Below are 57,671 nucleotides of genomic sequence, written 5' to 3'. Positions count from 1 at the left end.
GCGACCCGCGGCTGCCGCCGACGGGCCCGGACCCGCCGGCGGCGCCGCCACACCCCTGCGTGCGTCCGCCGCAGTGCCCGACAGGGAGGAGAGCGTCGCCATGCATGACCGCGCCCCGCAACCGGTGGACCGTCAACTGCCCACGGACGAAGCCCGGGACCTGTTCTCGCTCGTACGTGATCTCGTCCAGCGCGAGATCGCCCCGAAGGCGGCAGAGGAGGAGGAAGCCGGGCGCTTCCCGCGTGACGTCTTCACCCTGCTGTCCGAATCCGGACTGCTCGGACTGCCCTACGACTCCGAGTACGGCGGCGGCGACCAGCCGTACGAGGTGTATCTCCAGGTACTCGAGGAGCTCGCCGCCGCGCGCCTGACCGTCGGCCTCGGCGTCAGCGTCCACTCCCTGTCCTGCCATGCGCTCGCCGGCTACGGCTCCAAGCAACAGCAGGCCGAGCACCTGCCCGCCATGCTCGGCGGTGGACTGCTCGGCGCGTACTGCCTGTCCGAGCCCGCCTCCGGTTCCGATGCCGCGTCCCTGCGTACGAAGGCCGTGCGGGACGGTGAGGACTGGGTGCTCACCGGTACGAAGGCCTGGATCACCCATGGGGGTGTCGCCGACTTCTACACGGTGTTCGCCCGCAGCGGTGGCGAGGGCAGGCACGGCATCACGGCGTTCCTGGTGCCCGGGGACGCCGAGGGCCTCAGCGCCGCGGCGCCCGAGAAGAAGATGGGCATGAAGGGCTCGCCGACCGCTCAGCTCCACTTCGACGGCGTACGGGTGCCGGACAGCCGCCGCATCGGAGAGGAGGGCCAGGGCTTCGCGATCGCCCTGTCCGCCCTCGACTCCGGGCGGCTCGGGATCGCGGCCTGCGCGATCGGCCTGGCCCAGGCGGCACTGGACGCGGCCCTGGCCTACGCGACCGAGCGTCGGCAGTTCGGCCGCCGGATCGCCGACTTCCAGGGGCTGCGGTTCATGCTGGCCGACATGGCCACGCAGATCGAGGCCAGCCGGGCCCTCTATCTCGCGGCCGCCCGCCTGCGCGATACGGGCAAGCCCTTCTCCAAGCAGGCCGCCATGGCGAAGCTGCTGTGCACCGACACCGCGATGAAGGTCACCACGGACGCCGTCCAGGTGCTCGGCGGCTACGGCTACACGGCTGACTTCCCCGTCGAGCGCTACATGCGCGAGGCCAAGATGCTGCAGATCGTCGAGGGCACCAACCAGATTCAGCGGATGGTCATCGCCCGTCACCTCGCGGGACCCGAGTCCCGCTGAACTGCCCTGCACTGACCAGGGGTGCCGCGAGCCGTACCCACTCCGGGTCGTGGCGCCCCGGCAGCGTCTTGCCGCGGTTGGCCCAGGAGGTCAGCAGGTCGCGGTAGATGGGCGGGTCCGGCGGCTGGGGCGGCCGGGGAACCGATTCTGCGGAAGCGGGGACCAGAAGGCGGCGACGGCGGCCTGTCGCGTGGGTAGGGGTCATGCCTGGTGCAACGTCCGGGCGGCAGACAGGTCACCGGTGTGAGGAATCGACTCTGCGTTCAGTTCCTGACCGCGCCGGGCTTCTCGGTCCGGGCCTCCCGGTCCGGCTGGTGGGCTCACGCGTGCGCCCGGCCCCAGGACGCACTGATCCTGCACCACGGCACGTCTCTCTGCGATGGTGCAGGACAGCTACGGGGACTGATCGGCTACGGGACTGATCGGCTACGCGGCCGGGCGGCGGATCGCCGAGATCCGGATGGGGCGCGAGCCTGGGCCGCCGACGTGCGAGAACGGCTGCATCCGCCAGTCGAGTCCCTGAGGGAGCGTCAGGAGCAGCCCCGCATCCTGCTCCTGGGCCTCCAGTGACTCGTCCGCGGGGCGTGCGTCGGACGCCCAGCGGCCTGTGCCGGCGCAGACCGTGAGCCCGAACGGGTTCCACGGCGACGCGCACAGTGCATGCTCGGGCAGGACGTCCTCGTCCGCCAGAAGGGCGATCGGCTGGGCGCAGTCCGGGCAGATCACCCGGTACATCTCCAGAGTGTCGTAGGTGTCGAGGTCGTCCTCGACCGGTTCGACACCCTCCGGCGCGGGCTCGATGACCGGCTGCTGCCTGGTGCGGGCAGGGCGGCCGGGACGCTTAAGACTCTGCATGAACTCCCCCTCGGGTGGGCCGACAAGGCGCTGCGGCCTGGACCACAGCAAGCACTTCCCGCCTGGTCGTACGGGTAATCGCGCCCAACCCCCGGACACGGTCACAAATCTGTGGCCTTCGTCACATGCCGGTTGCAGATGCCGAAACCTCGAACGTCGGCAGGGTCATCGGTGGGCGGGCGACCGGAAACCGGAGGAAAACGGGCGATGGTCGGTGCGTGGACCATCTCCGCACAGCCGCGCATGTACCCCGGAGGATCATGTGCACTGTAGCTTTTGCGACATGGAGGAGCTGGACCGTCAGATTGTGCAGCTGCTCGTCAAGGACGGGCGGATGAGCTACACCGACCTGGGCAAGGCCACGGGCCTTTCCACGTCGGCCGTGCACCAGCGGGTGCGCCGGCTGGAGCAGCGCGGCGTCATCCGCGGCTATGCCGCGGTCGTCGACCCCGAGGCCGTCGGGCTGCCGCTCACGGCCTTCATCTCGGTGAAGCCGTTCGACCCCAGTGCGCCGGACGACATCGCAGACCGGCTCGCCGGCGTCTCGGAGATCGAGGCCTGCCACAGCGTCGCCGGCGACGAGAACTACATCCTCAAGGTGCGCGTAGAGACCCCCCTCGAACTGGAGAACCTCCTCACCCGCATCCGCTCCCTGGCAGGCGTCTCAACCCGCACGACGGTGGTCCTCTCCACCCCGTACGAGGCAAGACCCCCAAAGGTCTGAGTCACGCGTTGTGGGCAATCGTTCCGCAGGGCTGGGGGCACCTCCCAGCGGTAGCTGGGGGAGGGTGGGCACAACTCACGTCTTACGGCGCCCCGACGTACAACCCGGATAAGGCGGCAGGGGCTCATGGGGAGAGACTGTCCCCATGAGCAAGAGCCCCACCAGTCGCAGAGACCATCGCACCGTGCTGCTGCGCCGCGGCGACATCCACACCCCCGCCGACCCCTTCGCCACCGCGATGGTCGTGGAGCGCGGACATGTCGCCTGGGTCGGCTCCGAGGGGGCCGCCGACGCCTTCGCGGACGGCGTCGACGAGGTGATCGACCTCGACGGTGCCCTGGTCACCCCGGCGTTCACCGACGCGCACGTCCACACGACGGCGACCGGGCTCAGCCTCACCGGCCTCGACCTCACGGGTGCCCGCACGCTCGACGAGGCCCTCGCACTCGTACGCGAGCACGCCTCCGCACGTCCGCACGACCGGGTCCTGCTCGGCCACGGCTGGGACGCCGCGCGCTGGCCCGGTGGCCGCCCGCCGTCCCGCGCCGAGCTCGACGAGGCGACCGGTGGCCGCCCGCTCTACCTCTCCCGTATCGACGTGCATTCCGCGGTCGTCAGCACGGCGCTGCTCGACCTCGTACCGGACATCTCCGAGCGCGCCGGATACCAGCCGGACGGGCCGCTGACCCGCGACGCCCACCACGCGGTGCGCGCCGCGGCCCAGACCGCGGTCACCCCCGAGCAGCGCACGGAGGCCCAGCGCGCCGCCCTGCGGCACGCCGCGTCCCTCGGCATCGGCTCCGTACACGAATGCGCCGGCCCCGACATCTCCAGTGAGGACGACTTCACCGGGCTGCTGCGGCTGGCCGCCGAGGAACCCCGGCCGCGCGTGGTGGGGTACTGGGGCGAGCGGATCGAGGACGCCCGGGGCGCGGAGAGGATCAGGGATCTGGGCGCGGTGGGCGCCGGGGGCGACCTGTTCGTCGACGGTGCCCTGGGCTCGCACACCGCGTGCCTGCACGAGCCGTACGCCGACGCCGCGCACACCGGCGCCGCGTACCTGGACGCCGCGGCCGTCGCCGACCACGTCACCGCCTGTACCGAGGCCGGACTGCAGGCGGGCTTCCACGCCATCGGCGACGCCGCCGTCACCGCCGTCGTCGAGGGCGTGCGTGCCGCCGCCGAGAAGGTCGGCCTGGCCCGCATCCGCGCCGCCCGGCACCGCGTGGAGCACGCCGAGATGCTGACCCCGGAGACCATCGCGGCCTTCGCCGAACTCGGCCTCACCGCCTCCGTCCAGCCCGCTTTCGACGCGTTGTGGGGCGGCGAGGTCGGGATGTACGCCCAGCGTCTGGGTGCCGCACGCGCGCGTACCCTCAATCCGTTCGCGGCCCTGCTGCGCGCCGGGGTCCCGCTCGCCTTCGGGTCCGACAGCCCCGTGACGCCGCTCGACCCGTGGGGCACTATCCGCGCCGCCGCCTTCCATCGCACGCCCGAGCACCGCGTCTCGGTACGGGCCGCGTTCACCGCCCATACGCGCGGCGGCTGGCGGGCCATCGGCCGCGATGACGCGGGGACCCTGGTGCCCGGGGCCCCCGCGGACTACGCCGTATGGCGCACCGGCGACCTGGTCGTACAGGCACCCGACGACCGTGTCGCGCGCTGGTCCACCGATCCCCGTTCCGGTACCCCTGGCCTGCCGGATCTCTCTCCGGGCACCGAACTGCCCGTCTGCCTGCGCACGGTGGTGTCCGGGCAGACCGTCTACGTACGGCCGGAGGAGTGATGTACCGGGGAGGCACGCAGTCGATCTTGGCGCGCCTCCCCGTCCTGCGACCTGCGTATCCTCGGCACTGACCTGCTATTTCAGGTAATCACGGCAGCTCAAACGGCTGTTGACAGAGAGCTGCGGTCGGCCGGTAGGTTCGGCCGGGTCCACCACTGGACGTCCGACGGGGAACCTCCACGCAGTCGTCGAACGCGGCTGGGTCATGGGGTGGTGTGCCGCACCGGCGCACCACCACTGGGAGCCAGTCCCAGCGCCCGCGCCTCGGGGGCGAGGGAACGTTCCTGCCGGATGGGGGTCCCTCCCTGCTCCCCAAGAGTATGGGGGCGGTGCGACCCGGGTGGGGCCCGGATGCTCAGTAGACAACGGCTTTCGGTAGATCCGCAGCCAGCGGGTCCCAGGTCGGCCCGAAGGGCGCCGGGCCCCGATCCGCAGGTTCTCAGGGGTTGTGTTGCGCCCTCGGCGCCTTGCTGTTCTCTTGCCTGATTCTTGTCGTATCGACACCCCCACAAGAGCCTGCTGACCAGGACTATGCAGGCAGCGGCCACTATGGTGGGTGGCCTGCGTACGGACGTGAAGGGGCAGCAGTGAACGACGGCGATGAGAGCGCGCGGGCGGCCGCCGGGAGGCGGCAGTTCGGTCCCCTCGGCACGGCCTTGGTGATCATCCCGACGTACAACGAGGCGGAGAACATCAAGTCGATCGTCGACCGGGTGCGGGCCGCCGTGCCTGAGGCGCACGTCCTCGTCGCCGACGACAACAGCCCCGACGGAACCGGCGAACTCGCCGACGAGATCGCAGCCGGCGACGACCACGTCCATGTGTTGCATCGCAAGGGCAAGGAAGGTCTCGGCGCGGCCTACCTCGCGGGCTTCCGCTGGGGCATCGAGCGCGGATACGGCGTACTGATCGAGATGGACGCCGACGGTTCGCACCAGCCCGAGGAGCTACCCCGGCTGCTCACCGCGCTCAAGGGCGCGGACCTGGTGCTCGGTTCCCGCTGGGTGCCCGGCGGCCGCGTCGTGAACTGGCCCCGCTCCCGCGAGTTCCTCTCCCGCGGCGGCAGCACGTACTCGCGGATGCTGCTCGGCGTCCCGATCCGGGACGTCACCGGCGGCTACCGCGCCTTCCGCCGCGAGACCCTCGAGGGCCTCGGCCTGCGCGAGGTCGCCTCACAGGGGTACTGCTTCCAGGTCGACCTGGCACGCCGTGCGGTCAAAGCCGGTTACCACGTCGTCGAGGTGCCCATCACCTTCGTCGAGCGCGAGCACGGGGACTCGAAGATGAGCCGGGACATCGTCGTCGAGGCGCTGTGGCGGGTCACGGCGTGGGGCGTGGAGGAGCGGGTGGGCCGCCTGCTGGGCCGCAAGCGCGCCTGAGTCCTCTTGTGCCGGGGCCGCCGTTCCCGTGGGGGCCGGCCGCTTACGCGGGCCTGAGCCCGGCACCGGCACACTGGGACCATGATGACTGGCGCGACGCCCTCCACGAACCCCGCCCGGCCCCGGCGCTCCCGACCGCGCTCCTTTCTGCCGCTCGGCATCGCCGCGTGGCTGGTACTGGAGATCTGGCTGCTGACCGTCGTGGCGGACACGGCAGGCGGGTTCACCGTCTTTCTGCTGCTGATCGGCGGGATCGTGCTGGGATCCGTGCTCATCAAGCGCGCCGGGCGCCGGGCCTTCCGGCGTCTGAGTGAGGCGCTGCAGCAACAGCAGACGGCCGCGGTCCCGGCGGCGGACCGGCGCGGCAGCGGCAACGCGCTGACGATGCTCGGCGGGCTGCTGCTGATCATGCCCGGCCTGATCTCCGACGTCGTGGGCCTGCTCTGCCTGGTGCCGCCGGTCCAGAAGGTGCTGAGCCGGTACGCGGAGCGGACGTTCGAGCGGCGGCTGGGGGCCGCCGCACCCGGCAGTTTCGGAGACGCCTTCCAGCAGGCCCGGATACGCCGACCCGACGGCAAGGTCGTCCAGGGCGAGGTCATCCGCGACGACACCCCGCCCGCCTCCCGCCCGGACGCCGACCCGCGCCCGCCCTTGACGCCCTGAACCGGCCCGGCCCGCCGGGCAACCACGGCCAGGCAGCCGAGGCCGGAAGCAGCCCAGCCGACCCGCCGCAGAGGCGCGAGGCAGCCGACTGGACCCATTCCACGAGGCGGCCGGGAGATCGGAGCCCGCGAGGCGGGCGGATGGGCCGGAGCACGCGAGACGGCCGGGAGATCGGAGCCGCCGGGTGTGCCGGTGCCGGGGCCCGTGAGGCCGTCGGGTGTCCCCCGGGCCCGTGAGGCCGACCGAGCCCTGAGGCCGCCGGGTGTGCCGGCGCCCCTGAGCGCGCCGGGGTGCCGGGGCCCGTGAGGCCGCCGGGTGGCGGAGCCCGTGAGGCGGTCGGGCGGGACTGGAGACCGCCAGGTCGCCGGGGGACCGGGCACCGCGAGGCGGCCGGGGAGACCCGGCGCACAAAGCAGCCGCGGTTGCCACACCGAGGTGTGGCAACCGCGGCTGTGTGCCTTCGGTGGCCGCCTGGCCGTCAGGCGGACTTGCGGCTGTCCCGCGGGTGCACGGCGATGTTCATGGCGCCGGAGCGGAGAACGGCGAGCCGTTCCTCGAGAACCTCTTCCAACTCTTCGCGAGTGCGCCGCTCCATCAGCATGTCCCAGTGCGTACGCGCGGGCTTCGCCTTCTTCTCCTCAGGGCCGTCGCCATCCACGAGGAGTGCCGTCGTCCCGCAGACCTTGCACTCCCACTCCGGCGGGATCTCCGCCTCGACCGAGAAGGGCATCTCGAAGCGGTGCCCCTTCTCGCATGCGTACTCCACGGCCTGGCGCGGGGCCAGGTCGATGCCGCGGTCCGTCTCGTAGCTGGTCACCACGAGGCGCGTGCCGCGAAGAGCTCGCTCACTCATGAATCGTGCCTCCCGGGCTTGTCGCCCACAGGACAGGTGTCGCTGTCGTCGTCATCCGGTCAACGTCCGGTCGGCGGTAAAGATTCCCGATCTGGGTCATGCGTCGCCGTCGTAGCCGCCCCTTTTTGTACCCACCGACGCCCGGTTTGTCACATCTGGCAGCAGATGTCACCCAGCGCTCATACAGCTTTGGCGCGCAGTAACGGTCCGCCTGGCAGGCCAAAGGGTTACACTAGCGCCCTTTGGTGCCCGGTGTTAAATCCGCTCGGGAACGGGATTGCCGGCCTCCATGACCGCACGGCGCACGGGAACCCGGGCCAGGAGTACGAAACCGAGCACGAAGAAGAGCACCAGCGAGATGATCGCGTCCCGATAACTGCCGGTCAGCTGGTACGTGAGCCCGAACAGCAGAGGGCCGAGCCAGGACATCCCGCGGTCGCTCATCTCGTACGCAGAGAAGTACTCGGCTTCCTTACCGCTCGGTACGAGATGTGAGAAAAGCGACCGTGACAGCGCCTGGCTGCCGCCGAGCACCAGTCCGATGCCCGCGGCGAGCACGAAGAACCAGGCCGGTGTGCGTGCGGGCAGGAAGTATCCGGCCCCGATGGTGAGGGTCCAGGCGATCAGCGAGCCGAGAATGGTCCGCTTGGCTCCGTACCGCTGGGCCAGCCGGCCCATGCCGAGCGCGCCCGCCACGGCCAGCACCTGCACCAGCAGCACCGCGGTGATCAGTGTCGACTGACCGAGCTGGAGCTCCTGGGAGCCGTAGACCGACGCTTGCGAGATCACGGTCTGGATGCCGTCGTTGTAGACGAGATACGCCAGAAGGAAGGCGAGCGTGCGGGGATGGCGGCGCATGTGGCGTACGGTCGCGGCCAGCTGCCGCCAGCCGTGGGAGGACGCCGCTGCGCCCGGCGTCCGGCGGTCGCGCAGCCGCCGCAGCGGGACCAGTGTGAAGGCGCCCCACCACACGCCCGCCGAGGCCAGACAGATCCGTACCGCCGTTCCCTCGGACACCCCGAAGCTGTCATGGGCCGTGAACAGCACCAGATTGGCGATCAGGACGAGCGCGCCGGAGGCGTAACCGAAGGCCCAGCCGCGTGAGGACACCGCGTCGCGCTCCTCGGGAGTGGCGATCTGCGGCAGATACGAGTTGTAGAGCACCATCGACACCGCCAGCGAGGCGTTGGCGACGATCAGCAGCACTCCGCCGAGCAGATAGCGGTCGCCGGACAGGAAGAACATGCCCGCCGTCGCCGCCGCGCCCACATAGGCGGCGGCCGCGAGCAGCGGCTTCTTGCGGCCCGTACGGTCGGCCGCCGCACCCGCCAGCGGCATCAGGAGGATCGACAGGATCACGGACGCGGACACGGAGTACGCGAAGAAGGAGCCGGCGCGGACCGGGATGCCGAGCGGATGCACGAAGCCGTCCGCGTCCGCGGCGGACTTGGCGACCTCGGTGAGATAGGGGCCGAGGAACACCGTCAGCACGCTCGTCGAGTAGACCGAGCACGCCCAGTCGTAGACGTACCAGCCGCGCTGCTCGCGCCGCCGGGCGGCCTTCTCGTCGTCGCCGCCGGCTGCCGTCGGCATGGCGTCGGTTCCCGGTCCTGTCCCCACCCGTGGCCTCGCTTCGCCCTCGGTCTCCCCCTACGCGGACGCCGCGCGGCGCGCGGGGAGTGGTCAGACCCAGCTCGTCAGACCCAGATCCCGCGGTCCTTCATCACGTCGCGCAGCGTCTCGATGTGATCGGTCATGATGCCATCCACGCCGAGGTCGAGGAGCCGGTGCATCCGTTCGGCCTCGTTGACGGTCCAGACGTGGACCTGCAGCCCGCGCGCGTGGGCCTCGCGTACGAAGCGGTGGTCGACGACGCGGATACCGGACTGGGTCTCGGGCACCTGGGCGCACACCGCGGAGCGGCGTACCGCTGCCGGGACACCGATCGACCGGAGGCGCAGGCCCAGCACACCCCGTGTGCCGTACGAGGTCGCGAGGCGCGGGCCCCCGAGGCGCTGCGCCCGTGCCACCCTCGCCTCGGAGAAGGAGCCGACGCAGATGCGGTCCCACGCGCGCGTGCGCTCGATCAGGTCCATCAGCGGGAGCAGCGCGGGCTCGGCCTTGACGTCGACGTTCCAACGCACCTCGGGGAAGGTCTCGAGGAGCTCCTCGAAGAGGGGGACCGGTTCGGTGCCCGCCACGCGCGCGTGCCGCACCTCGCTCCACGGAAGATCCGCGATACGGCCGCCCGCATCCGTCACCCGGTCCAGCGTCGCGTCATGGAAGGCCACGAGCCTGCCGTCGGAGGTGGCGTGCACATCGGTCTCGATGTAGCGGTAGCCGAGCTCGACCGCGTGCCGGAAGGCGGCCACGGTGTTCTCCAGGCCGTCGGCCGCTCCGCCGCGGTGGGCGAAGGGGATGGGCCCCGGATGGTCGAGATACGGGTGGCGTATGGCTGTGGTCACGGTCGGAGTATCGCTCGGTTCGGTGGCGAACCGGCAACGACCGTGCTGCCTGCGGATGCCGTGGGGACGGCGAAGACACGCAGGAAGACCTGGGCGAGGGGGCCGATCGCCAGCGCGTACAGCACCGTTCCGGCGCCGACCGTGCCGCCGAGGACGAAGCCGGTCACCACGACCGCCACCTCGATGGCCGTGCGGACCAGGCGGATCGACCGGCCGGTGCGCCGGTGCAGGCCCGTCATCAGGCCGTCCCGCGGGCCCGGTCCGAACCTCGCCGCGATGTACAGGCCGGTCGCGGCTCCGTTGAGCACGATCCCGGCCACGAGCAGCGGGATCCGCACCGTCAGGGTGTGCGTCTCGGGGACCAGGGCGAGGGTGCCGTCCATCGCGATGCCGATCACGAACACGTTCGACACGGTGCCGAGTCCCGGGCGCTGCCGCAGCGGAATCCAGAGCAGCAGCACGGCGGCGCCCACGATGATCGACACGACCCCGATCGTCAGCCCCGTCAGCTCGGCGAGGCCCTGGTGCAGCACGCCCCACGGCTCCAGTCCCAGACCTGACTCCACGAGGAGCGCCGAACTCACGCCGTACAGCGCGAGACCGACGTAGAGCTGGAGCAGCCGTCGTACGAGATGCCTCTTCACAGAGCTCTCTTTCACAGAGCTCTCTGCGCTCTCTGAGCTCGCGCGTATGGACGGCGTGGACAAGAGATGCCCCCCTGGTGGTAGTAGTGGACTGGTCCGTGACACTCTGTGGCTTGGTGGCGGAGGCCATCCATGGCCAATTCGGGGAAGGTGGACTGGAAAGCATGGCGCACTGGACTTCGGCGGTGGGCTCGGTGCAGCTCGCCCGGCTGATCACCTCCCAGCAGGCCCGTCCCGCGGGCCCCGGCACCCGCAGGCCGCCCGCCTACCGTGCGCTCGCCGACGGCATCCGGGTGCTCGTCCTCGAAGGGCGCGTTCCGGTCGCCGCGCGCCTGCCGGCGGAGCGCGAGCTGGCCCTGGCGCTGTCCGTCAGCCGCACCACGGTGGCCGCGGCCTACGAGGAGCTGCGCAACGAAGGGTTCCTCGAGTCCCGCAGGGGAGCGGGCAGCTGGACCGCCGTACCCGCCGGAAACCCGCTGCCGGCGCGCGGGCTCGAGCCCCTGCCCCCGGAGGCGCTCGGCTCCATGATCGACCTCGGCTGCGCCGCGCTGCCCGCACCCGAGCCCTGGCTCACCCGCGCCGTCCACGGCGCGTTGGAGGAGCTGCCGCCGTACGCGCACACGCACGGCGACTACCCTGCGGGCCTGCCCGCCCTGCGCCAGATGCTCGCCGAGCGGTACACCGCACGCGGCATCCCGACCATGCCCGAACAGATCATGGTCACCACCGGCGCGATGGGCGCCATGGACGCGATCTGCCATCTCTTCGCGGGCCGCGGCGAGCGCATCGCCGTGGAGTCGCCCAGCTACGCCAACATCCTCCAGCTGATGCGGGAGGCCGGCGCCCGGCTCGTCCCCGTCGCCATGGCCGAAGGGCTCGCCGGCTGGGACATGGACCGCTGGCGCCAGGTGCTGCGCGATGCCGCGCCGCGGCTCGCCTACGTCGTGGCCGACTTCCACAATCCGACGGGCGCCCTGGCCGACGAGGACCAGCGCCGCCGGCTCGTCGACGCCGCGCGTGCGGCGGGCACCGTGCTCGTCGCCGACGAGACCATGAGCGAACTCCACCTCGACCCCGGTCTGGAGATGCCGCGCCCCGTCTGCGCCTTCGACCCGGCGGGCTCGACGGTGATCACGGTCGGCTCGGCCAGCAAGGCGTTCTGGGCCGGCATGCGCATCGGCTGGGTGCGGGCCGCGCCCGATGTGATCCGCAGCCTGGTGTCCGCCCGCGCCTACGCGGACCTGGGCACCCCCGTACTGGAACAGCTGGCCGTCAACTGGCTGCTGAGCTCCGGCGGCTGGCAGGAGGCCGTCGACCTCCGCCGCGGCCAGGCCCGGGACAACCGCGACGCCCTGGTCGCCGCCCTGCGGCGCGAACTGCCCGGCTGGGAGTTCGCGGTGCCCTCCGGCGGTCTGACGCTGTGGGTGCGGGCAGGCGGTCTGTCCGGGTCGCGCCTCGCCGAAGTCGGTGAGCGGGTGGGGGTACGCGTCCCCTCCGGTCCCCGCTTCGGGGTCGACGGTGCCTTCGAGGGGTACGTACGGCTGCCGTTCACCGTCGGCGGAGCCGTGGCCGACGAGGCCGCCACGCGACTCGCCGCCGCGGCGCGCCTGGTCGAGAGCGGCGCGACGACGGGGACGGAGGCGCCGCGGACGTTCGTGGCCTGAGCGTGAGGGCTGGGGTCCTCAGCGCTCGGCGGCCGCCGCCTCTGCGACGTGTGCCGCGGCGACCGCCGAATCGGCGACCGTGGAGTCGGCGACCACCGGTTCGGCGACCGCGGACTCGCCGGCGGGTTCGGGGGATGCCCGGTGAGAGACCTGGGATCCGGACACGGGCCGGCCTGTCACCGGTGCTCCCGTCGATGACCCGGCCACCGCCGAACCGCTTGCGCCGGAATGCCCCGTATCCCGGGCGACCAGTGCCCGGTGCGCACCCGGATTCCCGGTGGCCGTTTCTCCGGCGCCGCCCTGTGCGGCTGCCGTCGCCACGGGCACGGCTTCCTCGGCCGCCCTCCCTGCGGCGTCGGTTCCGGTTGCCGCGGCGGCCGCGGCAACCGCGCCGACCTCGACAGGCGCCTCGACCCTCGCCTCGCGCACCTGCGTGGCGGTGGCCGAGGCCCCGACCGGCACGGCGTCGCCCGTACGCTCTCCGGCTGCCGTCTCCACGAGGGGGAGGGCCTCCGTCACGACGGCCCGCGCTCCGACCGGCTCCGGCTCGCCGACAGCCGTGCCGGGGACGGCCGCGCCGGTCCGGTCGCCGGCCGCTCCCATCCGCTCCGGCAGCAGCTGCATCACCGCCTTGCGGTGGGACTCGCTGGTGGCGTCGTCGTACGGGTCCGGTGTGGCCGGGACCTGGAGGCGGTGTACCGGGCCTGCGCCCAGGCGGGCGTAGCCCCGGCCGGGGGCCATGTCCGTCGTCGGGGTGGTGTGCGGAGGGACTCCCAGCACGCTCTCGATCTGCTCCGGTGTGGCGGGGCCGAGGACGACCCGCGCGCGCGTGTGCTGGCGCACCGCGTCGCTCAGTGCGTCGAGACTGTCGAACTGGTCCGCGACGACCACCGTCACGTTGGCGGCACGCCCGTGCCGCAGGGGCACCTGGAGCAGGCTCTGCGGATCCCTGTGGCCGTCAGCGGCCGCAAGGTGGCCGAGGATGCTCGGCCGGTCGAGGAGGACCCACAGCGGGCGCTTCGTGTCGGCCGGTGCGGGCTGACCCGCCTGGCGCGCTCGATTCGCGGCGATCAGGCGCCGCTCCGTCTCGTGTGCCGCCCATTCCAGGCTCGCCGACGCTCCGGCGAGCCCGCACTCGACGGCCAGGACGCCGCGCCGTCCCGTCAGACAGGCGTACTCGCCCGTGCCGCTGCCCTCCACGATCAGCACGTCGCCGTGTTGCAGTGCCTGCAATGCGATGGAGCGCAGCAGGGTCGTCGTACCGCTGCCGGGCTGGCCGACGGCCAGCAGATGCGGCTCTGTGGAGCGGATGCCGGTGCGCCAGACGACCGGCGGCACGTCCCGCTGTCCGCCGCCGTCCGCCACGGGAAGCGTCCGCGGCACCCCCGTCGGGTCGGTGAAGCCGAGAACCGTCTCACCCGGCGTCGTCACGAAGCGCTGAGCCGCGATGTGGGTGGGCAGCGGGGGCAGCACCGACACGGTCAGCTGGTTGCCCTCCTCGTCCCAGTCGAAGCGGTACTCGCGGCCGCGGCCCGACTTGGCGTGCACCAGGTGCTCGATTCGCGCGCGGGACGCGGCCTCGCCGTCCGTGAAGTACGCGGGGTAGCGGATCTCGAGGCGCGAGATGCGGCCCGCCTCGTCGAACTCGTAGGAACCGAAGGCCTTGTTCCACTCGCCGCCGTGCGCGTACAGCGGGCTCGGGTCCTCGGGGACCGAGAAGTACGGGACGAGCGCTTCGTAGAGCGAGGTGAGCCGCTTGAGCTGCGGTGCGCCCGGGGCGTTCGCGGCCGACCGGGTCGCGCGGTCCCGGCCCGTCCAGGCGGCGGCAGCCAGCAGGACGACGCCCGTCAGCAGCGGACCGTAGGGGATCAGTGCGACGACGAGGAGGAGAGAGCTCACCAGGAACAGGAGCGGCCCGCGCCGGTCCTTCGGCGTCGCGGCCCACTTGCGCCGCCCGGCGGCAGCCAGCCGGCGCAGCCCGTGGGTGATCACGAGCAGCGGGTGGAGGACGTCGCCGGCCGCATGGGCCGCCGACCGCGCCAGTTCCCGGCCTCGGGCGAACTGTGCGCTGCCGTTGCTCAGCATGCGGGGGAGTGCGCGCCGGGACACGTCAGTCTCCTGAGGGTGTGTTCGAGAGGGTGCGTACCGGGCGGGAGCGTCAGAACTTGATCCCGCCCAGCAGGCTCGCCAGGCTCGCACCACCGGCCTTGATGCTGGGGGCGATGGCCGTGCTGGCGAGGTAGAAGCCGAAGAGCCCGCAGACGACCGCGTGCGTGCCCTTGAGCCCGTCCTTGCGGCAGAAGAGGACGACGATGATGCCGAGCAGCACGACACCCGAGATGGAGAGAATCATGAGAGGTCTCCTGGTCAGTGGGGACAGTCAGGACAGTCACCATGAGTACTTCCAGGCTCACAGCATGTATCCATACGATAAAAGGTGCAACTGGGTGAAATCTGGCTGATTTCCATCGACTGGCAGGGTCCGGCTCGGCCACCCGGGCGGGCTTCGGGATGCGGGTGGCCTCGCGATGATCTTCGCCTCGACGGGGGCCGGTCATGTGGCCGCACGGGCAGTACGCTGGCGATTCATCCGTACGGGTGCCCGGCCTACATCCCTGTGCACGCTGACAGCCGTACATCCCTGTGCATGCCGACAACGCACACGCAGTCGAAAGGTGGTCCGAGCCGATGACCGAAGCCCCCGACCCGGAGGTCGTGGAGCTGGCGACCAGGATCTTCGATCTGGCGCGCCAGGGCCGGACCGAGGCGCTCGCGGCATACGTCGACGCGGGCGTCCCGGCCAACCTCACCAACGACAAGGGCGACTCGCTCGTCATGCTCGCCGCCTACCACGGCCACGCGGACGCGGTCCGCGCCCTGCTCGAGCGCGGCGCCGAGCCGGACCGGGCCAACGACCGCGGGCAGACACCGCTCGCGGGTGCCGTCTTCAAGGGCGAGGAGGCGGTGATCCGGGCACTGCTCGACGCCGGTGCCGACCCTGCCGCGGGCACGCCGTCGGCGGTCGACACGGCCCGTATGTTCGGCAAGACCGACCTGCTCGAACTGTTCGGGGCGCACTGACCTCGGACTGTCCGGGGCGCACTGAGCGCGTGGCCGGAGCGTTCGCGGCGCACTGAGCGGTCGGAAATCTGGTCGCGACGGAGAGAACCGCTGGGTCATCATGGCGTCGTGGTTCACGGACGCGACGACTGGGCAGGTGTTGCCGCACCGCGCGGACCGTGAGCGGTCCGCTCCCGGCGGGCCACCGACGAAAGGCAGAGGAACATGGTCTACAGCAGGCAAGAGACGGCGGGCGCCCCGACGTGTTGTCGCGCAGCCAGGTAGTGCGGTATCCCCGGTTGCGTCGACGCTTGATGTGAGGCTGTTTCCATGTTCGATCCGGTCATAGCGCCCAGCGGTACGCTGCTCGGCCTGCTCCAGCGGGGCCGCGGCGACGGCACACTGCACGCGCTCACCGCACCGCGCGCCGAGGCGCTCGCGGCGCTGAACCACTGCGTGCTCCACGACCCCCGCCACGACTGGCAGGTGGAGAACCGCTCCCTGTACTACGCCCGCCTGTTCCTCGACCTCCGCGGCGAGCTCGACGAGATCGAACGACACCTCTTCGCCCCGGACGACATCCTCGAGACGGACGAGTCACGCACCGGGCTCGCCCTGGCGGTGCTCGGTCACCTCGCCTCGTACGGCAGGCGCGACGCGCTCGCACTGCTGCGGCGGTACGCGGCCTACGGCACCAACTGGGCCTGGGCGCTGGACGAGCTCGCGCTGCGCGACGACGACGCCGGGCTGCGCGCACTGGCCGTACCCGTCCTCGCCCGCTTCCCGTCCACCCCCGAAGGCGATGCCGAACTGGCCGCCGCGGTCCGGGACGCCTTCGAACCGCGGCCGTGGCGGCTGTGGGCCGACGACCCGCGGGAAGGGATCGCCGCCCGGGTGCGGGCGGCGGGGGAGAGGGGCTCCTTCGACCGCTGGCAGCGGCAGCTCACCCCGACCGGACCGCGCCCCGGCTGGAGCGTCCAGGCGGTCTTCGACTGGGCCCAGCAGGGCATCGAGCGCGGTGCGCTCCTCCATGTCCCGGCCGCGCGGTGCCTCACCGCCGTCGCAGGACCCGACGACCGGCCGGCGATCGTCGAGGCCGCGCGCAGCGGTAACGACGGCGCACGCTGCACGGCACTGCGCTATCTGGCCGCCGCCCAGGATCCCGCGGCGCTCGACCTGATCCAGGCCGCCGTGGACAGCCCGTCCCGGCTCGTGGTGGACGCGGCCGTCGATGCCTTCGAACGGATGCGCAGCGTCGCCGCGGTGGAGCGGGCCAGGCGCTGGGCCGGCCGCCCCGACGTCCTGGGAGCCGCCGCCGGGCGGATGCTCGCCTGCCGGGGCGGGACGCAGGACAGCCACCTGGTACTCGCCGCGCTGCGGGAGGCGGTGCGTGGCGACGGCCCGGACGCCCCGACCCTCGGCACCCTCGTCGACGGGACCGGACGGCTCGGCATCGTCTGCGCCGCCCCCGTGCTGCGGCACATCTACCGCGAAACCGCCTCGTCCCATCTCCGTGGCCGCGCCGCACGCGCCCTGGCCGCCACCGATCCGTCCTTCGCCGCGGGCTTCGCCGTCGAGTGCCTGTGGGACTGCGAGGAATCCACCCGCGAAATCGCGGCACGGCACGCCGAGACCGGCGACGTACGCGTAGTGGAGCAGCTCAGGAGGCTCGCCTCCGACCCGGCCGAGGAGGCCGAGGTACAGACAGCGGTGCGCAGCAGGATCGGGCCAGACGCATCGGCCGTGTAGCGGCCACGCATCGGCCATGCAGCGTGCCACGCGTCGGCCGTGTTGTGCCCTGGCCCGTGCGGTGCCCGGCGCGGAATCGAGCCCGTCCGGCGATTGAGGACGAGGCGGCGGAGCCGCCGATCAAACGGGAGCCGAGCCGCCAGGCGTTCCGGCAGCTGCGCAGGCGAACGCTCATTCGACGTTCCCCGGCAGGAAAGATCCACGTTGACGTGACCACGCCCCGTGCGTGGACAACACGGGTATGCGTGTCGTCATCGTCACCGAGTCTTTCCCGCCCGACATCAACGGCGTGTCCCACTGCGCCCTGCAGACCGCCCGGCATCTCGTCGCACGCGGTCATGACCCGATCGTCGTCGCCCCCGCCACCGGGGCCGGCACCGGGCCCGACGCCTCGGCTCCGTGCCCCGTCATCCGGGTCCCCTCCCTTCCGCTGCCCGGATATCCCCAGGTCAGGGTGGCGCTCCCGAGCCGCCGGGTGGCCGCGGCACTGATCTCGCACCAGGCCGACGTCGTCCACCTGGCCAGCCCGTTCGTGCTGGGCGTGCGCGGCATGGCCGCCGCCGCGCGGCTGGGGATCCCCGCCGTCGCGATCTACCAGACGGATCTGGCCGGATACGCGCGCACCTACATGGGCGCCGGCGAGGCCGCCGCCTGGCGGCGCATACGCAGCGTCCACGCCGCGGCCGACCGCACCCTCGCCCCCTCCACCGCCGCCCTGCGCGACCTGGAGGAGCACGGAATCCCCCGCGTGCGGCTGTGGGCCCGCGGGGTGGACACCGAGCGCTTCCGGCCGTCGCTGCGCGACGAGGCGCTGCGCAGGGAGCTGGCCCCCGGCGGCGAACTGATCGTCGGATACGTCGGACGGCTCGCCCCCGAGAAGCAGGTCGAACTGCTCGCCGCGACCTCCCGGCTCAACGGCGTGCGCGTGGTCGTCGTCGGTGACGGCCCCAGCGACAGCACGCTGCGCGAGGCCATGCCCGAGGCCGTCTTCCTCGGCCGCCGCACGGGCGGCGAACTGGCGCGGATCTTCGCCTCGCTGGACGTGTTCGTGCACACCGGACCGTATGAAACGTTCTGCCAGACCGTGCAGGAGGCCATGGCGAGCGGTGTCCCGGTCATCGCCCCCGCGGCGGGCGGGCCGCTCGACCTCGTCGGCCACGGGCGGACGGGGATGCTCGTGCCCCCGCGGGACGAGGACGCCGTGCGGGACGCGGTGTGGTCCCTGGCCGCCGACCCCGCGCGGCGGGCGGCCTACGGGGCCGCCGGCCGGGCCACGGTCGAGGGCCGCACCTGGGCGGCCGTCGGCGACCAGCTCATCGAGCACTACAGCGAGGTACTCCGGGCGCGGACGGCGGTGGCGGCATGACGGCCTCGGCATCGCCACTGCGCATCGTGCGGCTCGCGAACTTCGTCGCGCCCTCGTCGGGCGGGCTGCGGACGGCGCTGCGGGAGCTGGGCACCGGCTACCGCGCGGCCGGTCACGAGCCCGTGCTGATCGTGCCCGGCGACCGCACCGACGACCGCGACACCGACCAGGGCCGCGTCATCACCGTGCCGGGGCCCCTGCTGCCCGGCACCGGCGGCTACCGGGTCATCACCGACCGCCGGAGACTCACCCGGCTCCTCGAGCAGCTCGCCCCGGACCGGCTCGAGGTCTCCGACCGTACGACCCTGCGGTGGACGGGGGAGTGGGCGCGCCGCGCCCGCGTCCCCGCCGTGATGGTCTCCCACGAGACGGCGCACGGCGTCCTGCGCACGTGGGGTCTGTCGGAGGGAGCGGCGCGGCGGGCCGCCGACGCCCTCAACCTCCGCACCGCGCGCGCGTACACGCGTGTCGTGTGCACCACGGAGTGGGCGGAGCGCGAGTTCGTACGCATCGGCGCGCGCAACGTCGTACGCGCGCCGCTGGGCGTCGACCTGGAACGCTGCCACCCGGGGCTGCAGGATCCGCAGCTGCGTGAGCGGCACGCGCGCGTGGGCGAGGCGCTGCTCGTGATGTGCTCGCGGCTGTCCGTCGAGAAGCGGCCGGGCACGGCGCTGGACGCGTTGGAGGTGCTGCTCGGCAGGGGGCAGCGGGCGGTGCTCGTCGTGGCGGGCGAGGGCCCGCTGCGCGCCCGGCTCGAACAGCGCGCCCGTGAGCGCCGGTTGCCCGTGACCTTCCTCGGCCACGTCGGGGACCGCACGGCTCTCGGGGCGCTCCAGGCCTCCGCGGACGTGTGCCTGGCGCCCGGGCCCGCCGAGACGTTCGGGCTCGCGGCACTGGAGGCGATGGCCTGCGGCACCCCGGTCGTGGCCAGCGCGACGTCCGCGCTCCCAGAGATCGTGGGCGCTGCCGGCGCCACGGCGACGGACACGGGAGCGTCCTTCGCGGACGCCGTGCAGGGCCTGCTGGAGCGCCCGGAGACGGAGCGTCGCGAGGCGGCACGCGCGCGTGCCGAGTGCTTCGGATGGGACATCGCGGTCCGGGCCTTCCTCACGGCACATGACGCACCGGTGCGGGTTCCGCGGGACGGTGAGCGCGTGGGAGGCATGGCATGACACCGGTCCGCTTCGCCGCGCTCGGGGACTCGCTCACCGAAGGAGTGGGCGACCGCGTGGGTGACGGGTGGCGTGGCTGGGCCGCACTGCTCGCAGACGGGCTCGCCCCCGCCGGGGCCCCGGTGGAGTTCCGCAACTTCGCGGTCAGCGGCGCCCAGACCCTGGACGTCCTCGACCGCCAGGCCCCGGCCGCACTGGCCCTGCGGCCGGACATCGTGTCCGTCGTGGTCGGCGTCAACGACACGCTCCGCCGCACCTTCGACATCCACGCCGTGGCCGCGCGCCTCGACCAGGTCTACGCGGCCTTCGCTGCCCAGAAGGCTGTGTTGCTCACCGCGTGCCTGCCGGACCCCGGGGCGATGCTCGGCCTGCCCAGCGTGCTGGCCCGGCCGCTCGCCCGCCGTCAGCGTGCCGTCAACACCGTCGTGCACGCGCTGTCCGAGCGCTACGGCGCCGTCCATCTGCACGCCGCCGAAGAGGACTGGGTCACCGACCGCACGATGTGGAGCGCGGACCGGCTGCATCCCGGAGAGCGCGGCCACCGGGTGCTCGCCGCGCGCTTCCACGCGTTGCTTGCCGCGGACGGGTTCGCCGTCGGCTGTCAGCCCTCGGTCGAGCCCGAACTCCCGCCGCCCACACGGTCCGCCAGCCTGCTGTGGCTGGCCACGGCGGGCACGGGCTGGGTGGCGCGCCGGTGCACCGATCTGCTGCCGCAGCTCCTCAGGCTGGCCGCCGACGAGGTGCGGCACCGGGCGCGGGGCACCAGCGCGCGGCTGGATATCCGGACCTCCCATGCGGTGGCCGCTGCGCTGGCGGCGCTGTCGGCCGCGGAGACGGCGGATGCCGCGTGAGCATCCCTCGCGTCTGACCGCGAAGTCGGACGGGGGTGGGGAGGGCGATCGGGGGGCGATTTGCCTCCGACGGAAGGTGAGCCGGAGACCTCAGCGTCTGCGGACTGCCACGAACCGTACCGGTGTCCCCGGCGCCGCCTGGGCCGCGGCCGCGAGGTCCGGTTCCCGTACCACCGCGATCACCGGGTACCCGCCGGTGGTCGGATGGTCCGCGAGGAAGACCACCGGCCTGCCGTCCGGGGGCACCTGAACCGCGCCCAGCACCATGCCCTCGCTCGGTAGTTCACCGTCCACCGCCCGCTCCAGCGGTGGCCCGTCGGTGCGCAGTCCGATGCGGTTGCTCGCCGAGGACACCCGGTACGCGCGCGTGGTCAGCGTCCGCAGCGCCGTGTCCGTGAACCAGTCGTGGCGGGGCCCCAGCGTCACCTGCAGCACGAGTTCGCGAGGGGGCGCCGGCTGCGGAGCGACGTCGGCACGCACGCGTGCCGCAGTGGCATTCCCCAAGGGCAGCACGGTTCCGTCGGTGAGCGGCGCCGGGCCGAGGCCCGACAGCAGATCCGTCGACCGGCTGCCGAGGACCGGCTCCACGGCCACCCCGCCCGCGAACGCCACGTAGCTGCGTACGCCGGAGACCGCGGCCCCGACCTCCAGCACCGCCCCCGCGGGGACGCGGACCGGTGCACTCCATGGCACCGGCCGTCCGTCGACGGTCACGGGGCAGGGCGCACCGCCCACCGCCACGTCGACGTCGCAACGCGGCCGTATCGCACAGCCGTTGAGGGTCGTCTCCAGGACCGCGGCGTCCGGCGGGTTGCCCACGAGCCGGTTGACGAGGGCGGCGGCGGGAAGGTCGAGCGCACCCGAGCGGGGCACCCCGAGGTGCGCATGACCATGGCGGCCCCGGTCCTGCACGGTGGTCAGCACACCGGCCCGGACGACGGCGACGGCACGGTCGGTCACTACGGCCCCTCCGGTACGAAGCGCACCCGGGCACCGGGCGCGAGCAGCGCGGCAGGCACGCGCGCGTGGTCCCACAGTACGGCGTCCGTCGTGCCGATCAGCTGCCAGCCGCCCGGCGACGAGCGCGGATACACGCCCGTGTAGGGGCCCGCGAGCGCGACGGCGCCGGCCGGAACCGCCGTACGCGGCGTGGCCCTGCGCGGCACGTCATAGCGCTCGGGCAGTCCCGTCAGATAGCCGAAGCCGGGCGCGAACCCGCAGAAGGCCACGCGGAATTCGGCCGCCGCGTGGATCCGTCCGACTTCCTGCTCCTCGACGCCCCACAGCGCCGCCACGTCCGCCAGATCCGGACCGTCGTAGCGCACGGGCAGTTCGATCACCTCGTCCGCGCGTGCAGAGAGGGGCGGGATGTCCCAGGCCGTGAGCTGCGCGGCCAGCCGGGCCGGGTCGTCGAGCCCGTCAAGCAGCACCGTGCGGGCCGCGGGCACGATCTCCCGTACGGACAACGAGCCCGCCGCGCGGCGCTGCAGCAGCTCCGCGTGGAGAGCCTGAGCCTCGGCGCCGCTGCCCAGCTCGACGAGCAGGGCCCCGTCGCCGACCGGCAGCGCCCTCATACGAACGCCTCCACGCGGACACCCGCCGACTCCAGCTCGGCCCGCACGCGCCGAGCCAGCCCCACCGCCCCAGGCGTGTCCCCGTGCAGGCACAACGACCGTGCGCGTACCGCGATCTCCTCGCCCGTGTGGGACATGACGACCCCGGACCGCGCCAGGCTGACCGAGCGCTCCACGACTGCCTCCGGATCCGTGATCACGGCACCGTCCTGACCACGCGGCACGAGCGTGCCCTCGGCCGTGTACGCGCGGTCCGCGAACGCCTCGGTGACGACCGGCAGTCCGGCCTTCTCCGCCGTCTCCAGGAGCCGCGATCCCGGCAGGCCGAGCACGGGCAGTGTGTCGTCGGCGAGAAGCACTCCGTCGACCACCGCCCGCGCCTGGTCCTCGTCGTGCACGACCCGGTTGTAGAGCGCGCCGTGCGGCTTCACATACGACACGCGCGTGCCCGCCGCGCGCGTGAAGACCTCCAAGGCGCCGATCTGGTACGCCACTTCGGCGGCCAGCTCCTCGGACGGCACGTCCATGGCGCGCCGTCCGAAGCCCGCCAGGTCGCGGTAGGAGACCTGGGCGCCGATCCGTACGCCGCGTTCGGCCGCCATCGCGCACACGCGCCGCATGGTGGCCGCGTCCCCGGCGTGGAAGCCGCAGGCGACGTTCGCGCTGGTGACGACGGACAGCAGTTGTTCGTCGTCCGTCAGCTGCCAGCGCCCGAAGCCCTCTCCGAGGTCGGCGTTCAGATCGATCGAGACGGAGGCCATGTGTCTCTTCTCTCCTGTTCCTTCTGATGGCTCGAACGAGCCGGTTCAGAGCACCCGGTACTGCTCGTCCCGGGCGTCCGTGATGAACATCTGACCAGGCGCGTGCGTGATGGCGAACGGCGGGCGCGAGGCCGTGACGGCCGCCTGCGGCGTCACCCCGCACGCCCAGAACACCGGGATGTCGCCCGGCTCGGCGTCCACCGGATCGCCGAAGTCGGGCCGCGTCAGGTCCTCGATGCCGAGCACGTCCGCCTCGCCGCAGTGCACCGGGCTGCCGTGCACCGCGGGCATCAGCGCACTCTCCCGGATCGCCGCCGCCACATGCTCGGGCGGGACGGGACGCATCGACACCACCATGGGACCGTGCAGCCGGCCCGCCGGGCGGCAGTGGCGGCCCGTGACGTACATGGGGACGTTGCGGCCCTGTTCCACATGGCGCATCGGCACGCCCGCCTCGGACAGCGCCCATTCGAAGGTGAAGCTGCAGCCGATCAGGAACGACACCAGGTCGCCGCGCCAGTGCCGGACGACATCGGTGGGCTCGTCGACGAGTTCGCCGTGCTCCCACACGCGGTACCGCGGCAGATCGGTGCGCAGATCGGCGTCCGGCGCGAGCGGTGTGCTCCAGGACCCGGCGTCGGTGACGTCCAGCACCGGACACGGCTTCGGATTGCGCTGGCAGAACAGCAGCATGTCGTACGCCCAGTCGGCGGGCACCGAGATCAGATTCGCCTGAGTGTGACCGGCGGACCAGCCGGCGGTCGTCCCTGTGGCGCCTGAACGGAAGTGCGCACGGGCCTTCGCTGGGCTCCACGCGCGCGTGCGCGCAGTGACGTGCTCCACGTGTTCCCTGGGGCGGTCCTGTGTACGGCTTCCGGCGCGGCCCTTCGTACGGTTCACTGCAGCTCCCGTCCACGGGTCTCGGGCAGCCCCAGCAGCGCCAGGACGGCGAGGCCGTACCCGATCGCTCCGAAGACCAGCGCACCGCCCACGCCCCAGCTGTCGGCCAGGAACCCGACGAGTGTCGGGAAGACGGCGCCCACAGCGCGGCCGGTGTTGTAGGTGAAGCCCTGTCCCGTGCCGCGCACCGCCGCCGGATAGAGCTCGCTGAGGAACGAGCCGAAGCCGCTGAAGATGGCCGACATGCAGAAGCCGAGCGGGAACCCGAGGACGAGCACCAGGGTGTTCGCGCCGCTGGGGATGTTGGTGTAGGCGAGGATCGCGGCCGCCGAGAGGAAGGCGAAGAGCGTGATGTTCCGCTTCCGGCCCAGTTTGTCGGTGAGGTAGCCGCCGGTGAGGTAGCCGAGGAAGGCGCCGGAGATGAGGAAGGCCAGATAGCCGCCGGTGCCGACGACGGAGAGGTCGCGCTCCGTCTTGAGGTAGGTGGGCACCCAGGTGGCCAGCGTGTAGTAGCCGCCCTGGACGCCGGTGGAGAGCAGAACGGCGAAGAAAGTGGTGCGCAGGAGACCGGGCCGGTCCGCCGTGCCCGGCTTGAAGATCGCGGCGAACGAGCCCTTCTCGGCGCTCTTCTGCCGGCGCTCGGCCGCCTCGGGCGCGTCGTGCACACTCCGCCGTACGTATACGACGAGGAGCGCGGGCAGCGCCCCGGTCCAGAACATCACACGCCACGCCACGTCGTCGTCGAGGAACTGGAACACCAGTGTGTAGACGATCACGGCGAGCCCCCAGCCGACGGCCCAGGAGCTCTGGATGGCGCCGAGCGTACGGCCCCGGTGCTTCGCCGTGGCGTACTCGGCGACCAGGATGGCGCCGACCGCCCACTCGCCGCCGAAGCCGAGGCCCTGAAGGGCGCGGAAGACCAGCAGAGTCTCGTAGTTGGGCGCGAAGCCGCAGGCCACGGTGAACACGGCGTAGGTGATCACCGTGATCATCAGGGCCTTGACCCGGCCGATCCGGTCGGCGAGCACACCGGCGAGGGCGCCGCCGACCGCCGAGACGACCAGCGTGACCGTCGTGAACAGCCCTGTCTGGCCGCTGTCGAGTCCGAAGTACGCGGCGAGCGCCACCATGCTCAGCGGCAGCGTGAAGTAGTCGTAGGAGTCGAGGGCGTAGCCGCCGAACGCGCCCGCGAAGGCTCGGCGGCCGCGCGGCCCGAGGGCGCGCAGCCAGGCGAACGCGCCGCTGTCGCCGGAGAGTTCGCCCGTGCCGGACCGCTGGTCCTCGGTCGTCAGGGCCTGTGTCGGAGGAGTCGTGCTCATGGGCACCTCGCATAAGGGGACAAAGGGTGCATGCGAACGGGGATGTGCCGTGCGGGAGATGAGCCGAGCGGTGGTGAGCGCCGGAGCGGTGCGGTCGGCGCCCTGCCCGCCAAGGTAGAGGATTGTTGAACGATCCCTCAATACCCATGTTGTTTCGTTCTTGTGTCTGAGGTTGAATTCCGGCATGGGTGCTGTGTCTTCGCGGGGTGAGAGCGGACCTTCGGCCGGGGAGCCGGCAGGGCTCGCCGACGACCGTGTGCTGCTCGGTCGTACGAGCACGGCGGAGCGAGTGGCGGACATCCTCAGGAGCCGCATTGCCGACGGCTATTTCCGGCCCGGCACGCGGCTGTCCGAGGACAGCATCGGAGGGGCGCTGGGCGTCTCGCGCAACACCCTGCGCGAGGCCTTCCGGCTGCTCACCCATGAACGGCTACTCGTCCACCAGCTCAACCGCGGCGTCTTCGTGCGGGTCCTCACTGTCGAGGACGTCGAGGACATCTACCGCACGCGGCGGCTCGTGGAGTGCGCGGTCGTGCGCGGCCTGGGCGCGCCGCCGTACGCGCTGGACGCGATCGCCGAAGCCGTCGCTGACGGCCGGCGGGCGGCGCGTGAACGCGACTGGAAGGGCGTCGGCACGGCCAACATCCACTTCCACCGGGAACTCGTCGCCCTCGCCGGCAGCGAACGCACCGACGAGGTGATGCGCAGCGTCTTCGCCGAACTCCGCCTCGCCTTCCATGTGGTGGACGACCCGCGCCGGCTGCACGAGCCGTACCTCGCGCGCAACCGACAGATCCTGGAGACACTCCAGGCGGGCGACTGTGACCAGGCGGAGCGCCTGCTCGCCGAGTACCTCGACGACTCGCGCCGCGGGCTGGTCGAGGTGTACGGGCAGCGGGTGGGCGCGGGCGATGACGAGGGTGCGCGGACGGGCGAGTGAGCGGCGGGCGGCACCCGCGCCTCGGTCGAGCGACTTTGCGGCTCCTGAGATCGGGTGAGTTGCAACCTCTGCCGCTCTGGGACGGTTTACGGCGATTCGTTCGTGCTGGGCCGCAGACTCGATGCGCAGACCCGTTGTGCGGCGGGGACGGGGCCGCGGCCGGGACGTATCGCGGGACATGACCCGTGTGACCTGGGTGGTATCTGCGCCGTTTGGGCCGTTGTCAGACCGAGGACCTAGTCTGTGCACCGTGACTTTGCCAGCATCGGTGGACACCGTTCCGCCCCAGCTCAGCGCGGGGCCGCGGCCCGCTCCGGGCCCGGCCGCCGACGAGGGCCTGGCGCGGCGGCTGCGCGCGCTCGCCTGCACCGCGCCGCTGCACGACCTCGACGCGCGCAAGGCCAACCTGGCCGGTGAGTACTCGGTGTACGGCATGGCCGAGGTGGCCCTCGCCGCCATCGACCTCGTCACACTGAACATGGACTTCGACACGGGCGCCGACCACGAGCAGATAGTGTCCAGGCTGATCCCGCGCATCGCCGCCCAGGCCCCGCAGCGCCCCACCGCGGAGCACGAGCGCGTGGCCCGCTGGGTCCTGGAGAACCTCATCAACGTCGGCAGCGTCGACCGCGGCTTCCGCGCCGTGTACGGCACGTTCGCGCCCGATGGCAGCTATGTGCGCCGGGACTACGACTTCAAGCTGATCGAGGAGGTCCCGGGGTACGGCGGCGCCGTGTATCTCCGTACGACCGACGAGGCCGTGAACGTCCTCGTGGGCGCCCTCGACACCGATGTCACCAGTGCCCAGATCGCCGCCGAGGTGAAGCTGGAGGTGCTGATCAACCGCGGCCGGCTCGCCGACGCCCAGCTCGCCGCCGAGCAGGCCCGCTACCGCACCGTGCAGTACTCGGAAACGCTCCGCAGGGCCCTCGAGGCGACCCGGCGCAACGTCCGCGCGGTGGACTGGCTCAATGCCGTCCCCGACATGATCGCCGAGGCCCTCGACCACGTCGCCGACCGCTACCGCCACGAGAACGCGATCCTCACGAACATCCGCAGGGCACGCGACGAGTCCGAGGACCCCGAGCACAAGCGCCGCGCCGCCGAGCTCGTCGACATCGTCAAGGACTGCATCCGGCGCCACACCCAGCTGCAGTCCCGGCTCCTGGAGGCGGGGCCGCTGTTCCGCGCGGAACAGGACCGCCAGGCCTTCGCCGCCCCCGCCGCGCGCGCGGGGCTCGACCTGTACGGCCAGCTCGTCGCGCCCGTGCTGCCGCTCCCGCTCGAGCAGGCGCTCCGCGTGACCGACGCCTACTTCGCCCGCGGCACCGGCCTGCGCACTCCCGTGTCCGTACGGGTCGCGGACCTTGTCGACATACTGCTCACGCCGCCCATGGAGCGGGAGCACCTCGGTGCGGAGATGCCCGAGCCCGATCTGATCGCGACGCCCGACGACAGCCGGTTCAGCGAGGAGCAGCTGGCGAGCGCCATGGAGTTGCTCGATCTGCCCTCCGACGCACCGCGCAGGCTTTCCGGCCTGCTCGCCGAGGCGCGCAGGCGCGACCCTGACCTGCCCTATCTGGTCGCCCTGCTGGCCGTGCATGCGGCCAGCCCCCCGGTCGGCACGGCCTACCGCCAGGGCGAGCAGAAGCTGCTGTTCGCCGTGGACGACGGCACCGAACTCGACGACCCGGAGTTCGGCGGCGCCGACCTGATAGTGGGGACGGCCCTGCTCGACGCCGCGGGCATGGCGGCCGACCGGACGGAGGCGGCATGACCCCGACCCACCAGCACAGGCACCACCCCAGCAAGGAGCACCAGCCGTGACCGACGACCACGCAGACGGGACCGCGTGGGGCGAGCCGGATCCCGTGGCGGCCCCGGCGGGGGCCAAGGCCGCCGTGACCCCCGCCGACGCAGCCGACGCGGCGCGCCTCGTCGCCTTCGGGCTGCAGCCCAAGCTGGGGCCCGCGCGCGACCAGGAGTACGCGGAGCTGCTGCGCCGTTACCGCGACGACCCCCCGTTCGCGCGGCTCGCGGACGCCGTCGCCGCCGGGCTCGGGCTGGTCGTCCTCGAGGTGTCCCCGCGCGCGGGCATGGCCGTGACGGCCGCCGAGGACTCCGTCTTCGCCGTCCGCATGGGCGACTACGCGCGCCGCGCCTCGGCCGACGCAGGCGACCGCTTTCTGCACGGCCTCGCCCACCTCGCCGTCGCCGCCATGGCATTCCCGCGCCCCGAGGACCTCGCCGACGACGCCTACATCGGCCGGGTGACGGTCAACGGCGTCGACGCGTTCGTCCGCCAGGCCTGCCGCCGCCTGGAGGAGCGGGCCGCCGAACAGGGCGAGAACACCGACCCGGCCAGCGACGCGCCCGGGCTCGAGGCCGCCTGGCGGATCTGGGCGCGGCGCAGCGCGACCGGCGCCACCAAGGACGCCCGCCGGCTCGCCGGCTCGACCACCGGCATCGTCGGCAAGGCGGTCGCCTTCCTCACCGATTCGGGCTTCCTGCAGCGCACGGGGGACGACTCTGGAGGGACGTACCGCACCACCGCCCGCTACCAGCTGCAGGTCAGAGACATGGCCGGCGGCGCCGCCATGGCCGAACTCCTCGAGCTCGGCATCGTGCCGGTGAGCGACGGGACGGCGAGCCTGCTGCCGCCCGAGGACAGCGACGACCTGGAGCTGGTGGCCGACGCCGGGCTGCCGTTCCACTCCTGACCGCCTGAACCTCGGCCTCAAGCCCAGCCTCTTTCACGACTACGAGAGTCCGCCGCAATGTACGAGTTGTCCCGGGTCCGCCTCTACTCCATCGGGCCTGCCGGTGCGCGCTACGCCGACACCGTGCTGGACCTGCGGGGGGTCGGCGAGCCCGTGCCGCACCCAGCGCCCACCCAGGCGGAGTTCTTCGAGGAGGAGCCCGTCGGACCGCCGCTCCGCCCGGCGCCCGCCGGGGTGCTCTTCCTGGAGAACGGCGGCGGCAAGTCCGTACTGCTCAAGCTGATCTTCTCGGTGATGCTGCCAGGCCACCGGAACACCCTCGGCGGCGCCAGCTCCGGCGTGCTGCGCAAGTTCCTGCTCGCGGACGACTGCGGGCACGTCGCGCTGGAGTGGCAGCACACGCTGACCGGCGAGTGCGTGGTCGTCGGCAAGGTCAGCGAGTGGCGTGGGCGGCAGGTCTCCAACGACCCGCGGAAGTTCGCCGAGGCCTGGTACTCGTTCCGGCCCGGCCCCGGACTGAGCCTGGACAACCTGCCCGTCGCCGAGTCCACCGCGGTGCGGCCGCCCGTCGAGGGAGCGTCCGGCGCGCAGGGGCGGCGCCGCACCATGAAGGGCTTCCGGGACGCGCTGACCGAGGCGGGCAAGGCGTACCCGCACCTGGAGGTGCACTGGGAGGAGATCCACGAGCGCTGGACCGAGCACCTCGGCGAGCTCGGCCTCGACCCGGAACTCTTCCGCTACCAGCGGGAGATGAACGCCGACGAGGGCGAGGCTGCCGGCCTGTTCGCGGTGAAGAAGGACTCCGACTTCACCGACCTGCTGCTGCGGGCGGTCACGGACACGCGTGACACCGACGGTCTCGCCGACCTCGTCAGCGGCTTCGGTAACAAGCTCGGACGGCGCGCCGAGCTCATCGCCGAACGGGACTTCACCGCGGGCTCCGTCGACCTGCTCGGCAGGATCGTCGAAGCCGCAGATACGCGGGCACGCGCGCGTGACATCCATGCGGGCGCGGAGCGGCGCACCCGCACCCTCGCCCGTCGCCTCTCGGCACGCGCCGCCCAGGAGCGAGGCCGAGCTGCCGACCTCGCCCAGCAGGTCACCGCCGCCGCGCACACCGTCACCGAGGCCGAGCAGGCGCGCGGCCGGAGCGCGCTGATCGCCGCCGAACTGGCCTACCGCCACGCGTCGTTGGCGCTGGCGGGCGCCGAGAAGGCCGCCGCCGCGCAGAAGCGCGAGCTCGCCGACGCACGTACCCTGCACTCCGCCTGGCAGGCCGCGGAGGCGGTGCTGCGCCACCGCGCGGCCGCCGACCGCTCCGCGCGCGTGGCCGCCGCCATCCGCGAGGCCGAGCGCGACGCCGCACCCGCCCTCGCCGCGCGCGCCAAGGCGGCCACCGATCTCGTACGAGCCCTGCACGGCGCCGCCGAGGACGCGGAACGGCTGGCGAACGAGGAGGAGGAGCGGTCCGCGGCCCTCCAGGAGGCCGGCGAGGCCGCGCACCGCGACGCGACGGCCGCCGCGACCGAGGCGCAGCGCGCCCGCAGCGAGGCCGGCCATCTGCGCCAGCGGCTCGCGGAGGTCGAGCAGGAGACCGCCGAGGCCGTACGGGCCGGGTGGCTCGACGACAGCGCGCCGGACGCCGACCCGGCGCGCGCGGCGCTCGCCGCCAGCGACGCCGAGAAGACGGCAGTCGCCGCCTGGGACACAGCGCGCGAGGCGTCCCGCCGCGCCGCCGACGGCGCCCGGGAGGCCGCGTCCGCCGAGTCGCGCGCCGAACTGACCGCGGCGCGCGCAGCGGACGCCGCGACGGCGGCGGAGCGGGCGTACGAGGCGGAGCGGCGCACTGCCGAGTCCCTCGCGGGTGAGGAACGGCTGGCGGAACTCCTGAGCCTGCCCGGCGGCTCAGGCTCCTCGACCGGTGCGGGAGTGCCGCGGCAGCGCGGGGGCGTCGATGTGGCTGGGGCGCCTGACGGCTTCGGCCACGTGGAGCAGGGATACGCAGGTACGGGCGCGGCGGGGGAGTCCAGCTCCTGGGACGCCGCCGTGGCGGGGCGCGGTGACGCGTCAGAGGAGCGGGGGTCCGCTGCCTCCGCCTCCCATGCCGCGGATGCGCGCGGCGAGGGAGTTTCCGGCACCGGAGGCCACGGCACCGGAACTGCCGGTGGCGGGGCGGCCGTTGTCCAACCGAGGGGTGCCGGCGATGTACGGGGCGTCGACCCGGCGGGGCCCGGAGGCGCCGGACGTGTCGCTGATGCGGTGGCCAGCGGACGGCGGTCGGGTGCGGCCGCTGGCGGGACGGCCGAGGCGACCGAAGGCCCGCTGACCGCCGAGGAGCTCGACCGCTACGCCGACGAGCTGCGGGAGCTGCTCGACGACGCGGTCGCCTCCGCCGAGCGGCAGCTCTTCGACCTGCGGACCGCCGCCGCCGACGACGCGCGGATTCTCGGCGCGCTCGGTGACGGGGGGCTGCTGCCGCCCGGGCCGGACGTGCTCGCCACGGTCGAGTTCCTCGGCGAGCACGGCATCCCGGCCCTGCCCGGCTGGCGCTACCTCGCCCAGGCCGTCGACCCCGCCGACCACGCGCGCGTGCTGGCCGCCCGGCCCGAGCTCGTCGACGGCGTCGTGATCACCGACCCGGACACCCACGCGCGGGCCCGCGAGACGCTGAGCGGCGCCGCGCTGCTGCCGCGCTCCGCCGTCGCCGTGGGCACCGCCGCCGCCCTGCTCGCCCCCACACCGGCCCCCGGCACGGGCGACGGCGACGTGTTCCTCGTACCGCCAAACCCGGCCATGCACGACGAGCAGGCCGCCGACGAAGAGCGGGAGGCCCTGCGCGCCCGCGCCGGCCGGCGGGACGAGGACATCCGGGAGCTCGCCGCCCGCCTCGCCAAGGACCGCGAGCTCGCCGCACGGCTCGCCTCCTGGCGGACCGGCTGCCCCGCGGGCCGACTCGCCGAACTCGCCGCCGCCGCCCGCGACGCGCACGCGTTCGCCGAGGAGGCCGAGGCCGAGCTCGCCGAGGCACGCACGGCCAGGGCCGAGGCCGACGAGGCCGCGTCCGAGGCGGCACGCGTACGCGACGAGCGGCAGGATGCCGCGCAGCGCGCCCGCCGCGCCGCGGATGCGCTTGCCGGGCTTGCGTTCCGGCTGCGCGAGCGTGCGGGATGGCAGGTCAGACTGCGTGAACTCGCCGACGAGGCCGTCGAGTCGGAGGCCCGCTCCCAGGCTTGTCTCGAGCGTGCCCGCGCCGCCGACGAGGACCGCCGCGGGGCTCAGCGCGCCGCTGACGACGCCCGCCGCACCGCCCGCGCCCTCCGCGCCGAGCGCGCCGACATCGCCGGTGCGCCCGACGACGTACCGGACGACACCCCGGGCGGCGACTCCGCGAGCGGCGACCACCCGGGCAGCGAGGGCCGGAACGGCAAGGCGCCCAAGGCGTCCCTGCCCGCGCTGCGCGAGGCCTACCGCGCGGCATCGCAGGTCTACGAGAAGGTCGGCGTCGGCGCCGACCTGCGGGCCGAGCAGGCCCGCGCCGAGAGCGACGAGAGCGCGGCCCTCGCCGAACTCGACCGGCTCAGCAACAAGGTACGCACCCGCGCGGCCCAGCTCCTCGAGTCGCCCGACGGCGCCGACGGGCCGTCCCGGCAGGCCGCCGCCGCCCGCGCCGAAGAGCTCGTCCAGCTTCTCGAGACCCGCGCCTCCACGGCCAGCGAGCAGCTCGGCAGGCTCAGGGCCGAGGCGGAACGGCACGCGCCCGAGGACGGTGAGGCGCACACGGACCTGCCCGACGACCTCGTCCCCGCCGATACCGAACACGCCCAGGCCCTGCTGCGCACCGCCACCGCCGAACTCGCCGCCCGCACCGAGGCGTTGAGCGAGGCCAGGGACACCCACGCGGAACTGCTCGCCGCCCATCGCGCCGCCGAGGACGCCGCCGGAGGATTCGACGAGACGGCCGCCCAGCTGCGCGACCTGCTCCGCGAGAACTCCGCCGACGACGCGGAAGAGTCGGAGCCGTACCCTGGGGACCTGCAGGAGGCCCGGCACGCCGCGGCCGAGGCCCGCCGCTCCCTGCGCGGCTGCGCCGCCGACCTGTCCGCCGCGGAGGCAGCCGTACGCGAGGCGAGCGACGTCCTCGTACGCCACGCCAACTCCACTCGCTACGAACACGTCCGCACCCCCGCCCGCCAGCAGATCCGCGAACTGCCCGCCTCCGCCTTGCCGGAACACGCGCAGAAGTGGGCCGAGGCCTTCGCGCCCCGCCTCCGCGTCCTCACCGACGAGCTGGAGCAACTGGAGCGCAATCGCGACTCGATCGTCGACCGCCTTCGGGGACTCGTCGAGTCCGCCCTCGCCACCCTCCGCTCCGCCCAGCGGCTCTCCCGCCTCCCGGAGGGCCTCGGCGAATGGTCCGGCCAGGAGTTCCTGCGCATCCGCTTCGACGAACCCGACCAGGCCACGCTCACCGAGCGGCTCGGCGAGGTCATCGACGAAGCCACCCGCGCCGCGGTGAGGAAGAACTCCGACCTGCGCCGTGACGGCATGTCCCTGCTGCTGCGCGGCGTCGGCGCCGCACTCCAGCCGAAGGGCGTCGCCGTCGAGATCCTCAAGCCGGACGCCGTGCTCCGCGCCGAGCGCGTCCCCGTCGGGCAGATGGGCGACGTCTTCTCCGGCGGCCAGCTGCTGACCGCCGCCATCGCCCTGTACTGCACGATGGCCGCGCTGCGGTCGAACGACCGCGGTCGCGACAAGCACCGGCACGCGGGCACGCTGTTCCTCGACAACCCGATCGGCCGTGCCAACGCGACGTACCTGCTGGAACTCCAGCGCGCCGTGTCGGACGCGCTCGGTGTGCAACTGCTCTACACCACGGGCCTGTTCGACACCACGGCGCTCGCCGAGTTCCCGCTCGTGATCCGGCTGCGCAACGACGCGGACCTGCGGGCCGGGCTGAAGTACATCAGCGTGGAAGAGCACCTCAGGCCGGGGCTGCCGCAGCAGGCGCCCGCGGGGGAGACGACGCACGGTGAGATCACGGCGACGCGGATGTTCAAGCGGCCCGCACCCGCCCAAGGATGACGGCTCGCACCAGCCCAGGGATGACGGCTCGCACCCACCCAGGGGTGACCGGCCGGCGCCCCCACGGCCTCACCTGGGATGACCGGTCCGCACATCGTGTCGGCCGGGGCAGGCGCCGCGGCGCGGCGGTGAGCTTCGCAGCACACCGTCGCGCCCGACAACCGGTATGGGTGCCGCCGGACTAGGTGTGCGTGTGCGACAACTGCCCCCGGCCGCCCCGCCTCTGTATCCGCTCCTGGTCCCGGCTCACCGCCCGGGCCTGCCTGCGGGCGCGGCGGCGCTCACGGCGTATCCGGCGGGCCGTGCTGCTCGGCGTCGACACGACGCCGTGCCGCTGGTTCCACACCTGACGGGTGACCCACACGTCCAGCACGCCCCACGTCGCGACGACCGTGCTGGCCACGCTGGAGAGCACCATGGGGAAGGCGAGCCAGGAACCGGTGAGCGTGCACAGGAAGGCGACCATCGCCTGAATGAGCGTCAGGGACACTATCAGCACGGCCCGGACGGCCGCCGTGCGTACCGGATCGGGCATGCGCGGGCGCCGAGCCGGTTGCTCCACCCAGAGCGTCTTCCCGTGCGCGGCACCGGCCGTGGGCCTGCCGGGACCCGCTCCGAGCTCTGCCGTCAGTTCCCCGGATCCCTGCACGGATCCGGCCGCAGCGCTGTGCCCGGACCTCGTGCGCCGCTCTGCCGTGCCCATCAACTCGTCACTCCCCTCGGCCGTGCATGCCCCTCGCCCCGCATGCCCCTCGGTGTGTGCCGGTTCGATCCGGCCCCTCATTGGCTGCCCGGTTTGCACTGCTTTACGCCGCCGGATGCGCCGGGTCCCACAAGTCGCCCGTTCCGCCTTCAGTTTCCGTACGTAAGGACGAACGAGGAGAGGAGAAGATTCCCAAGTTGCGTGGAAATCCAGCCGACTGAGCGCCTGTCGCAATCCACGAGAGCGGCCGACCGTCCCGATTGCCGACAATGCGTGCAATCCCCTGACCTGCGGGACACCGTCTCCCGTCCGGCGAGGACTCCGGCGACAGCGATCCGGAGGGGTCGTGTGAAAGTATCCGGACACGTCTTCGAGTTGGTCACGTGTCAGTAGTAGGCTCACGCCGTTTGTTGACGCACATGTGCACCCCCGGAGCAGGGGGTCGATCTGGGGGAGGCCATGCGCTTTCGCGGGAAGTCCATCCGCCGGAAGATCGTGGCGTTGCTCCTCGTACCGCTGGTCTCCCTGACCGCCCTGTGGAGCTTCTCCACGGCGCTCACCGGCCGCGAGGCCGCTGACCTGTTCAGGGTCGGCACCGTCGTCGACAAAATCGGCTATCCCGTCGAGGACGCCGTGCGCCTCATCCAGCAGGAGCGGCGGAAGGCCCTCGTCTACCTGGCAGACCCCCGTGACTCCGCCGCCGTCACCGCTCTGCGCGACAGCCGCGTACAGACGGACCTGGTCGTGGAGAAGATCCGCAAGAACGGAACGGATCCGGGGCTGCGCGACGAACTCTCGCAGGGAAACAGCAGACGGCTCACCACCGTCCTGGACGCGCTCGACGGGATCGACTCCCTGCGCCGCAGCGTCGCAACGCGCGCCATCACGCGCGCCGAGGCGCTCGGCCTCTACAACCGCCTGATCGAACCCTGCTACACGTTCCTGGCGAACCTGCACGGCATCGACAACGTGGAGCTGGACAAGCAGGCCCGCGCACTGGTCAACCTGGCACGCGCGCGTGAGCTGCTGTCCCAGGAGGACGCCCTGCTCGGCTCAGCGCTGGTCGCACAGCGACTCACGCGCGCCGAGATCCGCGAGATCTCCGACCTCGCGGCGCAGCGCACCCTGCTGTACAACATCAACCTGCCGCTGCTGCCCGACGAAGACCGCGACCGCTACCAGCGGTTCTGGAAGGGCGCGGCCTCGGCTCCGCTCCGCGTGGCCGAGCAGTCCGTCATCACCTCCGAGCCCCGCATGCCCCGCAGCGTCACCGTCACCACGTGGAACAGCGCAGCCGGCCACGCGCTCACCGATCTCGCCGAGTTGAACACCGCGGCCGACGAGCGCTACCAGGACCGAGTGGAGCCCGCCGCTGTCGGCGTCCTCGTCAAGGCCGGCATCGCCGGAGTGCTCGGCCTGCTCGCCCTGCTGTTCTCGCTGTTCCTCTCCGTACGCATCGGCCGGAACCTCGTGCGCGATCTGCGGCGGCTGAGCCTCGAGGCCCACGAGTCGTCCGGTGTCCGGCTGCCCAGCGTGATGCGCCGCCTCGCCGCGGGCGAGCAGGTCGACGTGGAGACCGAGGCGCCCCGGCTCGAGTACGAGAAGAACGAGATCGGCCAGGTCGGCCAGGCGCTCAACACCCTTCAGCGGGCAGCCGTCGAGGCGGCTGTGAAACAGGCCGAACTGCGCCACGGCGTCTCCGAGGTGTTCGTGAACCTCGCCCGCCGCAGCCAGGTGCTGCTCCACAAGCAGCTCACACTGCTCGACGCCATGGAGCGCCGCACCGAGGACGCCGAGGAACTCGCCGACCTCTTCCGCCTCGACCACCTCACCACCCGCATGCGGCGGCACGCCGAGGGCCTGGTGATCCTGTCCGGCGCCGCCCCGTCCCGCCAGTGGCGCAAGCCCGTCCAGCTCATGGACGTGGTCCGCGCGGCCGTCGCCGAGGTCGAGGACTACGAACGCATCGAGGTACGCCGCCTGCCGCGTGTCGCCGTCACCGGCCCCGCCGTGGCCGACCTCACCCATCTGACGGCCGAACTCCTCGAGAACGCCACCGTGTTCTCGCCCCCGCACACCGCCGTGCAGGTCGTGGGCCAGCGCGTCGTCAACGGATTCACGCTGGAGATCCATGACCGGGGCCTCGGAATGGCCGCTGACGCGCTCCTCGACGCCAATCTGCGGCTCGCCGAGACCCAGGAGTTCGAGCTGTCCGACACCGACCGGCTCGGCCTCTTCGTGGTCAGCCGGCTCGCCCAGCGGCAGAACGTGCGCGTCTCGCTGCAGCCGTCGCCCTACGGCGGAACCACCGCGACCGTCTTGATCCCTGACGCCCTGCTCACCGACGACGTGCCCGACACCAACGGCGTCGGCTTCCGCCTCGACCGCCCGCAGGCGAAGGAGCTGGCCCCTCGGGAGGCACACGGCGGCCGCACGGACCGCACGGCGGGACTCACCGCCCTGCCCGTACCGCTGCCGGAGCTGTCACCCGCCGTCCTGGACGGCCCGGTGGAGCTGGAAGCACTGGTCGGGACGGAGGGACTCGACGACTTCCCCGGCGCGCTCGGCGACGAGGACAGCGAGCGGGGCGGCATCTTCCGGCCGCGTCGCTCCATCGCCGCGCCCCCGAGCGAACAGCACCAGCAGGCCCGCGACGAGCACGAGGCCCGGTTGGGTTCCGCGAGCCCGGGCGACGAGGACCACCCCGGTGGTCCCGTGCCGTTGCCACGGCGCAGGACGCCCAAGCTCGTGAGCTCCCACGGCCGCCCGGTCGGGCACCCGCGGCAGCGCGACACCGAACCTTCGGCGGACGATCCCGCGCAGCCGTCCGCGCCCGGTTCCGCACAGCCACCGCTGACCAGGTCCGACGGCACGCCCCAGCTCCCCCGGCGCCGGAAGCGCACCGAGGCAGCCGCTGCCCGCCCCGAGACACGATCGAGCGACAACAGCGACAACAGCGACAACAGCGACAACAGCGACAACAGCGACAAGTCGACAGACGACGGCGACGGCCCGACGCCGAACAGCGCCGGCCCGAGGGAACGCGGCGCGGAACCAGGTGGAAGCGGCGCCGGCCCGAGCGGCGCCGGCCCGAGCGGCGCCGGCCCGAGCGGGAACGGCGCCGGACCGGGTGCGAGCGGCGGCGGTGGGCTGCCGCGCCGTATACGCCAGGCCAGCCTCGCCCCGCAGCTCAAGACCGGACCCGAGCGCCGCACCGAGCGCGAGGCCGCTCGTGACGCCCCGGGCCCCGACACACGCGACGCCGAAGAGGTACGCAGCCGTATGGCCTCGCTCCAGCGGGGCTGGCAGCGTGGCCGTGAGGAAAACGCCGCGGGCGACCACGCCCCGGACGGCACAGCACAAGGAACGACATCTGAGGGGGACGGTCGATGACCGCACCGAAGGCCACCAGCCACACCGCGACGCCCGGGGTCTCGGGCGAGCTGAACTGGCTGCTCGACGATCTGGTCCAGCGCGTCGCCAGCATCCGCAAGGCGATCGTGCTGTCCGGCGACGGTCTCGCCACCGGCGTCTCTGCGGACCTGACCCGCGAGGATGCCGAGCATCTGGCCGCCGTCGCCTCCGGATTCCACAGCCTCGCCAAGGGCGTCGGCCGCCACTTCGACGCGGGCAGCGTCCGGCAGACCGTCGTCGAGCTCGACGAGGCATTTCTCTTCGTCACTGCCGCAGGCGACGGCAGCTGCCTCGCCGTGCTCTCCGACAGCGACTCCGACATCGGCCAGATCGCGTACGAGATGACGCTGCTGGTCAAGCGGGTCGGTGTGCATCTGGGCACGGCGCCGCGCTCCGATCTGCACCCCGGTGGGTAGTGGGATGGCATGAGCGGAGACGGTCAGGGGACGCATGGCGGGGCCCACTGGTTCGACGACGACGCCGGACCCGTGGTGCGTCCGTACGCCATGACGCGCGGCCGCACCAGCAGCGCCGGGCAGCACCGCCTCGACCTCATCGCCCTGGTCGTCGCCGAGGACGTGACGCACGATCCGGAGACGGACCACATGCTGTCCCCGGAGCATGTCGACATCGTCGACCTCTGCCGTGAAGCGCCCCAGTCGGTCGCCGAGCTGGCCGCCGGGCTCGACCTGCCCATCGGTGTCGTACGGGTCCTCATCGGCGATCTCGCCGATGATGGCCTGGTGCACGTGACGCGTCCCGTGCCCCCCGCGGAGCTGCCGGACGAGAGTATTCTGCGCGACGTGATCAACGGTCTCCGGGCGCTCTGAGCAGGGCGGAAGCTGGTGAGACGCGTGACAGGCTGGCAGTTCTGGGTTGACCGGGGCGGCACGTTCACGGATGTGGTCGCCCGGGCCCCGGACGGCCGCCTGCTCACCCACAAGCTCCTGTCGGACAGCCCCCGCTACGCCGACGCAGCCGTCGCGGGCATCCGCGAGATCCTCAGCGCCGCCGACGGCCGGGACGGCCCTGGAGCTGCCGACGCCCACGATGACCGCCGATCCGTCGACGGCCACGATGACCGCCGATCCGTCGACGGCCACGATGACCGCCGATCCGTCGATGGCCACGACGACCGCCGATCCGTCGACGGCCACGACGGTGCCCTGCAGCGGGGCGACCCCCAGGACGCCACGATCGACGCCGTCCGCATGGGCACCACCGTCGCCACCAACGCCCTCCTGGAACGCAAGGGCGACCGCACGCTCCTCGTCATCACCCGCGGCTTTCGCGATGCCCTGCGCATCGCCTACCAGAACCGCCCCCGCATCTTCGCCCGCGAGATCGTCCTCCCCGAGCTGCTGTACGAGCGGGTCGTCGAGGCCGACGAGCGCATCACCGCCGACGGCGAGGTACTGCGCGCCCCGGACCTGGAGAGCCTGGCAGGCCCGCTGCAGGAGGCCTACGACGACGGGATCCGCTCCGTCGCCGTGGTCTGCATGCACAGCCATCTCCACCCGGCGCACGAGCGCGCGATCGGCGAGCTCGCCGCCCGGATCGGCTTCCCGCAGATCTCACTCTCCAGCGAGGTCAGCCCGCTGATGAAGCTGGTGCCGCGCGGGGACACGGCCGTCGTCGACGCCTATCTGTCGCCCGTGCTGCGCCGGTATGTGCAGCACGTCGCCGACCAGCTCGAAGGCGTACGGCTGATGTTCATGCAGTCCAACGGCGGGCTGACCGAAGCGGGTCGGTTCCGCGGCAAGGACGCGATCCTGTCCGGGCCCGCGGGCGGCATCGTCGGCATGGCCCGCATGTCGCAGCTCGCCGGGTTCCACCGTGTCATCGGCTTCGACATGGGGGGTACATCCACCGATGTCTCGCACTTCGCGGGCGAGTACGAACGGGTCTTCACCACGCAGATCGCCGGGGTGCGGCTGCGCGCGCCCATGCTCGACATCCACACCGTCGCCGCAGGCGGCGGCTCCGTGCTCCACTTCGACGGCAGCCGCTACCGCGTGGGCCCTGACTCGGCGGGCGCCGACCCCGGACCCGCCAGCTACCGAAACGGCGGCCCGCTCACCGTCACCGACGCCAACGTCGCCCTCGGACGCATCCAACCCGCCCATTTCCCGCATGTGTTCGGCCCCGACGGCGATCAGCCGCTCGACGCCGAGCTGGTCCACGAACGCTTCGCCACCCTGGCCCACGACATCCGCGAGCAGACCGGCGACGACCGCACCCCCGAACAGGTCGCCGAGGGCTATCTCCAGATCGCCGTCGCCAACATCGCCAACGCCGTGAAGCGGATCTCGGTCCAGAAGGGCCACGACATCACCCGCTATGCCCTCACCACCTTCGGGGGCGCGGGCGGCCAGCACGCCTGCAAGGTCGCCGACTCGCTCGGCATCCGCACCGTCCTCGTCCCGCCCATGGCCGGCGTACTCTCCGCGCTCGGCATCGGCCTCGCCGACACCACCGCCATGCGTGAGCAGTCCGTCGAGGCCCGCCTCGAACCCTCCGCGATGTCCTGCATCCGCAAGACCGCCGACGACCTGGAGAGCGCCGCCCGTGCCGAACTCCAAGCCGAGGATGTGCCCGACGAGCGCATCCGCGTCACCCGCCGCGCCCAGCTGCGCTATGACGGCACGGACACCACGCTCACCGTGGAACTCTCCGACCCCGACGCCATGAAGCGCGCCTTCGAGGACCGCCATCGCGCCACCTACTCCTTCACCCTCGACCGTCCGGTCGTCGTCGAAGCCCTCTCCGTGGAAGCCACCGGTCTCACCGAACCCCCCGATCTGTCCGCACTCGCCGAGCGGACCCCCTCCGCCGGCACCTCGGAGACCGTCAGGCTGCACACGGGCGGCGCCTGGCGCGACGTACCCCTGCACCGGCGCGAGGAACTGCCTCCCGGCCACCCCGTCACCGGGCCGGCGATCATCACCGAGTCCGGCGCCACGACGGTCGTGGACGACGGCTGGCAGGCGGCGACGAACCCCGACGGTCACCTGGTCATGGAACGGGTGGCGATTACGGAGAGTTCCCGCTTCGGCACAGAAGCCGATCCGGTCCTCCTCGAGGTCTTCAACAACCTCTTCATGTCCATCGCCGAACAGATGGGCGCCCGCCTGGAGTCGACCGCCCAGTCCGTCAACATCAAGGAGCGGCTCGACTTCTCCTGCGCCCTCATCGACCCGGACGGCAACCTCGTTGCCAACGCCCCGCACATCCCCGTCCACCTCGGATCCATGGGCACCAGCGTCAAGGAGGTCATCCGGCGCCGCCGCGACAGCATGCGCCCCGGCGACGCCTACGCCATCAACGACCCGTACCACGGCGGCACCCACCTCCCCGACGTCACCGTGATCACCCCGGTCTTCGACAGGGCGGGGGAGCGGATCCTCTTCTACGTCGCCTCGCGCGGACACCACGCCGAGATCGGCGGCATCGCACCGGGCTCCATGCCCGCGAACAGCCGCACCATCGAGGAGGAGGGCGTCCTCTTCGACAACTGGCTGCTCGTCGAGGGCGGCCGCTTCCGCGAGGAGGAGACGCGCCGCCTGCTCACCGAGGCGCCCTACCCGTCCCGCAACCCGAAGACCAACCTCGCGGACCTGCGCGCTCAGATCGCCGCCAACCAGAAAGGCGTCGACGAAGTCGCCCGTATGATCGACGAGTTCGGCCTCGACGTCGTCCAGGCGTACATGAAGCACGTCCAGGACAACGCCGAGGAAGCGGTACGCCGCGTCATCGACGCCCTCGAGGACGGCGAGTACGCCTATGAGACCGACTCCGGCGCCGTCATCCGCGTGCGCATCCGCGTCGACCGCGTGGGCCGGTCCGCCACCCTCGACTTCACCGGTACGTCCCCCCAGCTCGACACCAACTTCAACGCACCGTTTTCCGTCGTCAACGCCGCCGTCCTGTACGTCTTCCGCACTCTGGTGGCCGCCGACATCCCGCTCAACGACGGCTGTCTGCGTCCGCTGCGCATCATCGTCCCGCCTGGCTCCATGCTGGCACCCGAGCCCCCGGCCGCCGTGGTCGCCGGGAACGTCGAGACCTCACAGGCCATCACCGGCGCCCTCTACGCCGCCCTGGGCGTCCAGGCCGAGGGCTCCGGCACCATGAACAACGTCACCTTCGGCAACGAGCGGTACCAGTACTACGAGACCGTGGCCTCGGGCTCCGGCGCGGGCGACGGCTTCCCCGGCGCATCCGTCGTCCAGACCCATATGACCAACTCGCGCCTCACCGACCCCGAGGTCCTGGAGTGGCGGCTGCCCGTCCTGCTGGACGAGTTCGCCGTGCGGCGCGGCAGCGGGGGCGCCGGCCGGTGGTGCGGCGGGGACGGTGCCGTCCGCCGCATCCGCTTCCGCGAACCGATGACGGTGTCCACACTCTCCCAGCACCGCAGGGTGGCGCCGTACGGCATGGCGGGCGGGGAGCCAGGGGCCCTCGGTTCCCACCGGGTGGAGCGGGCCGACGGCACGGTGACCCGGCTGAGGGGCAGCGACTCCGCCGAGGTGCGCCCTGGTGACGTACTCGTGATCGAAACCCCGGGCGGTGGCGGATACGGTCCACCGGCGCACGACCCCAGCGACCCCGACCGCAGTGAACAGTGAGTCAGGAGAAGAGACCGATGATCCTCGGGCGCTCCGCGCGCGGCAAGGCCCCCGTCGAGCCCGTCACGCTCAAGATCCTCGTTGCCGGCGGCTTCGGCGCGGGCAAGACGACCCTCGTCGGCGCGGTCAGCGAGATCAGGCCGCTGCGCACCGAGGAGATACTCACCGAGGCCGGGCGGCCGGTCGACGACACCAACGGCGTGGAGGGCAAGCACACCACCACCGTGGCCATGGACTTCGGGCGCATCACGCTGCGCGAGGACCTGGTGCTGTATCTCTTCGGCACGCCCGGGCAGGACCGTTTCTGGTTCTTCTGGGACGAACTCGCCACCGGCGCCCTGGGCGCGGTCGTGCTGGCCGACACCCGGCGTCTGGAGGACTGCTTCGCCGCCGTCGACTACTTCGAGCGCCGTCGCATCCCCTTCATCGTCGCCGTCAACTGCTTCGAAGGGGCTGAACGTCACACGGCGGACGCGGTCCAGCAGGCTCTCGACCTCGACCCCGGGGTACCCGTCGTGCTCTGCGACGCGCGCGACCGGCAGTCCGTCAAGGAAGTGCTCATCGAGGTCGTCGAGCACGCCATGACGTTCGCCGCCGACCCCCGTCAGGCCGTGACCAGCTGAAGCGGCCCGTACCCCCACCGACCGGGGTACGGGCCGCGCTCCACGCGCGCGTGGCGCGCGATCAGGGGGACGGTCACCCGGCGCTCTCCTCATGCCAGCCGAGGCTCTTCTCGACCGCCTTGCGCCAGTTGTCGTACTCACGGTCCCGCACCTGCGTCTCCATGGCGGGTGTCCACTCGGCGTCCTTCTGCCAGTGCGTCTTGAGCTCGTCCAGGTCGTTCCACACCCCGGTCGCCAGACCGGCGGCGTAGGCCGCACCGAGGCAGGTGGTCTCGGAGACCCTGGGCCGGATCACCGGCACGCCCAGCACATCCGCCTGGTGCTGCATCAGGAGGTTGTTCTTGGTCATGCCGCCGTCCACCTTGAGGGTGGTGATCTGCACTCCCGAGTCCTGGTACATGGCGTCGACGACTTCCCGCGTCTGCCAGCTCGTCGCCTCCAGCACGGCACGCGCCAGATGCGCCTTGGTCACGTACCGGGTGAGCCCGGTGATGACACCTCGCGCGTCGGAGCGCCAGTACGGCGCGAACAGACCGGAGAACGCGGGCACGATGTACGCACCGCCGTTGTCCTCCACGCTCGACGCCAGCGGTTCGATCTCGTCGGCGGTGCGGATGATCCCGAGCTGGTCGCGGAACCACTGCACGAGCGCACCGGTGATCGCGATGGCCCCTTCGAGGCAGTAGACGGGCGCCTCGCTGCCGATCTTGTAGCCCATCGTCGTCAGCAGCCCGTTCTTCGAGGGCACCGGCCGGTTCCCGGTGTTGAGCAGCAGGAAGCTGCCCGTGCCGTACGTGTTCTTGGCCGTCCCCGTGTCGTAGCAGGCCTGCCCGAACACGGCGGCCTGCTGGTCGCCGAGCGCCGACGCGACCGGGACGCCCTCGAGCTGGCCCACGGCAGTTCCGTACACCTCGGCCGAGGACCTGATCTCCGGCAGGACGGCCTCGGGAACGTTCATCGCCGACAGGATCGACTGGTCCCACTGCAGCGTCTGGAGGTTCATCAGCATGGTCCGGCCGGCGTTGGTCACATCGGTGACGTGCACCCCGCCGTCCGTGCCGCCCGTGAGGTTCCAGATCAGCCAGGAGTCGATCGTGCCGAAGGCGATCTCGCCGCGCTCGGCACGCGCCCGGAGGCCCGGCACGTTGTCCAGCAACCAGGCGGCCTTGGGCCCGGAGAAGTAGCTGGCGAGCGGCAACCCGGTCTGCTCACGAAAACGGTCCTGCCCGTCCGAGCCACCCAGCTCCGTGCAGAGCGCCGAAGTACGGGTGTCCTGCCACACGATGGCGTTGTGCACGGGCTTGCCCGTGGCGCGGTCCCACAGCACCGTCGTCTCGCGCTGGTTGGTGATACCGAGCGCACTGAGCTGGTCGGCGCGCAGCCCGGCCTTGGCGATCGCCCCTGCGACGACGGCCTGCACCTTCGACCAGATCTCGGTGGCGTCGTGCTCCACCCAGCCGGGCTTGGGGAAGATCTGGCGATGTTCGCGCTGGTCGACGGCGACGATCGCGCCGTCCTGGTTGAAGATGATGCAGCGGCTGGAGGTCGTGCCCTGGTCGATTGCGGCGACGAACTTGTCCGTCATGGCGTCCCCTTCGTCAGAAGGCTGCGTTGTAGATCAGTCCCGACAGGGCTCCGCCGATGAGCGGTCCGACCACCGGAACCCAGGCGTAACTCCAGTCGGACGTGCCCTTGTTGGGTATCGGCAGGAACGAGTGCACGATGCGCGGGCCCAGGTCGCGGGCCGGGTTGATCGCGTATCCCGTGGGCCCGCCGAGGCAGAGGCCGATACCGACGACCAGCAGCGAGACGATCAGCACGAGCGTGCCGGACTCGCCGAGCCCCTTCGTCAGCCCGAAGGCGAGGATCGGCAGCACCAGGCCGATCGTCGCGATGATCTCGGTGATGAGGTTGGCGACCGGGTTCCGGATCTCCGGGATGGTGGAGAAGATGCCCAACGTCGCGGTCGGCTCGTCCACCGTTCCCTTCGTCGTGCCCTCCTTGCGGACGTTGGCCTGGAACTGCGCCAGGTACACGAGGTAGGCGAGTACGGCTCCCAGCATGGCGCCGACCATCTGGCCGAGCAGATAGAGCGGGACCTTGTCCCAGTTGCCGGTGTCGACGGCGATGCCGATCGTGACGGCCGGATTGAGCTGGCCGCCCGAGAGCGGGGCGGCGGTGTACGCGCCCGCCAGCACACCGAAGCCCCATCCGAAGGCGATGACGGTCCACCCCGACGCCTTGGCCTTCGAGTGGTTGAGGGTGACGGCGGCGCACACGCCGGCGCCGAAGAGAATCAGGATCGCGGTGCCGATCAGTTCACCTAAGAAGATGTCTCCGTTGCTCATGGCGGCTCCTAGGCCTGGCCCGCGGCGGGTTCTCCGCCCCGGTGCTCCGTGCAGGGTGCGTTTCCCGTGCCTGTGTGAGCCCTGGGCAGGGAGTCCCGTGCCCCGCCCGGCCTCTGTGATGAGCGTGCCCTCGCAGCCGAATCGCCCGTAGCGCCAGTGGAGATGGCCTGGACCTGCGGCGATGGGGTAGCCGAGGCCTGGCAGAGCCCTGGGTTGGCCGGGCAGCCGATGTGCGGCGATGCCGACTGACACCCGGAAGTGTTCACCGGTGGTGTGGGGGCGTCAAGGTCGCGGACGCGAACCATTGGCCGGTGGCGCGGAGGAGACCCAACCGGTGGTGGAGCCTCCTGTTCCGTCGGACGCCGGCCGCGGCCGCGTCGGCGAGCGTGGACGTACCGTACGGTGAGGCGTCGGCCTCAACGCACCGCTATGACCGAGGAGCCGTGCCCGAACAGCCCCTGGTTCGCGGTCATCCCCACGCGCGCGCCCGCCACCTGCCGCTCACCTGCCACGCCCCTCAACTGCCAGGTCACCTCGCACACCTGGGCGATGGCCTGCGCTGGCACGGCTTCCCCGAACGACGCAAGCCCGCCGCTCGGATTGACGGGTATACGGCCGCCGGGAGCGGTGGCCCCCTCACCGAGCAGCTTCGCCGCCTCACCCTCGCCGCACAGGCCCAGATCCTCGTACCACTGCAGCTCCAGGGCCGTTGACAGGTCGTACACCTCGGCGAGCGAAAGATCCTCCGGGCCTATACCGGCCTCCTCGTACGCCGCCCGCGCGATGGACGCCCGGAACGGCTCGGCGGGCGGAGCCACCGAGGCCGCGGAGTCCGTGGCGATGTCCGGAAGATCGAGCACCGTGTTCGGAAAGCGCGGCGTGACCGTGGACACCGCGCGTATCCGCACCGGATCCGGCGCTCCGTGCCGCCGTGCGAAGTCCACGCTGGACAGCACCAGTGCCGCACCTCCGTCCGAGGTCGCACAGATGTCGAGCAGCCGCAGCGGATCGGCGACGACCGCGGACGCGGCGACTTCCTCAGCGGTCACGCGCTTGCGGTACCGGGCCAGCGGATTGAGCGCCCCAGCGGCTGCATTCTTCACCTTGACCTGGGCGAAGTCCTCCAGAGTGTCGCCGTGCACGGCCATCCGGCGGCGCGCGTACAGGCCGAAGTACGCCGGGTTGGTCGCACCGAGGACCCGGAACCGCAGCCAGTCCGGATCGTCCGGCCGATCCCCGCCCGCAGGCCGGAAGAAACCCTTCGGCGCGGCGTCGGCACCGACGACCAGGACGACGTCCGCGAGGCCGGAAAGGATCTGCGCGCGTGCCGTGCTGATCGCCTGCGCGCCTGAGGCGCAGGCCGCGTAGACGCTCGCCACGCGCGCGCCCTGCCAGCCCAGCGCCTTCGCGAACGTCGCCCCCGCCACATACCCCGGATATCCGCCGCGGACCGTGTCCGCGCCGACGATCGAGCCTATGTCGCACCAGTCGACGCCCGCGTCCGCAAGCGCCTCGCGTGCAGCCGCCGTGCCGTACTCGACGAAGCTGCGGCCCCACTTGCCCCACGGGTGCATGCCCGCGCCGAGCACCGCCACGTCCGCCGTCATGCCACCACCCCCGCCGCCCCCTTGGCGTCAGCCTCCGCTTCCGCCGACCCCGGCGTCCCCGTCAGACGCCAGTGCCACGTCGTCCATGTCGTCTCCGTGTCCTCGTTGAGGACGCCCGGGACGGCCTCCACCTCCATCCCGACGGCCAGATCGGCGAGGGCGACGCCCGGAGCCCCCTGCCCGAGCACCACCATGCGCTCGGCCTCCAGCTCCACAGCGATCAACGTGCAGGGCTGCCACTCGAGTTCCGGATCCGAGACGTACGGCGCGGGCGGCCGGTACCGGCTGTCGGTGTACGACCAGATGCGGCCCCGACGGGACAGGGGCACCTCGGTCAGCTCACCGCCGGGGCATCCGGGGTTGCGGCAGAAGACGTCCTCGCGGGGGAAGAAGACCGAGGCGCACGCAGAACACCGCGTTCCCAGCAGCCGGAAGTCGGCCTCTCCTTCTCCGTCGGTCCCATCCCCCGTGAACCAACCTGCCACCACAGGTGTGCGTTTGCGCGACAAGGCGCCTCCCCGGCAGTGAATCTGACGGACCCCGGCCATGTGTATCTGGCGGAACCCGGCCATTGAATCTGACGGAACGTCAGAAGTCTGCCACGCGTGAGGGAGTTCCGGGAGGGGGCGCGAACGGCCGCCGTTTGTATGCGGTCGTCTTCCCGGCGGAACACCGCCCTGATACGGATGGGGCATGAGAGCACTGTCTTCCGCACTGCGCGGCCTGGTCACCGCGACCACCGCCCTGCTCGCCGTGGCCCTCACCTCCGCCCCCAGCCAGGCGAGCGCCGAACCCGAGGCCCCGGAGGAGTTCGTCGCGCTGAAGGACGTCGACAAGTCGATCCTCCAGGAGATCAGATACTTCACCCCGCACAACTTCGTGGGCGAGCGCGTGGACGGCTACGAGCAGCCGATGTGCATCCTCACCCGCCCGGCGGCCGAAGCCCTGCACAACGCTCAGGTCCAGCTGTTGCGCAAGGGCTATTCGCTCAAGGTCTACGACTGCTACCGGCCGCAGCGAGCCGTCGACCACTTCGTCCGCTGGGCGAAGGACCTCGACGACCAGAGCATGAAGGCCGAGTTCTACCCGAACGTCGACAAGACGCGCCTGTTCGCGGACGGTTACATCGCGGAGAAGTCGGGGCACAGCCGGGGCTCGACGCTCGACGTGACGATCGTGAAGCTGCCTGCGCTCCCCACCAGGCCGTATCACCCCGGTGAGCCCCTCGTGCCGTGTTACGCGCCGCAGGACGAGCGCTTCCCCGACAACTCGGTCGACATGGGCACCGGATTCGACTGCTTCGACACCCTCTCCCACACCGACTCCCCGCGCATCCAGGGAGTACAGCGCGCCAACCGCGATCTGCTGAGGAGCACGCTCGCGGCTCAGGGCTTCGTCAATCTCCCCGAGGAGTGGTGGCACTTCACGTACAAGCCTGAGCCGTTCCCTGACACGTACTTCGACTTCCCGGTGTCACGGAAGTCGCTCACCTCGCACCACTGACGGGCGGTGACGGGCGGCCGCCCCGGGGGCCGCCGCGGCATGTCATGCGAGCTCGGCCTGCGCTCGGGGAGCGTGCGCTCCCCGAGCGCCCACGCGGCCCTCCCGAGCGTCCATCAGGGACGAGAATCAGACAGAATGCGCCGCCAGGCGATCGGATACAGTCCGCGGCGTGTCCGAATCCCAGCACTCTTCTTCCAACACCACGCCGGACTCACACTGCTCCAGCTGCGGCACGCCCTTCGGGGACGCCGCCGCGCCCGGCTGGCCCCGCACCTGCTCTGCCTGCGGTGCCGTGGCCTACCGCAGTCCGCTGCCTGTGGCGGTCGCGCTTCAGCCCGCGTACGACTCGTCCGGCACCGGCCTCGTCGTCATCACCCGCAGCATCGCGCCCGCGCGCGGAGGCGTCGCCCTGCCCGGCGGCTTCCTCGACCACCGGGAGGACTGGCGGCACGCCGTCGTCCGCGAGCTCAAGGAGGAGACGGGCATCGACGCGGCGAGCCGCGACGTGCGGCTGGCCGACGCGATGAGCTCGCCGGACGGACACCTGCTGCTGTTCGGTCTGCTGCCCGAGCGCTCGGCCCTGGAGCTGCCCGCGTCCGCGCCGACGGACGAGACGGAGGGCTGGCACCTTCTGCGCAGACCCGTCGAACTCGCCTTCCCCCTGCACACCTTGGCCGTCCGCGCGTGGTTCGAGGGTCGCTACGTCTGACGAGGCTGGGGAAGGAGCGGTCCCCGGAGTACGTCTCAGGAGATCCGTTCACCCGTTCCTTGTACCACTGCTCACCTCGGTCCCAGCCCTCGCACCAGCACCGGGTACGAGGGCTCGCTCCTGCCGGCCTCCCCTTCCCGCTCCACCACCACGCGGTCGCGGTCCCAGCGAGCCGTGTACCGCTCGGTCTCCGGCTCCTCCCAGCCGTCGCCCGCATCGGGCACCACGAGGCCGCCTCCGGTACGCCCAGGCCCTGGGGCCCAGACCTCCAGTTCGAGCCCACCGTCGGCACCGCGCACCGGCAGCACCGCACCCGCCCGGGCCAGCACCGGAATGCGCGACAGCGGGGCTTCCAGCAGCACCTGCCCGGGACCCTCGTAGGCCTTCTCGGTGACTGTGTCGTACCACCGGCCTGGCGGAAGCCGCACCGCCCGCCGGTCCGCACCCCGGTCGAAGACCGGCGCCACCAGAAGGTGGTCGCCCAGAAGAAACGCATCCTCACAGTCGCGCAGGTCCCGGTCCTCGGGCGCCCCCCACCACAGGGGCCGCACATAGGGCGCACCCGTGCGACGCGCCAGATGCGCCAGCGTCACGAAGTACGGCAGCAGCCGCCGGCGCTCCATGAGCGCCACGCGCGCGTGCTCCAGCACCTCGGCACCGAACTCCCACGGTTCCCTGCGCCCGGCCCGCAGCGCCGCATGGGTGCGGAACAGCGGTAGATACGCGGCCAGCTGGAACCATCGCAGATACAGCTCGGGTGACGGGCTGCCGTCGAACCCACCCACGTCCGGTCCCGAGTAGGGCACCCCGCACAGCCCGAGCCCAAGGACCAGCGACAGCGAGGCCCGCAGCCCCGGCCAGCCCGTGGCCACGTCCCCGGACCAGGTGCCTCCATACCGCTGCATCCCCGCCCACCCCGAGCGCGAGAACAGGAACGGCCGCTCCTCAGGCCGCAGTTCACGCAGCCCCTCGTATCCCGCGCGGGCCATGCACAGCCCGTACACGTTGTGGGCCTCCCGGTGGTCCCCGCCGCGGCCGTCCAGCGCATGCCGTGCCGAGCGCGGCAGCGTCGACTCGCCGAACGCGGCGAACGACACCGGTTCGTTCATGTCGTGCCAGAAGCCCGCGAACCCCTGCCGCAGACGCTCCTCGTAGAGCCCGCCCCACCATGCACGGACCTGCGGATCTGTGAAGTCCGGATACACCGCGTCCCCCGGCCAAACGACGCCCGGCACCGCCCGCCCGGAGGCATCCCGCACGAAGGCGTCCGCAGCCGTACCGGCGTCGTGCACGGGGTTACCCGGTTCCGCCTTCACCGCAGGGTCGACGATGGACACGAGCCGGGTGCCGTCCCTGTGCAGCTCCTCGACGAGTACCGGCAGCTTCGGGAACCGCTCCCGGTCGACCGTGAACACGCGGTGCCCGTCGTAGTGATCGATATCCAGATGGACCGCGTCGAGGGGCAGCCCCCGCTCCCGGTATCCGGCGACGATCCGCCGCACCTCCTGCTCGGTGCCGAAGCCCCACCGCGCGTGATGGTGCCCGAGCGCCCACGCAGGCGGCACCGCGGGCGCACCCGTGAGCTGCGTCCAGACGTGCAGCACGCGCGCGGGGGCGCCCACGACGACCCAGCACCGCAGCGGCCCGCCGTCCATCCGCAGCTCGCACGAACCGGGACGGTCGTGCCCGGATCCCGCGCCCTCCTCGCCCTCGTGCAGCACCACCGTGCCGTCCCACGTGGAGTCGTGGAAGGCCAGGTGCGTGCCGGCGTCCGCCACCACCATCTGCACCGGCATGGTGATGTACAGCGGGTCCTCGGCGGGTCCGAACGCACGGCCGGGATCGGTGTTCCACAGCCGGTACGTCCCGTTCCGCAGCCGCGGCCCCGAAGCGCGCCCGCCCAGTCCGAAGAACCGTGCGTCCGCCGTCACCTCCGACCGCTGCACCCAGCGGGCGACGCCGCCCTCGCGGGGCTCCCACCAGCGGGGCGGCAGGTCCCGGCGCAGTAAGACCCCGCCCGGGGTGCGCACCTCGACGGCGCCGTGCCGCGAGACGGCCACCGTGACCCGCTCCGCCACCACCCGCCATCCGCCGTCCGTGTCCGGTTCCAGGACGGCCCGCGGATCCGGCTCCGGGCAGGGGCCCGCCAGCGCGTACGACGGCTCGGGGCCGGCTCCGTCCCAGCCCCAGAACGCCGCACCGGCCGCCGTGACCATCACCTGCAGCTCGGAGCGCTCGAAGCGGATCACCCCGCCGCCCGGCCCCGGATCCGCGCCCGTCACGAGCCCGGGGACGCGGGCCCGCTCTGCTCCGCGCGCCGGCAGTCCCGCAGCATCCGTACGCCGTCTCCGCCACGCCGCCCGCACCGCCCGAACGCCCTGCGCCACCCCCACCACACCGACCGCCTTCACCGCACGCACGAGGCCACGACCGTCCATAGTGATCACCCTGCCACTGCGGCCCACGCGCGCGTGAGGCGTTCAACTCCCGTTCACCTGTGGGAACGGCACATCTTCACGATCACGACTATGTGGGACGAGCCCTGGTGTGGAAGTCGATCACATGGCATCGTCCGTAGCAGCCGCCTTACCCGCACACCGCCGGTGCACGACAGGCGCACACGACGCGCACAGCTTGGGAGCCGCCCCATGTCCTCAGCGAACCCCACACCGCTCTGGCAGCCCGACCAGGAGTTCATCGCCTCCGCGCAGATCACCCGGTTCCAGGCGTGGGCGGCCGAGCACCACGGAGCACCCGCCGAAGGCGGCTACGCCGGACTGCACCGCTGGTCCGTCGACGAGCTGGAGACGTTCTGGAAGGCCGTCGCCGAGTGGTTCGACATCCGCTTCTCGACGCCCTACGCGCGCGTGCTGGGCGACCGCTCCATGCCCGGCGCCGAATGGTTCCCAGGCGCCACCCTCAACTACGCCGAACACGCACTGCGAGCCGCCGACACACGCCCGGACGAGCCGGCGATCCTCGCCGTGGACGAGACCCACGAACCACGCCCGGTGACCTGGGCCGAGCTGCGCCGCCAGGTCGGCTCCCTGGCGGCCGAGCTGCGCGCCATCGGCGTACGACCTGGCGACCGCGTCAGTGGCTACCTGCCCAACATCCCGCAGGCCGCCGTCGCCCTCCTCGCCACCGCGGCCGTCGGCGCCGTCTGGACCTCCTGCGCCCCCGACTTCGGCGCCCGCAGCGTCCTCGACCGCTTCCAGCAGGTCGAGCCCGTCGTGCTCTTCACCGTCGACGGCTACCGCTACGGCGGCAAGGAACACGACCGCCGCGACACGGTCGCCGAACTGCGCCGCGAGCTGCCCACCCTGCGCGCCGTCGTCCACATCCCGCTACTCGGCACCGAGGCCCCCGAAGGCGCCCTCGAATGGGCGGCGCTCACGAGCGCGGACGTGGCCCCCGCGTACGAACAGGTCCCGTTCGACCACCCGCTCTGGGTGCTCTACTCGTCCGGCACCACAGGGCTGCCCAAGGCCATCGTCCAGTCCCAGGGCGGCATCCTCCTGGAGCACTACAAGCAGCTAGGCCTGCACTGCGACCTGGGGCCGGACGACCGTTTCTTCTGGTACACATCCACGGGCTGGATGATGTGGAACTTCCTCGTCTCCGGCCTGCTCACCGGCACCACGATCGTCCTGTACGACGGCAGCCCCGGCCACCCCGACACGGCCGCCCAGTGGCGCGTCGCCGAACGCACCGGAGCCACGCTCTTCGGCACCTCGGCCGCGTACGTCATGGCCTGCCGCAAGGCCGGCGTCCACCCCTCACGCGACTTCGACCTCTCCAAGGTGCAGTGCGTCGCCACGACCGGCTCCCCGCTGCCGCCCGACGGCTTCCGCTGGCTTCACGACGAGGTGCGCGACGACCTGTGGATCGCCTCCGTGAGTGGCGGCACGGACGTCTGCTCCTGCTTCGCAGGAGCCGTCCCCACGCTGCCGGTGTACATCGGCGAACTCCAGGCGCCCTGCCTGGGCACCGACCTGCAGGCATGGGACCCGAACGGCAAGCCGCTCACCGATGAAGTCGGCGAGCTCGTGGTCACCAACCCCATGCCGTCCATGCCGATCTACTTCTGGAACGACCCCGACGGCAGCCGCTACCACGACAGCTACTTCGACACCTACCCGGGTGTCTGGCGCCACGGCGACTGGACGACCGTCACCTCCCGCGGCTCGGTGATCATCCACGGACGCTCCGACTCGACGCTCAACCGCCAGGGCGTGCGCATGGGCTCCGCCGACATCTACGAAGCCGTCGAACGCCTCCCCGAGATCCGCGAGTCCCTCGTCATCGGCATCGAACAGCCCGACGGCGGCTACTGGATGCCCCTCTTCGTACACCTGGCGCCCGGCACCACCCTCGACGACGACCTGAGGGCGCGCATCAAGCAGACCATCCGCGAGGAGCTCTCCCCGCGCCACGTTCCTGACGAGATCATCGAGGTCCCCGGCGTCCCGCACACCCTCACGGGCAAGCGCATCGAGGTCCCTGTCAAGCGCCTCCTCCAGGGCACGCCCCTGGACAAGGCGGTCAACCCGGGCTCCGTGGACAGCCTCGACCTGCTCCGGTTCTACGAGGACCTGGCACGCAAACGCGGCTGACCGCTCCCGGGAGGCGGCCTCGAACCGGCATTGTCAGTGCCGCCCGTTACGGTGAGTGAGCATTGGATCACCGCACACAGGGGGAATCATGGGGCTCACCCGGCACGGCACCACGCCGCACGTTCTGCACCGCGAAGTCGCCGGCACCATCGGCCTGCTGGCCGACGAGCACGACTTCAGTGCGATGCGGCGGTACCGCACCTTCACCTTCGACGACCACGAGACGTACCTCCAGCAGGTCGAGACCCTGCTGAGTACGCTGGCAGACCAGGGCCGGCACACCTCCGTCGCCCTCTTCGACCCCGAGGAGTACGAGGGCTTCTGCGCCGAGACCGGCCTGGAACCCGACACACCCGCAAGCCGCACACGCTTCACCGCGGAACTCGCTGCCACCGGCGCGACCGTCCCGTACGAGGGCCAGCCTCTCGCCGACCTGGTGCCGGACCTCGTCGACGAGGCCCTTCGACACACCACCTGGGAGTACGCGACTACCCTGCTGGCCGGCATCGGCGCCTGCGCCTCCTGCGGCGAGGACATCGGGCGGGCCGCCTTCGTCCGCGCCTCGGAGCTGCTCGTCCGGGTCCTCGACACGGCAGCGCCCGGGCATCGGCACCTCGTGTGCAGCGTCGCCACCGACACGGAACCGCTCCTCGCCGTACTGAGCAGCGAAGGGGACACCGACGGCACCACGCGGCTGGACGAGACCGAGGCCCTGGAATTCACCACAGTCCTCGCCGCAGGCATCGCCACGGACAGTCCCGGCGGACTGGTCATGCGTACGAGCGGTAGCGGCTCCAGCGACAAGGTCTACGGCTGGCGCCTGCAAGGAGGCGGCTTGCAGCCCCTCACCGCGGCCGAAGTCTTCGACGCCTACTGCACCGACATCGAATCCGGAGACCTCATCGGCCCGGAATCAGGCGTCGACTACTGCACTCCGCCGGATCTCGGCGAGGACGACCCCGGAATGGTCCACCAGCACTGAACGGCGAGGGCGCCCCACCCACTGCACCGCAGGTGGAGCGCCCTTGCAACGGCCCTCCGAAGGCTCGGACGTATTCCTAGTCCGACGCCCCGGAACGACTATTCCGGCATTCCGGGCTATTCGCCGGACAGCACCCCCTGAGCCGCCGTCCGCGCCTCTTCCGCGCTGTCTGCAGCACGGGCGGCTGCCGCGGCACGCTCGCACTGCGCCAGCGTGTACTTGGCCAGAGTCGCGCGCACATAGGGAATGGACGCCGCACCCATCGAAAGCGAGGTGACCCCCAGACCGGTCAGCACACAGGCGAGCAGCGGGTCCGATGCCGCCTCACCACAGACACCACAGCTCTTGCCCTCGGCCTTCGCCGCCTCCGCGGCCAGCGCGACCAGGTCGAGCAGCGCGGGCTGCCACGGATCCTGCAGGCGCGACACCGCACCCACCTGACGGTCCGCGGCGAAGGTGTACTGCGCGAGGTCATTGGTGCCCAGCGACAGGAACTCGACCTCCTGGAGAATCGACCGCGCGCGCAGCGCAGCCGACGGAATCTCCACCATCGCGCCGAACTTCGCCTGCAGTCCCGCCTCCCGGCACGCGTCCGCGAACGCCTTCGCATCGATGCGGTCCGCGACCATCGGCGCCATGACCTCGAGATACACCGGTAGCCCCTCCGCGGCCTTGGCCAGCGCGGTGAGCTGGGTACGCAGCACCTCGGGGTGGTCGAGCAGCGTACGCAGACCCCGTACGCCCAGCGCCGGGTTCGGCTCGTCGGCCGGCGTCAGGAAGTCCAGCGGCTTGTCGGCACCGGCATCCAGCACACGCACCACGACACGGCCCTCGGGAAACGCCTCGAGCACCTGGCGGTACGCCTCGACCTGCTTCTCCTCCGACGGCGCCTGCTTGCTGTCGTCGAGGAAGAGGAACTCGGTACGGAACAGACCCACACCCTCCGCACCGGCCTCCACGGCGGCCGGCACATCCGCAGGACCGCCGACGTTGGCCAGCAGCGGCACCTTGTGCCCGTCGGAGGTCGCGCCCGGCCCGCTCGACGCGGCGAGCGCCGCCTTGCGCTCCGCGGCCGCGGCCTCCAGCGCCGCCCGCTTCTCCGCGCTCGGCTCGACGAATATCTCCCCGGTGCTGCCGTCCACGGCGATCACAGTGCCCTCGGCCAGCTCACCCGCGCCCGGAAGAGCAACGACAGCCGGAACGCCGAGCGCCCGCGCAAGAATCGCACTGTGACTGGTCGGCCCACCCTCCTCGGTCACGAAACCGAGCACCAGCGTCGGGTCGAGCAGGGCCGTGTCTGCCGGGGCGAGATCCCGGGCTATCAGCACGTACGGCTCGTCACTGTCCGGCACACCCGGCATCGGAACGCCGAGCAGCCGCGCGACGATACGATTCCGCACGTCGTCGAGGTCCGCCACACGCCCGGCCAGATACTCCCCGGCCCCCGCAAGCAACGCCCGATAAGCGGCAAACGCGTCATAGACCGCGCGCTCGGCCGTGCTCCCGACCGCGATACGCCGCTCCACGTCCGCCATGAGCTCCGGGTCCTGGGCCATCATGGCCTGCGCCTCGAGGACCGCCTGAGCCTCGCCACCGGCCAGATTGCCGCGAGCGATGAGGTCGGCCGCCACAGCCTCCACGGCCTGACGGGCGCGCCCCTGCTCACGCTCCGCCTCCTCCGCGGGAATCTGCTTGGCAGGCGGCTCGAGCACCGCCGTCCCCATGTGCCGGACCTCGCCGACAGCCACACCGTGGCTGACGCCGACGCCGCGCAGCGTTGTCTCCATGTCACCGTCTCCGATAGAGCGGCGGACCTTGCCCGCCGCGGTGGTTGTTGTGTCTGGCGCCTACGTGGGCGCAGAGGTGGCTCCAAGCGGGAGCGGACGTCACTTCCAGCTGAAGAGGGGCTGGCCGGCCTTTACGTCGCCGTCCTCTACTACGTCGGAGAGGGACTCTGTGGTGGCTTCGAGGGCCACGACGGGGGACACCGGGGACTTACCAGCAGCCTCGACCGCAGCCGGGTCCCATCGGACCATGGCCTGACCGCGCTGCACAGTGTCGCCCTTGCTGACCAGCAGCTCGAAGCCCTCGCCACCGAGCTGAACAGTGTCGATACCGAGGTGGGTCAGCACACCGCGACCCTCCTCGTCGACCACGACGAACGCATGCGGGTGCAGCGACACCACAATGCCGTTCACAGGCGCGACGGCCTCGGAGGGCTCGCGCACCGGATCGATGGCGGTGCCCGGGCCCACCATCGCGCCCGAGAACACCGGATCCGGTACAGCAGAGAGTCCTATGACGCGTCCGGCGAGAGGGGACGTCACGCTGGTCATGGGCAAGCCTCCCAGGGGTGGAGAGTCGACCGCGCCACCACCAGGCTGTCCCGGGGGGCACACTGTTCAGCAGGGTAGGTCATAAGAAGTGCCGGTTCCGCACGAGAGGCCTTGGTTGCCGGGTCCGAGCGGCGCCCCAATCGGTTTGCATGTGCTCCGCGCACGGAGGTACAGTCGTAGACCCGCCGGGGTGAGCGGACGTGCCAACGTCGCAGCCCGGGGACATCTACAGCGTCAGATCCAGATAATTGGATCCGATTCTGCATGTCCGCAGGTGACTGTGGTCTGAGAGTCGAAAAAGACCTGCTAGAGTTTCACACCGCCGGAAAGGGAAACGCGAAAGCGAAAACCTGGAAAGCACCGAGGAAATCGGATCGGAAAGATCTGATAGAGTCGGAAACG

At 71.9% G+C, this 57,671-nt stretch carries 43 protein-coding genes and 1 pseudogene; 24 read left to right on the top strand and 20 right to left on the bottom strand.

Annotated elements, in window-relative coordinates:
* Nucleotides 1–100 precede the first annotated feature (100 nt).
* A complete protein-coding gene (locus STSP_RS28765; protein ID WP_067283846.1) occupies nt 101–1,273 on the top strand; it encodes an acyl-CoA dehydrogenase family protein in 1,173 nt (390 codons plus the stop codon).
* Between the two features lie 426 nt (nt 1,274–1,699).
* Here the strand turns inward: STSP_RS28765 and STSP_RS28760 are convergent, their stop codons facing one another.
* Nucleotides 1,700–2,128 carry a hypothetical protein gene (locus STSP_RS28760; RefSeq protein ID WP_067283844.1) on the bottom strand — a complete coding sequence of 143 codons (429 nt, stop codon included), beginning with the start codon at nt 2,126–2,128 and terminating at the stop codon, nt 1,700–1,702.
* A 283-nt stretch (nt 2,129–2,411) separates the two neighbouring features.
* Here STSP_RS28760 and STSP_RS28755 point away from each other — a divergent pair, with 283 nt between their 5' ends.
* From STSP_RS28755 to fxsA, 4 genes are all read left to right on the top strand, one after another.
* Nucleotides 2,412–2,852, top strand: coding sequence for an Lrp/AsnC family transcriptional regulator (locus STSP_RS28755; RefSeq protein WP_067283842.1), 441 nt, complete (start codon nt 2,412–2,414; stop codon nt 2,850–2,852).
* A 145-nt stretch (nt 2,853–2,997) separates the two neighbouring features.
* The gene (locus STSP_RS28750; RefSeq protein WP_067283840.1) at nt 2,998–4,638 is read left to right on the top strand and encodes an amidohydrolase; all 1,641 of its coding nucleotides are present in this window, start codon (nt 2,998–3,000) and stop codon (nt 4,636–4,638) included.
* Nucleotides 4,639–5,225: 587 nt separating this feature from the next.
* The gene (locus STSP_RS28745; protein WP_067283839.1) at nt 5,226–6,017 is read left to right on the top strand and encodes a polyprenol monophosphomannose synthase; all 792 of its coding nucleotides are present in this window, start codon (nt 5,226–5,228) and stop codon (nt 6,015–6,017) included.
* A gap of 81 nt (nt 6,018–6,098) precedes the next feature.
* Nucleotides 6,099–6,680 carry an FxsA family membrane protein gene (fxsA, locus tag STSP_RS28740; RefSeq protein WP_067283837.1) on the top strand — a complete coding sequence of 194 codons (582 nt, stop codon included), beginning with the start codon at nt 6,099–6,101 and terminating at the stop codon, nt 6,678–6,680.
* Between the two features lie 478 nt (nt 6,681–7,158).
* Here fxsA and STSP_RS28735 read toward each other — a convergent pair whose 3' ends face one another.
* The 4 genes from STSP_RS28735 to yczE all read right to left on the bottom strand — a co-directional run bounded on the left by STSP_RS28735 (nt 7,159) and on the right by yczE (nt 10,657).
* A complete protein-coding gene (locus STSP_RS28735; RefSeq protein WP_067283835.1) occupies nt 7,159–7,533 on the bottom strand; it encodes an RNA polymerase-binding protein RbpA in 375 nt (124 codons plus the stop codon).
* Between the two features lie 255 nt (nt 7,534–7,788).
* Complete coding sequence (locus STSP_RS28730; protein ID WP_067283833.1) at nt 7,789–9,126, bottom strand: MFS transporter; 1,338 nt, start codon at nt 9,124–9,126, stop codon at nt 7,789–7,791.
* Nucleotides 9,127–9,230: 104 nt separating this feature from the next.
* Nucleotides 9,231–9,998 carry a glycerophosphodiester phosphodiesterase gene (locus STSP_RS28725; RefSeq protein WP_067283831.1) on the bottom strand — a complete coding sequence of 256 codons (768 nt, stop codon included), beginning with the start codon at nt 9,996–9,998 and terminating at the stop codon, nt 9,231–9,233.
* Nucleotides 9,995–10,657 (bottom strand): membrane protein YczE, encoded by a 663-nt coding sequence (yczE, locus tag STSP_RS28720; RefSeq protein ID WP_198547450.1) that lies wholly within the window; start codon nt 10,655–10,657, stop codon nt 9,995–9,997. The genes STSP_RS28725 and yczE overlap by 4 nt, the downstream gene beginning before the upstream one ends.
* A 149-nt stretch (nt 10,658–10,806) precedes the next feature.
* On the opposite strand from yczE, the gene STSP_RS28715 reads away from it, so the two are divergent.
* Nucleotides 10,807–12,306 carry an SCO1417 family PLP biosynthesis transcription factor gene (locus STSP_RS28715; RefSeq protein WP_067283829.1) on the top strand — a complete coding sequence of 500 codons (1,500 nt, stop codon included), beginning with the start codon at nt 10,807–10,809 and terminating at the stop codon, nt 12,304–12,306.
* A 507-nt stretch (nt 12,307–12,813) separates the two neighbouring features.
* Here the strand turns inward: STSP_RS28715 and STSP_RS28710 are convergent.
* Both STSP_RS28710 and STSP_RS28705 read right to left on the bottom strand, forming a co-directional pair.
* Nucleotides 12,814–14,415: pseudogene (locus STSP_RS28710) on the bottom strand (hypothetical protein); the annotation flags it as partial.
* Nucleotides 14,416–14,464: 49 nt separating this feature from the next.
* Nucleotides 14,465–14,659 (bottom strand): hypothetical protein, encoded by a 195-nt coding sequence (locus STSP_RS28705; protein WP_067283828.1) that lies wholly within the window; start codon nt 14,657–14,659, stop codon nt 14,465–14,467.
* A gap of 335 nt (nt 14,660–14,994) precedes the next feature.
* On the opposite strand from STSP_RS28705, the gene STSP_RS28700 reads away from it, so the two are divergent.
* The 5 genes from STSP_RS28700 (at nt 14,995) to STSP_RS28680 (ending at nt 20,504) form a co-directional block, all read left to right on the top strand.
* Complete coding sequence (locus STSP_RS28700) at nt 14,995–15,387, top strand: ankyrin repeat domain-containing protein (protein WP_067283826.1); 393 nt, start codon at nt 14,995–14,997, stop codon at nt 15,385–15,387.
* Nucleotides 15,388–15,696: 309 nt separating this feature from the next.
* Nucleotides 15,697–17,115 (top strand): HEAT repeat domain-containing protein, encoded by a 1,419-nt coding sequence (locus tag STSP_RS28695; RefSeq protein WP_067283824.1) that lies wholly within the window; start codon nt 15,697–15,699, stop codon nt 17,113–17,115.
* A gap of 241 nt (nt 17,116–17,356) precedes the next feature.
* Nucleotides 17,357–18,481, top strand: coding sequence for a glycosyltransferase family 4 protein (locus tag STSP_RS28690; RefSeq protein WP_067283869.1), 1,125 nt, complete (start codon nt 17,357–17,359; stop codon nt 18,479–18,481).
* On the top strand, nt 18,478–19,653 hold the full coding sequence (locus tag STSP_RS28685; RefSeq protein WP_067283823.1) for a glycosyltransferase: 1,176 nt from the start codon (nt 18,478–18,480) through the stop codon (nt 19,651–19,653). The genes STSP_RS28690 and STSP_RS28685 overlap by 4 nt, the downstream gene beginning before the upstream one ends.
* Nucleotides 19,650–20,504: an SGNH/GDSL hydrolase family protein gene (locus tag STSP_RS28680; RefSeq protein WP_067283821.1), complete on the top strand. Its 855-nt coding sequence runs from the start codon at nt 19,650–19,652 to the stop codon at nt 20,502–20,504. The genes STSP_RS28685 and STSP_RS28680 overlap by 4 nt, the downstream gene beginning before the upstream one ends.
* 90 nt (nt 20,505–20,594) lie before the next feature.
* Here STSP_RS28680 and STSP_RS28675 read toward each other — a convergent pair whose 3' ends face one another.
* From STSP_RS28675 to STSP_RS28655, 5 genes are read right to left on the bottom strand one after another with little or no spacing between them, the layout of a single operon-like run.
* A complete protein-coding gene (locus tag STSP_RS28675) occupies nt 20,595–21,464 on the bottom strand; it encodes a 5-oxoprolinase subunit C family protein (protein ID WP_067283819.1) in 870 nt (289 codons plus the stop codon).
* Nucleotides 21,464–22,078: a 5-oxoprolinase subunit B family protein gene (locus STSP_RS28670; RefSeq protein ID WP_067283817.1), complete on the bottom strand. Its 615-nt coding sequence runs from the start codon at nt 22,076–22,078 to the stop codon at nt 21,464–21,466. The genes STSP_RS28675 and STSP_RS28670 overlap by 1 nt, the downstream gene beginning before the upstream one ends.
* Nucleotides 22,075–22,839 (bottom strand): LamB/YcsF family protein, encoded by a 765-nt coding sequence (locus STSP_RS28665; protein ID WP_067283815.1) that lies wholly within the window; start codon nt 22,837–22,839, stop codon nt 22,075–22,077. The genes STSP_RS28670 and STSP_RS28665 overlap by 4 nt, the downstream gene beginning before the upstream one ends.
* 45 nt (nt 22,840–22,884) lie before the next feature.
* Nucleotides 22,885–23,739, bottom strand: coding sequence for a putative hydro-lyase (locus STSP_RS28660; protein WP_067283813.1), 855 nt, complete (start codon nt 23,737–23,739; stop codon nt 22,885–22,887).
* The gene (locus STSP_RS28655; RefSeq protein WP_067283811.1) at nt 23,736–25,058 is read right to left on the bottom strand and encodes an MFS transporter; all 1,323 of its coding nucleotides are present in this window, start codon (nt 25,056–25,058) and stop codon (nt 23,736–23,738) included. Before STSP_RS28655 ends, STSP_RS28660 begins: the two co-directional genes overlap by 4 nt.
* A 184-nt stretch (nt 25,059–25,242) precedes the next feature.
* Between STSP_RS28655 and STSP_RS28650 the strand changes: the two genes are divergently transcribed.
* The 4 genes from STSP_RS28650 (at nt 25,243) to STSP_RS28635 (ending at nt 33,800) form a co-directional block, all read left to right on the top strand.
* Nucleotides 25,243–25,998, top strand: coding sequence for a GntR family transcriptional regulator (locus tag STSP_RS28650; protein WP_067283810.1), 756 nt, complete (start codon nt 25,243–25,245; stop codon nt 25,996–25,998).
* Nucleotides 25,999–26,248: 250 nt separating this feature from the next.
* Nucleotides 26,249–27,775, top strand: a complete 1,527-nt coding sequence (locus STSP_RS28645; RefSeq protein WP_067283808.1) for a hypothetical protein — start codon at nt 26,249–26,251, stop codon at nt 27,773–27,775.
* Nucleotides 27,776–27,869: 94 nt separating this feature from the next.
* Nucleotides 27,870–28,718, top strand: a complete 849-nt coding sequence (locus tag STSP_RS28640) for a hypothetical protein (RefSeq protein WP_232789831.1) — start codon at nt 27,870–27,872, stop codon at nt 28,716–28,718.
* 57 nt (nt 28,719–28,775) lie between these two features.
* Nucleotides 28,776–33,800: a coiled-coil domain-containing protein gene (locus STSP_RS28635; RefSeq protein WP_067283805.1), complete on the top strand. Its 5,025-nt coding sequence runs from the start codon at nt 28,776–28,778 to the stop codon at nt 33,798–33,800.
* A 181-nt stretch (nt 33,801–33,981) separates the two neighbouring features.
* Here STSP_RS28635 and STSP_RS28630 read toward each other — a convergent pair whose 3' ends face one another.
* On the bottom strand, nt 33,982–34,503 hold the full coding sequence (locus STSP_RS28630; protein WP_067283803.1) for a hypothetical protein: 522 nt from the start codon (nt 34,501–34,503) through the stop codon (nt 33,982–33,984).
* Nucleotides 34,504–34,962: 459 nt separating this feature from the next.
* On the opposite strand from STSP_RS28630, the gene STSP_RS28625 reads away from it, so the two are divergent.
* The 5 genes from STSP_RS28625 to STSP_RS28605 are packed head-to-tail and all read left to right on the top strand — an operon-like array spanning nt 34,963 to nt 43,168.
* Nucleotides 34,963–37,896, top strand: coding sequence for a nitrate- and nitrite sensing domain-containing protein (locus STSP_RS28625; protein WP_067283802.1), 2,934 nt, complete (start codon nt 34,963–34,965; stop codon nt 37,894–37,896).
* Nucleotides 37,893–38,333 (top strand): roadblock/LC7 domain-containing protein, encoded by a 441-nt coding sequence (locus STSP_RS28620; protein WP_067283800.1) that lies wholly within the window; start codon nt 37,893–37,895, stop codon nt 38,331–38,333. Before STSP_RS28625 ends, STSP_RS28620 begins: the two co-directional genes overlap by 4 nt.
* A gap of 9 nt (nt 38,334–38,342) precedes the next feature.
* Nucleotides 38,343–38,747: a DUF742 domain-containing protein gene (locus STSP_RS28615; protein WP_067283799.1), complete on the top strand. Its 405-nt coding sequence runs from the start codon at nt 38,343–38,345 to the stop codon at nt 38,745–38,747.
* A 24-nt stretch (nt 38,748–38,771) separates the two neighbouring features.
* Entirely contained in the window at nt 38,772–42,545 is a 3,774-nt protein-coding gene (locus STSP_RS28610; protein WP_198547449.1) for a hydantoinase B/oxoprolinase family protein, read from the top strand.
* A 17-nt stretch (nt 42,546–42,562) separates the two neighbouring features.
* A complete protein-coding gene (locus tag STSP_RS28605; RefSeq protein ID WP_067283798.1) occupies nt 42,563–43,168 on the top strand; it encodes a GTP-binding protein in 606 nt (201 codons plus the stop codon).
* A gap of 73 nt (nt 43,169–43,241) precedes the next feature.
* Here STSP_RS28605 and glpK read toward each other — a convergent pair whose 3' ends face one another.
* From glpK to STSP_RS28585, 4 genes are all read right to left on the bottom strand, one after another.
* Complete coding sequence (glpK, locus tag STSP_RS28600; RefSeq protein WP_067283797.1) at nt 43,242–44,753, bottom strand: glycerol kinase GlpK; 1,512 nt, start codon at nt 44,751–44,753, stop codon at nt 43,242–43,244.
* 13 nt (nt 44,754–44,766) lie between these two features.
* Complete coding sequence (locus STSP_RS28595; RefSeq protein ID WP_067283795.1) at nt 44,767–45,516, bottom strand: MIP/aquaporin family protein; 750 nt, start codon at nt 45,514–45,516, stop codon at nt 44,767–44,769.
* A gap of 416 nt (nt 45,517–45,932) precedes the next feature.
* Nucleotides 45,933–47,123 carry a lipid-transfer protein gene (locus STSP_RS28590; RefSeq protein ID WP_067283794.1) on the bottom strand — a complete coding sequence of 397 codons (1,191 nt, stop codon included), beginning with the start codon at nt 47,121–47,123 and terminating at the stop codon, nt 45,933–45,935.
* Nucleotides 47,120–47,611, bottom strand: a complete 492-nt coding sequence (locus STSP_RS28585) for a Zn-ribbon domain-containing OB-fold protein (protein WP_067283792.1) — start codon at nt 47,609–47,611, stop codon at nt 47,120–47,122. Before STSP_RS28585 ends, STSP_RS28590 begins: the two co-directional genes overlap by 4 nt.
* A 205-nt stretch (nt 47,612–47,816) precedes the next feature.
* Between STSP_RS28585 and STSP_RS28580 the strand changes: the two genes are divergently transcribed.
* Both STSP_RS28580 and STSP_RS28575 read left to right on the top strand, forming a co-directional pair.
* Complete coding sequence (locus tag STSP_RS28580) at nt 47,817–48,626, top strand: M15 family metallopeptidase (protein WP_067283791.1); 810 nt, start codon at nt 47,817–47,819, stop codon at nt 48,624–48,626.
* 169 nt (nt 48,627–48,795) lie between these two features.
* Nucleotides 48,796–49,335 (top strand): NUDIX domain-containing protein, encoded by a 540-nt coding sequence (locus tag STSP_RS28575; protein ID WP_067283787.1) that lies wholly within the window; start codon nt 48,796–48,798, stop codon nt 49,333–49,335.
* A gap of 71 nt (nt 49,336–49,406) precedes the next feature.
* Here the strand turns inward: STSP_RS28575 and STSP_RS28570 are convergent, their stop codons facing one another.
* Nucleotides 49,407–51,773 carry a glycoside hydrolase family 31 protein gene (locus STSP_RS28570; RefSeq protein WP_078067584.1) on the bottom strand — a complete coding sequence of 789 codons (2,367 nt, stop codon included), beginning with the start codon at nt 51,771–51,773 and terminating at the stop codon, nt 49,407–49,409.
* 210 nt (nt 51,774–51,983) lie between these two features.
* Here STSP_RS28570 and STSP_RS28565 point away from each other — a divergent pair, with 210 nt between their 5' ends.
* Nucleotides 51,984–53,951, top strand: coding sequence for an acetoacetate--CoA ligase (locus STSP_RS28565; RefSeq protein ID WP_067283784.1), 1,968 nt, complete (start codon nt 51,984–51,986; stop codon nt 53,949–53,951).
* An 88-nt stretch (nt 53,952–54,039) separates the two neighbouring features.
* Entirely contained in the window at nt 54,040–54,933 is an 894-nt protein-coding gene (locus tag STSP_RS28560; RefSeq protein WP_067283782.1) for a hypothetical protein, read from the top strand.
* Nucleotides 54,934–55,049: 116 nt separating this feature from the next.
* Here STSP_RS28560 and ptsP read toward each other — a convergent pair whose 3' ends face one another.
* Both ptsP and STSP_RS28550 read right to left on the bottom strand, forming a co-directional pair.
* Nucleotides 55,050–56,720 carry a phosphoenolpyruvate--protein phosphotransferase gene (ptsP, locus tag STSP_RS28555; protein WP_067283780.1) on the bottom strand — a complete coding sequence of 557 codons (1,671 nt, stop codon included), beginning with the start codon at nt 56,718–56,720 and terminating at the stop codon, nt 55,050–55,052.
* Between the two features lie 99 nt (nt 56,721–56,819).
* Nucleotides 56,820–57,269, bottom strand: coding sequence for a PTS sugar transporter subunit IIA (locus STSP_RS28550; RefSeq protein WP_067283779.1), 450 nt, complete (start codon nt 57,267–57,269; stop codon nt 56,820–56,822).
* Between the last annotated feature and the right edge of the window lie 402 nt (nt 57,270–57,671).

Source organism: Streptomyces jeddahensis, from assembly GCF_001642995.1.
Lineage (GTDB): Bacteria > Actinomycetota > Actinomycetes > Streptomycetales > Streptomycetaceae > Streptomyces > Streptomyces jeddahensis.
Note: the sequence above shows the minus strand (reverse complement) of the source record. Positions and strands in the feature narration are given on the sequence as shown.

What these genes read in the sequence shown, in the direction of transcription:
- STSP_RS28665 (WP_067283815.1), bottom strand. Translation starts at nt 22,839, where the DNA reads ATGGCCTCCGTCTCGATCGATCTGAACGCCGACCTCGGAGAGGGCTTC.
- STSP_RS28655 (WP_067283811.1), bottom strand. Translation starts at nt 25,058, where the DNA reads ATGAGCACGACTCCTCCGACACAGGCCCTGACGACCGAGGACCAGCGG.
- STSP_RS28580 (WP_067283791.1), top strand. Translation starts at nt 47,817, where the DNA reads ATGAGAGCACTGTCTTCCGCACTGCGCGGCCTGGTCACCGCGACCACC.
- STSP_RS28755 (WP_067283842.1), top strand. Translation starts at nt 2,412, where the DNA reads ATGGAGGAGCTGGACCGTCAGATTGTGCAGCTGCTCGTCAAGGACGGG.
- STSP_RS28750 (WP_067283840.1), top strand. Translation starts at nt 2,998, where the DNA reads ATGAGCAAGAGCCCCACCAGTCGCAGAGACCATCGCACCGTGCTGCTG.
- STSP_RS28765 (WP_067283846.1), top strand. Translation starts at nt 101, where the DNA reads ATGCATGACCGCGCCCCGCAACCGGTGGACCGTCAACTGCCCACGGAC.
- STSP_RS28715 (WP_067283829.1), top strand. Translation starts at nt 10,807, where the DNA reads ATGGCGCACTGGACTTCGGCGGTGGGCTCGGTGCAGCTCGCCCGGCTG.
- STSP_RS28705 (WP_067283828.1), bottom strand. Translation starts at nt 14,659, where the DNA reads ATGATTCTCTCCATCTCGGGTGTCGTGCTGCTCGGCATCATCGTCGTC.
- glpK (WP_067283797.1), bottom strand. Translation starts at nt 44,753, where the DNA reads ATGACGGACAAGTTCGTCGCCGCAATCGACCAGGGCACGACCTCCAGC.
- STSP_RS28760 (WP_067283844.1), bottom strand. Translation starts at nt 2,128, where the DNA reads ATGCAGAGTCTTAAGCGTCCCGGCCGCCCTGCCCGCACCAGGCAGCAG.
- fxsA (WP_067283837.1), top strand. Translation starts at nt 6,099, where the DNA reads ATGATGACTGGCGCGACGCCCTCCACGAACCCCGCCCGGCCCCGGCGC.
- STSP_RS28550 (WP_067283779.1), bottom strand. Translation starts at nt 57,269, where the DNA reads ATGACCAGCGTGACGTCCCCTCTCGCCGGACGCGTCATAGGACTCTCT.
- STSP_RS28680 (WP_067283821.1), top strand. Translation starts at nt 19,650, where the DNA reads ATGACACCGGTCCGCTTCGCCGCGCTCGGGGACTCGCTCACCGAAGGA.
- STSP_RS28650 (WP_067283810.1), top strand. Translation starts at nt 25,243, where the DNA reads ATGGGTGCTGTGTCTTCGCGGGGTGAGAGCGGACCTTCGGCCGGGGAG.
- ptsP (WP_067283780.1), bottom strand. Translation starts at nt 56,720, where the DNA reads ATGGAGACAACGCTGCGCGGCGTCGGCGTCAGCCACGGTGTGGCTGTC.
- STSP_RS28615 (WP_067283799.1), top strand. Translation starts at nt 38,343, where the DNA reads ATGAGCGGAGACGGTCAGGGGACGCATGGCGGGGCCCACTGGTTCGAC.
- STSP_RS28700 (WP_067283826.1), top strand. Translation starts at nt 14,995, where the DNA reads ATGACCGAAGCCCCCGACCCGGAGGTCGTGGAGCTGGCGACCAGGATC.
- STSP_RS28595 (WP_067283795.1), bottom strand. Translation starts at nt 45,516, where the DNA reads ATGAGCAACGGAGACATCTTCTTAGGTGAACTGATCGGCACCGCGATC.
- STSP_RS28560 (WP_067283782.1), top strand. Translation starts at nt 54,040, where the DNA reads ATGGGGCTCACCCGGCACGGCACCACGCCGCACGTTCTGCACCGCGAA.
- STSP_RS28635 (WP_067283805.1), top strand. Translation starts at nt 28,776, where the DNA reads ATGTACGAGTTGTCCCGGGTCCGCCTCTACTCCATCGGGCCTGCCGGT.
- STSP_RS28605 (WP_067283798.1), top strand. Translation starts at nt 42,563, where the DNA reads ATGATCCTCGGGCGCTCCGCGCGCGGCAAGGCCCCCGTCGAGCCCGTC.
- STSP_RS28690 (WP_067283869.1), top strand. Translation starts at nt 17,357, where the DNA reads ATGCGTGTCGTCATCGTCACCGAGTCTTTCCCGCCCGACATCAACGGC.
- STSP_RS28730 (WP_067283833.1), bottom strand. Translation starts at nt 9,126, where the DNA reads ATGCCGACGGCAGCCGGCGGCGACGACGAGAAGGCCGCCCGGCGGCGC.
- STSP_RS28625 (WP_067283802.1), top strand. Translation starts at nt 34,963, where the DNA reads ATGCGCTTTCGCGGGAAGTCCATCCGCCGGAAGATCGTGGCGTTGCTC.
- STSP_RS28570 (WP_078067584.1), bottom strand. Translation starts at nt 51,773, where the DNA reads ATGGACGGTCGTGGCCTCGTGCGTGCGGTGAAGGCGGTCGGTGTGGTG.
- STSP_RS28590 (WP_067283794.1), bottom strand. Translation starts at nt 47,123, where the DNA reads ATGACGGCGGACGTGGCGGTGCTCGGCGCGGGCATGCACCCGTGGGGC.
- STSP_RS28620 (WP_067283800.1), top strand. Translation starts at nt 37,893, where the DNA reads ATGACCGCACCGAAGGCCACCAGCCACACCGCGACGCCCGGGGTCTCG.
- STSP_RS28630 (WP_067283803.1), bottom strand. Translation starts at nt 34,503, where the DNA reads ATGGGCACGGCAGAGCGGCGCACGAGGTCCGGGCACAGCGCTGCGGCC.
- STSP_RS28695 (WP_067283824.1), top strand. Translation starts at nt 15,697, where the DNA reads ATGTTCGATCCGGTCATAGCGCCCAGCGGTACGCTGCTCGGCCTGCTC.
- STSP_RS28565 (WP_067283784.1), top strand. Translation starts at nt 51,984, where the DNA reads ATGTCCTCAGCGAACCCCACACCGCTCTGGCAGCCCGACCAGGAGTTC.
- STSP_RS28670 (WP_067283817.1), bottom strand. Translation starts at nt 22,078, where the DNA reads ATGAGGGCGCTGCCGGTCGGCGACGGGGCCCTGCTCGTCGAGCTGGGC.
- STSP_RS28685 (WP_067283823.1), top strand. Translation starts at nt 18,478, where the DNA reads ATGACGGCCTCGGCATCGCCACTGCGCATCGTGCGGCTCGCGAACTTC.
- STSP_RS28735 (WP_067283835.1), bottom strand. Translation starts at nt 7,533, where the DNA reads ATGAGTGAGCGAGCTCTTCGCGGCACGCGCCTCGTGGTGACCAGCTAC.